Below are 55565 nucleotides of genomic sequence, written 5' to 3'. Positions count from 1 at the left end.
GCCAATGGCTTCGTCTTCGTCTCGATCGACTACCGCATGCTGCCGCAAGCCGACGTCGCCACCCAGGCCGGCGATGTCGAAAAGGCCTACGCCTATGTGCGCGCCAACATTGCCCGGCATGGCGGCGACCCGGACCGCATCGTCGGCATGGGCCATTCGGCCGGCTGCCATCTGATTGCGCTGACCGGCATGCGCGGCGGATTGCCCGGCGTCGCCGCGCTGATCCTCGACGACACCAGGGCCTATGATCTTGCCGCGCTTTCCAGGAATGGCGGCATGGTGCGCGCTTACGCCCGCGCCTTCTCCGATCCGACGCAATGGGAAGCACTTTCGCCGGCGAGCTATATCGACGGCAGGAAGCATCCGCCGACATTCATCGCCTATTCACGCGCGCCCGGGCGTGGCGAAGAGTCGAAAGCTTTCGCGGAACGCCTGCGCGCCGCCGGAGCCAAGGTCACGCTGTTCGACGGCAGCGCCTATACGCACATGTCGATCAATGGCGATTTCGGCAAGGACGGCGACGCCTTGACCGCGGCGGCAATGGCGTTTCTCAAGGCGGCCGTCGGTTGACTACCAGCGCGTCTTCTCGCCGGGCGCCGCCGGCTCGATCGCCAGCGCATGCACGCCGGCTTTCAATTCGTCGGCGAGCAGATCGTTGACGGCGCGATGGCGGTCGATGCGGCCCATGCCGGCAAAATCCGACGAGACGATGCGGACGCGAAAATGCGTTTCGCCGGTGCCGTCGAAATGGGCCTCGTGGCCGTGCTCGACGTGGTGGTGGCCCGCGTGAAGGTGGCTTTCGTTGATGACGGCGAGCCTTTCGGGCGAAAACGCCGCCTTCAGCTTGTTTTCCATCGTCGACTGTATGGACATCCGGCTTTCCCTTTCCCACTTGACGGCATAGCCGCAAAATCTACGTTTTCGACCGCTTTTAAGCCGCGATTCAGCGGTTAGGGCGATCATCGGTGAAATGTCAATTCTTGTTTCGCACGTGCGAACAGCCCATAAATGGGTGAGATGAAAGCGTATCCCAAATATTTCGAGAAAATTCGAATCCGGCCGGAGAAGGACGCGGAGCTGAAGTCGCACGCGCCGATCTGCCAGTGGGACGGCTGTAACGAGGCCGGCACGCATCGCGCCCCGGTCGGACGCTTGAAAGAGGGCGAGTACTTCCGCTTCTGCTTCGACCACGTGCGCGAATACAACAAGGGCTTCAACTACTTCTCCGGCGTGTCGGACAACGAGATTGCGCGCTTCCAGAAAGAGGCGTTGACCGGCCACAGACCGACATGGCGCATGGGCGCCACTAGCGGCGGGACGCGCTCGGCGCCGGATTTCGCGCAGCAGCGCTCGGGGCGCGCCGGCTACCACAACCGCATGCGCGATCCCTTCAACCTGTTCGGCTCAGGGGCGCGCGAACCGCGCGAGCGCAAGGCAAAGCCGCTTGAGGCCAAGGCGCTGGAAACGCTTGGCCTTGATACAAAGGCGACTGGTCAGGACATCAAGGCGCGTTATAAGGAACTCGTTAAACGCCACCATCCGGATGCGAATGGCGGCGACAGAGGTTCGGAAGACCGGTTCCGCGATGTGCTGCAGGCCTATCGCGTGCTCAAGCAGGCAGGATTGTGCTGAGCGGCCCTACGGTCCATGTCGTTTTCCAACTTTCATAAGGTTGGAAAAGGCTCTAAGACCGCCCCCGGACAAAATCGATTGCCGGCGAAACGCGGCGTTTCGCACGTGGAGACGTTGATAGAGATGAACAAGGTCGATCGCGACATCGCCAACCTGCCCGACACGACGGTGTCGGTGAAGGAGAAATTCGGTTTCGACTCCAAGATGGTCGTTCCCGCCTATTCGGCGGCGACCGAGCATGTGCCGGACATCGACCCGGATTATCTGTTCGACAAGGCGACGACATTGGCGATCCTCGCCGGCTTCGCCTACAACCGCCGCGTCATGGTGTCGGGCTATCACGGCACCGGCAAGTCGACGCATATCGAGCAGGTGGCGGCGCGGCTCAACTGGCCCTGCGTGCGCGTCAATCTCGACAGCCATGTCAGCCGTATCGATCTCGTCGGCAAGGACGCCATCGTCGTCAAGGAAGGCCTGCAGGTCACCGAATTCCGCGACGGCATCCTGCCCTGGGCCTATCAGCACAATGTCGCGCTCTGCTTCGACGAGTATGACGCCGGCCGTCCGGACGTGATGTTCGTCATCCAGCGCGTGCTGGAATCGTCCGGACGTCTGACGCTGCTCGACCAGAGCCGGGTCATCCGCCCGCATCCGGCGTTCCGGCTGTTCGCCACCGCCAACACGGTTGGTCTCGGCGACACCACCGGCCTCTATCACGGCACGCAGCAGATCAACCAGGCGCAGATGGACCGCTGGTCGATCGTCACCACGCTGAACTACCTGCCGCACGACAATGAAGTGAACATCGTGCTGGCCAAGGCCAAGCACTATCGCGACAGCAAGGGCAAGGACATCGTCAACAAGATGGTGCGCGTCGCCGACATGACGCGCTCGGCCTTCATCAATGGCGACCTGTCGACCGTGATGAGCCCGCGCACCGTCATCACCTGGGCCGAGAACGCCGAGATCTTCGGCGATATCGGCATGGCGTTCCGGCTGACCTTCCTCAACAAGTGCGACGAGCTGGAGCGTTCGGTGGTGGCCGAATTCTACCAGCGCGCTTTCGGCGAGGATCTGCCGGAGAGCGCCGCCAACGTGGTGCTGGGCTAGGCGCGCAGCTGAAAGGCCTTGAGCCTTTCAGCATGAATCGCGCAGGGAATGATCAATGGCGGGTCCGGGCGACAACACGCGCAACAAGTCGAAGAACGGGTCTGAAGCGGACAGCTTCAAGCGCGCCGTGACCGTGTGCATGCGCGCCGTCGCCGGCGACAAGGATCTCGAGGTCGGCTTCGCCAAGGACCGGCCGGCGCTTGCCGGCAATCGCGCGCGCCTGCCGGAACTGCCGAAGAAAGCTTCCCGCAACGATATCGCGATCACCCGCGGCCTGGGCGATTCCATGGCGCTGAAACGCGCCTGCCACGATCAGCGCATCCATAACAAGCTGGCGCCGGAAGGCAAGCTGGCGCGGTCTATCTTCGATGCCGTCGAACAGGCACGCGTCGAGGCGATCGGCAGCCGCGCCATGCAGGGCGTGGCCGACAATATCGGCTCGATGCTCGAGGACAAATACGCCAAGGCGAACCTCGTCGACGTCAGGGACAAGGCCGACGCGCCGCTCGAGGAAGCGATTGCGCTGTTGGTGCGCGAAAAGCTCACCGGCCGCGCGATCCCGAAGAGCGGCGAGCGGCTGGTCGATCTGTGGCGTCCGTGGATCGAGGAGAAGGCCAGCGGCGACCTCGACGGCCTGTCGGCCAAGCTCGAGGACCAGCAGGCCTTTGCCCGCGTCGTGCGCGACATGCTGGTTTCCATGGAAATGGCCGAGGAGCTCGGCGACGACCAGGAGACCGACGACTCCGAGGAAAACGAAGAGAACGAACAGCAGGGCGAGGAACAGAGCGAGGAAGGCGGCGAGGAGGATTCAGGCTCCGAGCAGTCGCAGTCGGAAGATGCCGAAGCTTCCGCCGACGAGGAAGACTCGGCCGAGACGGAAGCGACTGACGCCACCTCCGACGATCTGTCGGATGAAGACGATTCCGACGCCGAGACGCCTGGCGAGGCCAAGCGCAACGACAATCCGTTCCTGAACCTGCCGAAAGAGATCGACTACAAGGTGTTCACCACCGCCTTCGACGAGACGGTGGGCGCCGAGGATCTTTGCGAGGAAGAGGAGCTCGACCGGCTGCGGGCCTTCCTCGACAAGCAGCTTGCCAACCTCTCCGGCGTCGTCGGGCGGCTCGCCAACCGGCTGCAGCGCCGGCTGATGGCGCAGCAGAACCGCTCCTGGGATTTCGACCTCGAGGAAGGCTATCTCGATCCGGCCCGCCTGGTGCGCGTCGTCATCGATCCGATGCAGCCGCTGTCCTTCAAGCAGGAACGCGACACCAAGTTCCGCGACACGGTGGTGTCGCTGGTGCTCGACAATTCGGGCTCGATGCGCGGCCGGCCGATCACTGTCGCCGCGACCTGCGCCGACATTCTGGCGCGCACGCTGGAGCGCTGCGGCGTTTCAGTGGAAATCCTCGGCTTCACGACCCGCGCCTGGAAGGGCGGGCAGGCGCGCGAGAAATGGCTGAAGGACGGCAAGCCGCCGAATCCCGGCCGGCTCAACGATTTGCGCCACATCATCTACAAATCCGCCGACCATCCATGGCGGCGCGCGCGGCGCAATCTCGGGCTGATGATGCGCGAGGGCCTGCTCAAGGAAAACATCGACGGCGAGGCGCTGCTTTGGGCGCATAACCGCCTCATCGGCCGGCCCGAGCAGCGCAAGATCCTGATGATGATCTCGGACGGTGCGCCGGTCGACGATTCCACGCTCTCGGTCAATCCGGGCAATTACCTGGAACGCCATCTGCGGGCGGTCATCGAATTGATCGAGACGCGCTCGCCGGTCGAGCTGCTGGCGATCGGCATCGGCCACGACGTCACGCGCTATTATCGCCGCGCCGTCACCATCGTCGATGCCGAGGAGCTGGCTGGCGCCATGACCGAGCAGCTCGCCTCGCTGTTCGGCGAGGAAAGCGCGCGCGACACGCGGCGCGGTGGATTGCGGCGCACCGGATGATCTTTTCGGGGCGGCGTGCGCGGCGGACGCTTTTCGCCTGCATGCTGGCCTGCGCCTCGCCGGGCGTTGCCGCTCCGGGAGCCCCCGTCGAGATGGTTGAGGTTTCGGCGCGGCCGATCAGCCAGTTCCGTGTCGGCCGTGACGAGACGCGGTTCGGGCCGCTCGAATTCGTCGGCGGACTGGAGCTGACTTCGCCGGCGCGCGATTTCGGCGCGCTCTCGGCGCTTCGCTTCCTGAGGCCGGGCAGCGATTTCGTCGGTGTCGCCGACACCGGCTTCTGGTTCTTCGGCACGATCACCCACGGCGCCGACAAGCGCCCGTCCGGCGTTTCGAACTTTCGCATGCAGCAGATGGTCGACGCGTCGGGCCGGCCGATCGACCGGAAATGGGAGGTCGACGCGGAAGGGCTCGCGGTCAAGGACGGTATCGCCACCGTCGGTTTCGAGCGCGACCAGCGCGTCGCGCAATTCAAGATCGATCCCGACAATATGAAAGCGCCGGTCAGGCTGCTCGATTACCTGGTCCCCGCGCAAGAGCTGCGTCAGAACCGCGGCTTCGAGACCGTCACCCACGCCAATCCTTACGGACAGCACGCTGGCAGCCTGGTCGTGGTCTCGGAGAGGAGCCTCGACAAAGCCGGCAACGTCTACGCCGCCGTCATCGAGGGGCCGCACAAGGGGGTCTTCACAGTCAAGCGCGACGGCGATTTCGACATAACCGACGGCGCCTTCCTGCCGGACGGCGACCTGCTGCTCCTGGAGCGCAGTTTTTCGATCGCGCGCGGGGTGAAGATGCGGCTGCGGCGCATCTACGGCGAAAGCGTCGAAAAAGGCGCGGTTGCCGACGGGCCGGTGCTGATGGAGGCCGACATGGGCTACCAGATCGACAATATGGAAGGGCTCGACGTCTGGACCCGCTACGACGGCGCGCTGATGCTGTCGCTGATCTCCGACGACAACCATTCGATTCTGCAGCGCAACCTCTATCTGGAATTCATCCTGCACCAGGACTGAGGTCGGCACGGATTCAGCCGTGCCGGCGGGCGCCGCCGGCCGAGACTACCGGCCGACGTGACGGACCTCGTTCATCACGAAATTGGCCGCGCGCTTGCTGCGGTTGCGAATCTTGAGCGTCGCGGTGTTGTCGACGAAATAGGTGTGGAGGATGCTGTCGCGGGTGCGGACCTCCGGCCCGACGGTATCGACCGCGTGCCAGGTGTCGGTGCCGACCGCAAAGGCGTAGCCGGTGTTCGGGGAAAACGACATCCGGTGCGAATTCTCGAAACGCCCGTCCGCCTTGCGCTCGGCGAAGCGGGTGCCGATGTGGTTGATCGAGTCGTCCTCCGGCAGATAGAACTGGACCGTGATGCCCTTCCATTTCGTGTCGGTGTGGAAGCCGATCTTGTAGCCCGCCACGTCGCGCGTCAGCATCGGCACCGGATACATGCCGACCTTCATGAAGTCCGACCCGAACCGGCGCTCCAGGCCCGGAGCAAGGCGGCGCATGAACGCATCCTTCAGTTCCGGCGCGTGCAGCGCCTTGCCGACCAGAGACCAGACCGCCCGTTTTTCGCCAGGTAGATGGCGGATATATTCGGGGTAGAGGTCGATCTTGATCCGCGTCGCGGTGCCGTCGGCCTGAATGTTGACGTTGTTGCGCCCTTTGAGCGCGCGATATTCGCGCGCCTCGGGCATGGCGGTGCGCATGCGCAGATAGAGGTCCGCCGGAAAGACATCCGTCATTTCAAGATGCCAGAAAGGCTTTTCCACGAACGTGGCGCGGTCCACCGCTTCCACCATGTGGGAGACAACATGCTGCAGCGTCTGTTTGGCTGATGCTGGCGCCAACGCGCCGTCTATGGCCGACATGGATACCCTTTCCCCAATCCAAAGAACCCCGAATCCAAATTCCGTGAATACATATATCGCCGCCGGGGCGAAATGCTAACCAAAGCACAGGCTGGATTGCAATGATCCACCCGGCTGATGTCGATCGCGGTTCTCTAAATCAAGGGGTTACGCCGCATCAGCGCAAAGCAGGCGCGTTGCGGGGGGGCGCGATCGACGATGCTGGTATGGCCGCAGGCCGATATTCAACGAACCTTATAAATCTCGATCGGCTTTCCCGCCGTAGACTGGTCCAGTTCGAGCCATGCCGGCAGGTCGCCTCGCAGCAACGCCGCGGCAAGGCCCTTTGGCGCATCCTGCGCCAGCGATATCTCTTCGGTGTTGCCGCGGCAGATAGCGATCAGTCCGACATGCTCGCGCTCGATGACGGCGCGGGCGGCATCCGGCGTTCCCATGAACGCGTCGAGCATGGCCAAATTGCCGCCGATATTGCGGTGGTAAGGGCCGGCCAGCGCCCGGTGCCCGGTGAACATCAATATTCCCGAGCCGAGATTGGACGAAGCGAGCACCGTCGTCGCCGGCATGGCGGCAAGATCGTGGAAGTCGCCCGGGTTGCCGCAGGTCACGGCATGGTCGGGATCGGAATTGATCCGCTGCGGCGCCTTCTGGACCACGGACTGCGCCGCCACCGCGACCCCGGCCCAGGTCGCGTTGAGCGAGACCAGCCACGCTATGACGATGCCGGCGGAAAGGCGCCATGACGGCGCGGCGTCCGCCCGCAGGCGGATTTTCGCGATCCAGGCCGAGAGCGGCAATACGGCGAAGGCGACGGAGAAGGTCGAGCCGCGCACCTGCCAGAGGCTGACGCCGAAGGCGACGACGAGCAGGATGGCGGCGAGTGTCTCCTCGCGGCGCAGGCGGCGGGTTCGCAGTTGAAAGCCGATCAGCAGGATCGCGATGAAGGGCGTCACATAGCGCGCCGCCATCAGCTTCGGCTGGTGGATGGCGACGCTCCAGAAAGGCTGCGCTTCGACCACGTCGGCCAGCCAATAGGTGCGGATACGCTCGTCCATGCCCGCATAGGGCGATGCCAGGCATTGCGGGAAGAACACGACCGTGGCGACCGCGACCACCGCCGCCAGCACCAGCATTGAAAAGAGCCGCGCCCGTGCCGTCGATGCGGTCAAGGTAGCGGCAATCGCGAGGTCGAAGCCGGAAAGTGCTGCGACAGCAAACTGGAAGGACGAGAAGGCGTCGCATTGGGCCACGCCCCAGTCGGCCGGCCGGATGGTCGTCACGAAGACCAGCGAGGCGATGCCGGCAAATCCGAGGCCGAAGCCTCGTGCCGTGGCGCGCTCCTTGTCGTGGAGGATGAACAGGACGGCGGCGCAAATGCCGAGCACTGCGATATAGGGAGCGGTCTCCATGCCGACAGCCAGCGTCAGGCCGGCGCAAATGCCCGACAGAAGGGCAGCCGGCCGCCAGGAGGGCGCTTCCATCAGCAGCCAGAGGCCGGCCGCCGTCAGCAGCAGCTGGACATTGTGGTGATCGATCACGCCCGGGCTGTAGATCACCAGGAAGAAAAGGCCCGCTGTCGACAGGATGACCGCCGGCATCGCGACATTCGTGCCGGCGAAGCGCTGCGAGGCGCGCATCAGCACGAATATGGTCAGCCCGTAAAGCAAGGTCGGCCAGATGATCTGCGCGGCGCGTTCGGCGGTCGCGCGACTGGCGCCCAGCGCATCGAAGGCCATGATGATCAGCGCGAGCGGCGTGTCGACCAGCCGCGACCAGTGCATGACGAAGCCGCCCGAGGTGCCCATCCTGTATTGATGGAGGTCGAACCAGCTTTGGCCGCCGAGCAGGTCGCGGACCTCGACCAGCCGCAGCATGCTGTCATTGTCGGCGCCGTAGTTCGTCAGGGTGGGGAAGCCGGAAACCGCGTTGATCGTCAGCACCACCAGCGTGGCGCATAACGCAAGCAGGAGATCGTTTTTCCAACCAGTGCCTGGCACGGTCATGCTGGTTCGCAATGCCCTTGAGAGTTTTCGCGATCCTGCACCATCGGCCGTAACAAAGCGTAAAGCGGCGGCAGCAATCCGGATTACGGCGTTCTGGCTGCGATCCAGATCACATGGCGGGCGCCGCGCTTGCCGTTGGCCCGCGTGTTGATCTCCTCGACCGCGAAGCCGGCCTGTTTCAACCGCCGGGTGAAACGGCTGTCGGGCCCCTGCGACCAGATCGCCAGAACGCCACCCGGCTTCAATGCGGCGCGTGCGGCGGCCAGCCCGGCCGCGTCATAGAGCGTATCATTGCCCTTGTAGACGATGCCTTCAGGACCATTGTCGACGTTGAGCAGGATGGCGTCCCAGGCGGCATTCTCCGGCCTTATCAGTTGGCCGACATCGGCCTCGAGAATGGTGACGCGAGGATCGTCGAGGCAGCCGTCGAAGATCCCCGACATCGGTCCACGCGCCCAGGCGACGACCGCGGGAACCAGTTCGGCAACGGTGACGGCAGCATCGCCATCGAGCGCGGCGAGGGCGGCGCGCAAGGTGAAGCCCATGCCGAGCCCGCCGATGAGCAGCCTCGGCCGCTTGCGGCCAGCGATCCGCTCGCAGGAAAGCCTGGCGAGCGCTTCCTCGGAGCCGCTGAGGCGGCTGTTCATCAGCTCGTTGGTGCCGAGCATGATCGAGAACTCGGTGCCGCGCTGCTTCAGGCGAAGTTCCTGGCCGCCATGGGGCGTGCGAGCTGAATCAAGCTGAATCCAGGGAATCACGGTCTGGCCTACACCGCGACCGCCGGCTGGCTCCAGCGGGCGGCGAGCAGCCGGTAGGGGATCAGCGCCACGACGGCGATGATCAGCTTGACCGAAAGGTCGCCGAGCGCCCAGGACACCCAACGCATCGTCTCGACCGGCAGCACGCCCATCAGCGGCGCTGTCTCCAGCGCGAAGCTGTCATTGGGGCCAGCAAAGGCGAAGGCGGCGGAAAAGGCGACGCCGAAGAAGACGACGGTGTCGAATACCGAGCCGACCAGCGTGCCGACGATCGGCGCGCGCCACCAACTCTGCCGGCGCAGCCGGTTGAAGACGGTGACGTCGAGCAATTGCGCGGTGAGGAAGGCGGCGCCTGAAGCGGCCGCGATGCGCACCAGCCGGTCGGCGGCGGTCTCGAATTCGATCAATCCGTGACGGAACAGGAAGGGCGGGACCAGGATCGAGCAGATCACCGCCGTCATGAAGCCGACGAACACCACCTTGCGCGCCACGGCGGGGCCGTAGCGGCGGTTGGCGAGGTCGGTGACCAGGAAGGAGAAAGGATAGGTGAAGGCGCCCCAGGTCAGCACGTCGGCGAGCGCCAGGCCGCCGACCTGGCCTTGCATCGGGAACTGGACAAGGATGTTTGAGGCCACGACGACGAGCGCCATGGCGGCCACGAAGGGCAGATATCGCATCAGGAAGTTCATTTTTTTATCCTGGGTAATGGAACCAGCCGAGCGTCTTGCCGACGCTCGCTCTTATTCCGAGCGCCGGCAAGGCCGGTGCCCGAGGCGGTCGTCCCCCGCCTGAAAGCTGCTTTAAGCGGCCGGCTGCTCGGCAAGCTTCTTGGCGATCTGCTTCTTGAGCAGGCGCGCGCGCTGCGACAGTTCCTTGACGTCGGCCTTGGCCAGGAAGGCGTCGAGGCCACCGCGGTGCTCGACCGAACGCAGCGCGTTGGCCGAAATGCGCAGGCGAACGTTCTGGTTCAGCGCTTCGGAAATCAGCGTCACATTGACCAGGTTCGGCAGGAAGCGACGCTTGGTCTTGTTGTTGGCGTGGCTCACATTGTTGCCAGTCTGGACTGCCTTGGCAGTGAGTTCGCAGGTGCGGGACATTTGTCTAACCTTCAGTTTCTAAACCTGCCAAACCATACTGCCCGCGCCGGGCGGCGCGCGGTCTCGGTCAGGCGGCCTTTGGAAAAGTTGGCGTTCCATAGTGGCATTTCACCACTGCGTCAAGCTCCGGCACGTCGCCAGCCGTCAGCCACGTTCCATATAAAGGCCGGATTTCACACTATAAGCCCTTCGCGAAGGGATATGCCAGGCTGGAGCCCCTGCGTTCCGGCCGAACCGTCAGGGATTCTCCAGCCGCCATGCTCCGTCCATCTCATCATGCACTCGCCAGCCTGCTTGCCCTTGCCGTGCCGGCAACAAGCTTCGCCGCCACTGCACCGCAGTCCTTCAAGGGCGAATATACGGTGTCCTATCTCGGCCTTTCGATCGCCAGGGCGACCTTTTCCAGCCGCTACGAAGGCGACAACTATGCCATCGACGGCACCGTCTCGGCCGCCGGCCTCGGCAAGCTCTTCGACGACACGAAAGGCACGATTTCGTCGAAGGGCACCATTTCCGACAAGCGGATGACGCCGCGGGTGTTCAGGGCAGATTATACGTCCGGCAAGAAGGCCTCGATGGTCGACATCCGCTTCAACAACGGCGCGGTCACCTCCACGCAGGTCGTTCCCGCGCCGAAGAAGCGCGATCCCAAGAGCTGGGTGCCGCTCGGCGACAGCGACCTGAAATCGGTGCTCGATCCGATGGCGGCGACCGTCATCCATGCCGACAGCCTGGACAAGGTCTGCGGACGCACGGTCAAATTCTATGACGGCGAGATGCGCGCCGACCTGACCTTGACCTATGCGTCCAAGGGCTCGATCTCCGTGCCCGGCTACAAGGGCGACACGGTGACCTGCAAGATGGGCTTCGAACCGGTCGCGGGCTATCGCAAGGGCCGCAAAGCGCTGAATTTCCTCAAGAACAAGAGCCGCATGCTGGTGACGTTTGCACCGGTCGGCCAATCCGGCGTATATGCGCCGATCCGCGCCACGGTCGGGACCCAGATCGGTCCGCTGACCATCAGCGCGGGACGGTTCGAAGCGGTAAATTAGGTCAGGCGCCGCCGCGCGCCGTCGGGGGGCAGGCATGGCGCGCGCAACACTGATCGGGTTCTCGGCGGTCGCCATGTGGGCGCTGCTGGCGCTGCTAACCGATGCCTCGGGCCAGGTGCCGCCGTTCCTGCTGTCGGCCATCACCTTCGCCATCGGCACCTGCGTTGGTCTCGCGGCGCGATTGGTGATGCCGGCTCCCGACAGGAGCCAGAAAATCCCTCGCCAAGTCTGGGTGATCGGCATTGCCGGCCTGTTCGGCTACCACTTCTTCTACTTCACGGCGCTGCGCAACGCGCCGGCGGTCGAGGCGAGCCTGATCGCCTATCTGTGGCCGCTGCTGATCGTGCTCGGCTCGGCGCTGATGCCGGGCGAGCGGCTTGCCTGGAACCATGTCGTCGGCGCGCTGCTCGGCCTTGCCGGTACGTTCCTGATCGTCACTAAGGGCGGCGCACTCGCCTTCGACGCGCGTTACGCCTTCGGCTACGCCATGGCCGCCGTCTGCGCGCTTCTGTGGTCGTCCTACTCGCTCCTGTCGCGGCGCTTCCCGTCGGTGCCGACCTCGATCGTCACCTGGTTCTGCGCGGCGACGTCGGTGCTTTCGCTGGCCTGCCATCTTCTGCTTGAGAAGACGGTGCTGCCGAACGGCCCTGGCCAGTGGCTGGCCGTCGTCGGGCTCGGCCTGATGCCGGTGGGCGCGGCCTTCTATGCCTGGGACATCGGCGTCAAGCGCGGCAACATCCAGGTGCTGGGCGCCGCGAGCTATGCCGCGCCGCTGTTGTCGACGCTGGTGCTGATCGCCGCCGGCGTCGCCGAGCCGTCGCTGCGCATCCTCGCCGCCTGCGTGCTCATCACCGGCGGCGCCGCTCTGGCGGCGAAGTCGCTGCTGATGCGCAAGCCGGCGGCAAAAGAGGCCAACGCATGATGCCTTTCCCCGGCGGCGTCGAGGCCAACGCCAACGCAACGCTTTTGTTCTCGTTCGTCGCGGCCGTGATCTACGCCTTTGCGCTGGACATGCCGCCGAAATGGACGCGCACGGCGGCAAAGACGCTTGCGGTCGCCCTGCTGGCCGTGCTCGCCGCCATGCAAGGCGGTCCGCTGCTGCTCGTGGCGGCGCTGGGCTTGAGCGCCGTCGGCGACGCCTTCCTGTCGCGCGACGGCGAAAAGGCCTTTCTCGGCGGACTGGCGAGCTTTTTCGCCGGCCACATCGCCTATGTCGCGCTGTTTTTACAGGCGGGCGGCGGGCTCGGCCTGTTGAGCGCCGAATCCTGGCGGGGCGCGCTCGCGCTCGCCATGGCCGCGTTCAGCATCGTCATGCTTGCCGCGCTCTGGCGCCGCGTCGGCCCGCAACTGCGCGCTCCGGTCGCCGTCTATGTCGCGGCGATCCTCGCAATGGGCATTTCGGCGCTCACGACGAACTATCCCTGGGTGATCGCCGGCGCGGTGCTGTTCATCGCCTCGGACGGGCTGCTGGCGACCGAGCGCTTCCTGCTCGCGGCGATCTCGCCGCATCGCCTGTGGATGCGCTACACGGTCTGGGTGCTTTACTACGCCGCCCAACTGGCGATCACGCTCGGATTTTTGTTGGGCATAGCCGGTTAGGACGGCTGCCAGCCCGGCTCGGCCAACTCGAAGGCGGCGAAATCGAAGCCCGGCGCCACGGTGCAGCCGACCAGCGTCCATTCGCCGAGGCTGCGCGCCGACTGCCACCAGCCGGGGGGCACCACGATCTGCGGCCGTTCGCCCGCGGCAAGCGTGGCGCCCAGCACCTGCTCGATGACCGCGCCTGCGCCTTCCCCATGCATCGACAGCGCCAGCGGCGCGCCGGCATAAAAGTGCCAGACCTCGGCCGCGTCTTTCACCCGATGCCAGGCTGACAGTTGGCCCTGCTCGAGCAGGAAGTAGATCGCGGTCGAATGACCGCGCGGGCCGCCCGCGGCGTCGCGAAAGGTCTCGGCGTACCAGCCACCTTCGGGATGCGGGCGAAGGCCTAGCGTTGCGATAATCTCGGCGGCGCTGGTGGTCATTCGCATCCTTTATCTTGATGCTATCAGAAATTGTCCTTGCGCTTGCGGATCTCGGCGAACACCTCGGCGTCCGAGGCTTTCTCCATGCCAAGATGCTTGCGGATCGCCGGGTCGTGCCAGCGCAGGAACGGGTTGGTCGACAATTCCTCGCCGATGGTGGTCGGCAGCGTCGGCTTGTTGTCGGCGCGCAGCGCCTCGATCCTTGCCGCGCGCTGCTTCAGAACCGGGTTGGCCGGATCGACCGTCACCGCGAAGCGGGCATTGGCCAAAGTGTATTCGTGGCCGCAATAGATGGCGGTTTCCGCCGGCAGCGCCGCCAGCTTCTTCAGCGATTCATACATGACCGGCGGCTTGCATTCGAACAGGCGGCCGCAACCCAGCGCAAACAGCGTGTCGGCGGTGAAAGCCACCTTCGAGGCCGGCAAGTGGTAGGAGATGTGGCCGGCGGTGTGGCCGGGCGTCTCGATGACCTCGATCCTTTCCTCGCCAAGGCGCACGACCGAGCCCTGTTTCACCGTCTCATCGATGCCGGGGATCTTCGCCTTCTCGGCTTCCGGGCCGAGGATGCGCAACTTGAAGCGTTCCTTCAGCGCCAGATTGGCTTCGACATGGTCGGCATGGTGGTGCGTGGTGAGGATCAATGTCGGCGTCCAGCCGGTGCGCTTGACCGCCGCCAGGATCGGCGCCTCTTCCGGCGCGTCGATGATCGCCGTCTGCCCGCTTTTGGGATCATGGACCAGCACGCCGAAATTGTCGGTGCGGCACATGAACTGCTCGATTTCGACCGGCATCGCATGTCTCCATTCGTCGTCGCAGACATAGGGCGGCCGACCGCCGATGTCATCCTGGTTTGTCGGACCTGGCGCCTTTGTCGAACTTTCCGCCTTTGTTGAACTTGGGCCCCGTCGCGGCTACCGTCCCGCGCATGCATTCGGATATCGTCGACCTGCGTTCCTTCTACTCGACCACGCTCGGGCGCCTTGCCGAGCGTTCGATCACCATGGCGCTGTCGTCCATATGGGCAACCGTTCCCAACGAACGGCTGGTCGGCCTCGGCTACACGCTGCCATGGCTGGAACGCTTCGGCACCGATGCCGAGCGGGTCTTTGCCTTCATGCCGGCGACGCAGGGCGCGGTGGTGTGGCCGGCGGCCGGGCCGACCGCGACGGCGCTGGTGTTCGACGAGGAGCTGCCGCTGGTCGATTCCTGCATCGACCGCGTGCTTTTGGTGCACTCGCTCGAACATGCCGAAAACCCGCGCGAGACGCTGAACGAGATCTGGCGCGTGCTGTCGCCGGCGGGCAGGGTCGTCATCGTCGTGCCCAACCGGCGCGGCGTCTGGGCGCGGTTCGAGCACACGCCCTTCGGCAATGGCCGGCCGTTCTCGCGCGGCCAGCTGACCGAGTTGCTGCGCGAGGCGAATTTCACCCCGGCGACGTGGAGCGACGCGCTGTTCTTCCCGCCATCGCCACGGCGTTTCATGATGCGCTTCCACAACGTGCTGGAGAAGGCCGGCCGGCGGTTCTGGCCGATCTTTTCCGGCGTCATCGTCGTCGAGGCGCAGAAGCGGCTCTATCAGGGCGTGCCGGTCGCGCAGCGCGCCTCGCGCCGTGTCTTCGTGCCGGTCTTCTCGCCACAGGGCGCGACGCGGCTTGGCCGGCATGCGCGCCCTGCCAAGTGACGCGTTCGTGATCGCTACCGCGCCTTGCATCGCTCGGCGATCGTCACCCTATCTGAGGCAAGCGTGATCTAAGGCAAGCGCGACCAGCGCGGCGTTCGTGACCGCTGCGGAAACCAGGAATATCCTTCATGGACAACCAGACCGATAAAAAGCCTGGCCCAAAAAAGGCCGCCGTCTCGGTCGAGGCGAGCAGCCTCGCCGACCAGGTGGCGACGATCAAGCAGGGGCTGAAATCCTCGCCGGTGCGCAGGCAGCTTGCCTGGGTCTCTATCGGCATCGTCGCGGTCATCATCGCAACCTCGATCGGACAGGTCCTGCTCAACCGCTGGAACCAGCCTTTCTACGATGCGCTGGCGCGGCGCGACATGGCTGATTTCCTGCACCAGCTTGTGGTCTTCGCGATGATCGCCGGCGGGCTTCTGGTGCTCAATATCGGCCAGACCTGGCTCAATCAGATGATCCGCTTGCGGCTGCGCGAGGCGTTGACGCTTGACCTGATCGATCAATGGATGCGCCCGGCGCGTGCCTTCCGGCTGGCCAATGCGGGCGCCATCGGCGTCAATCCCGACCAGCGCATGCAGCAGGATGCGGCTCACCTGTCGGACCTGTCGACGGATCTCGGAGTCGGCCTGCTGCAGTCCTTCATCCTGCTTGTCTCCTTCATCGGCGTGCTGTGGGAGCTGTCTTCCGGCTTCGTGTTCCACGTCGGCGGCTATTCGCTGGCGATACCGGGCTACATGGTCTGGGCCGCGTTCATCTATGCCGGCATCGCCTCCTGGCTGAGCTGGCTGGTCGGACGTCCGCTGATCAGCCTCAACAGCGAGCGCTACACCCGCGAAGCCGAGCTGCGCTCCTCCATGGTGCGGATCAACGAGAATGTCGACGCGATCGCGCTCTATCACGGCGAGCCCGATGCCAAGCGGCGGCTCGAAATCGATCTTGGCACGGTGCTGGGCGCCATGCGGCGCATCTTCACCGCGCAGATCAACCTGTCCTGGGTGACCGACACCTATGGCTGGATAACGGTGGTAGCGCCCATCCTGGTGGCTTCGCCGGTCTATTTCTCGGGCGACATCTCGTTCGGCGGGCTGATGATGGCGGTCGGCGCCTTCAACCAGGTCCATTCGTCGCTGCGCTGGTTCATCAACAACATCGGCAGCATCGCCGACTGGCGCGCGACCCTGATGCGCGTGGCGGACTTCCGCATAGCGCTCACCGAGACCGATGCGCTGCACGACACGGAAAAACGCATCCAATTCGGAGAGAACGCCAATGGCAGCCTGACCTTCGACAAACTTCAGGTGTCTTCGCCGGAAGGCTGCACCAAGCTTGCCCAGACCGATGTCGAAATCCACTCCGGCGAGCGCGTCATGATCACCGGCGAGCCGGGCGCGGGCAAGACATTGTTCTTCCGCGCCATTGCCGGCCTGTGGCCATGGGGGAGCGGCCGGATCGGCCTGCCGGCCGGCGAGACCCCCATCTTCGTGCCGCGCGTGCCCTATTTCCCGGCCGGCACGTTGCGCGAGGTTCTCGACCATCCGAATGGCGAGGCTCCGGCCAGCGATGCCGAGATCGAGGCGGTGCTCGCCGAGGTCGGCCTCGACCGGCTGGCAGCCGCCCTCGACCATCCCGGGCGCTGGGAACGCGAGCTCGGCGATGACGAACAACGGGCGCTGGCTTTCGCCAGGCTCGCCCTGCGCAAGCCGAAATGGGTGATCATCGACGAAGCGCTCGACGCGTTCGACGGGCCGTCCCTAAGGCGCGTGCTGGCCATGCTGCAGAAACGCCTGCCCGAAACCGCGATCATCAATATCGGGCGCGGTCAGCACAACAACCAGTTCTTCCCGCGCTCGCTGAACATCGTGAAGGATTCCGGGGCCCAGGCACTGAAACCCGCGCGCGTTCGGGCAGGGGCGATCGAGCCGCCGCCTCCGGCGGCGCGCCGCAAGAAGGAATCAACGGAAGCCTAAAGCGCGTCGCGCTGAAACGGATTCAGGCGACGCGCTTTAAGCCTTTGTTTTGATGCATGTCGTTGTCCCAGAACCGCTGCGCACTTCTGGGCGACATGCATTAAGATAATTTCAGGAAAAGCGCGGGCGGCCTTCTGTCCACGATCGCCTCACGAAACGATCAGACCGCCCGGGCGCCGTATTTGGCGCGGAACTCGTCGTAGCAGTCGCGGCGCCAGCGGCGGCCGACGACATAGCCGCGCAAGAGTTCGGCCGGCGAGTAGCCGAGCGACTTGGACGACCGGTTGGCGTGGTAGCCCGAAAATGCCTGCGGCAACCTGCCCTTGAGGATATCGGCGATGATCTGCCGCGCGATCATGTAAGGCGGAACGTCGGGATAGCGGTCGGCGATATAAGGATGCTTGTCGATCAGATTGGCGTAGGCCTCGACATAGCCGTCGCGGCGGCCGGAGATCGAATTCTCCGAATTGTATTTCTTCCAGTCGATGTCCTCGGACAGCAAGGCGCCGCTGCGTTGGGCAAAGCGCAGCAGCAGTTCGCGGTCCTGCATGCGCGTCACGTCGCTGTCGTAGCCGCCGATCGCGAGCAACGACTCGAGCCTCGCCGTGATTGCCGAGCCGGCAATGAAGATGGTCTGCGAGACCAGGGCGCGCTGCAGTGTGCCCTTGTCGAGGAAGGCTTCGCGATTGATGCATTTGGTGCTGCGGCCGCCCTTCAGCGACAGGAAGGAACTGATCAGCACTTCGAGCGAAGGCTTCTCGTCGAAGCGCGCCAGCGTCCGCTCCAGCCGGTCCGGCAGATAGACATCGTCCGAATCAAGAAACGTCACGACCGGCGCCCGCGCGCGCTCGATGCCCGCATTGCGCGCAGCATTGGCGCCGCGCCATTTGGCGCCGACGTAAATCAGCCTCGGGTCGCGAATTTCGGCCAGCGCGGCAGCCGTGCCGTCGGTCGAACCGTCGTCGACCACGATATGCTCGAAGTGGGTAAGTGTCTGCGCCAGAACGCTTTCCACCGCGCGCACGACCTGGCTACGCCGGTTGTGGGTCGGCGTGATCACTGAGATCAGCGGAACGTCCTGGTTCGACATCGGGCTGCCACCGCCGGTCGGATCTGGTGTTTGTCGGATGGGTCCGATGGCGATCTTCGTTCCCACCTCTGATTTGCGGCAAACGCTACAAAAAAGCCCCGCTTGTGTCACGCCATGCCGGCCCAGAAATGCCGAAATTGGTGGCTTTTCTGCAACATTGCGGTTTGATGGCAACACATCGGCGTTCCGGCCGGCGTGACGGGCCGCCGGCCAGAGGACAGCGGCAAGAACCATACGCTTGTGGAACTCGGCCTCCGCGGCATCAGCGCCTCAGCAAAAACACCGCCTGCTGGCCGAAGAAGTTCCAGAACCACCAGGGCATAGACAGGCCGATCTTCTGGCCGTTGGCGTCGAGCGCGGTCGCTTTCTCGACGGTCGCGCCGAGCTCCTCGCACAGGTTGACGAAGTCGCGGATGGTGCAGAAGTGGATGTTGGGCGTGTCGTACCAGGAATAAGGCAGGTCCTTGGTGACCGGCATCCTGCCCTTGACCAGCAGTGAAAAGCGCACGCGCCAATGGCCGAAATTGGGGAAGGAGACGATGGCGCGGTTGCCGATCCTGAGCAGCTCGTCGAGCACGATCTTCGGGTTGCGGGTCGCCTGCAGCGTCTGCGACAGCACGACGAAGTCGAAGCCCTTGTCGGCGTAGAATTTCAGATCCGTGTCGGCGTCGCCCTGGATAACCGATAGCCCGCGCGCCACGCATTCGTTGACGCCGCGCTGCGACAGTTCCAGACCGCGGCCGTCGACCTGCTTGGTCTCCTGCAGGAGTTCCAGAAGCACGCCGTCGCCCGAGCCGACGTCGAGGACGCGCGAATTGGCCGGGATCAGGTCGGTGACGACGTCGAGGTCGACACGCTGGGCGCGATTGACGGTCATGGCTTCGCCTCCTGCGTGGCGCATGATCCCCGTCCGAAAGGCCCGCTGCGTTTCGGGGTCATGCGCTGAGCCCCCTGGCGCGGGCGGCCGACGCGATGAAGCCGTTGATGGCCGCGAACAGCTCCGGCTCGTCGAGCAGGAAGGCGTCGTGGCCGCGGTCGGTCTCGATCTCGACGAAGGAGACGGAAGCGCCCGCGGCGTTCAGGGCATGCACGATCGAACGGCTCTCCTCCGTCGGGAACAGCCAGTCGCTGGTGAAGGAGACCAGGCAAAAGCGCGTCTTGGTGCCGGCGAAAGCGTCGGCCAGGCGTCCGCCGTGATCGGCCGCAAGGTCGAAATAGTCCATGGCGCGGGTCAGATAAAGGTAGGAGTTGGCGTCGAAGCGGTCGACGAAGGTCATGCCCTGGTGGCGCAGATAGCTCTCGATCTGGAAATCGGCGTCGAAGCCGAAGGTCAGCGCCTCGCGGTCCTGCAGGTTGCGGCCGAACTTGCGGTGGAGCGCTGCTTCCGAAAGGTAGGTGATGTGGGCGGCCATGCGCGCGACGGCGAGCCCCTTTTCCGGGCGCTTGCCGAAATCGAGATATTTGCCGCCATGCCAGTCCGGATCGGCCATGACGGCCTGTCGGCCGACTTCGTGGAAGGCGATGTTCTGCGAGGAATGGCGGGCGCCGGTGGCGATCGGCAGGGCGCAGAACACGCGCCCCGGGTAGCTTGCGGCCCATTCCAGCACCTGCATGCCGCCCATCGAGCCGCCAAGCACGCAAAACAGCTTTTCGATGCCGAAATGATCGATGAGCATCGCCTGCGCGCGCACCATGTCGCGGATGGTGATGATCGGCAGGTCGAGGCCGTATGGCTTGCCGGTCGCCGGATTGGTCGAGGCCGGGCCGGTCGAGCCGAGGCAGCCGCCGACGACGTTGGAGCAGATGACGAAGAATCGGTTGGTGTCGATGATCTTGCCGGGGCCGATCAGCACCTCCCACCAGCCCGGCTTGCCGGTCACCGGGTTGGTGTTGGCGACGTGCTGGTCGCCAGTCAGCGCGTGACAGACGAGGATGGCGTTGGAGCGCGCGTCGTTGAGCGTGCCGTAGGTCTGGTAGGCGATCTGGAAAGGCGAAAGGATAGTGCCGGCATCGAGCTTCAGCGGCTTGTCCGGGCCGAACTGCAGCACCGGGCTCGACGGATGGTCGACCTCGTCCTTGGTTCTTGCAGCGCGCTGAGCGGCCATGTCCGTCCTCATCCTGTGCCGCATCGGTCTCGTCCGATGCGGTGTCCGGCCGGCAGCGGACAACAAAAAACCGGCATTGCCGTCGCAAAGCCGGTTACAGGTTGCAAACGGCCCTTTAGCGAGTTGTTTAACGTGGCTGCAAGCCGACCGGCCAAATCACCACGGGAGTCTGCAGACCTTCTAGGACCAGCGCCGCGCTTCGTCAACGGGTAGCCTCCTTGCCTGCTTCAACCGGTTCCCCGCACCGAGGTAGATTCTTGCTGGAAAGCCTTGCGGCAGCTTCGCGGAATCTGCTCAGCGCTTCGACGCAACGCCCAGTTCGCTGCGCCGCCAGGCCGAAGGCGAAATGCCGATGGATCGCTTGAATTCGCGGCCGAAATGATAGACGTCGCAAAAGCCGCATGTCTCGGCAATCTCGGCGATCGGCTGGTCGTCCTGCACCAGCAGCGACTGCGCGTGCATCAACCGCTCGCGCATCAGCCACTGATGCGGGCTAGTGCGAAGATAGCGCTGAAACATCCGCCGGGTCTGCGACGGCCCGAGCCCGGTGGCGGCTGACAGGGCCGACGCGTTCCATGCAAAACCGAGCGCCCCGCGCATCGCTTCGATCCCGGAAGCGAGCGGTTTCGGCAGGTCGTCGCTGTCGGGCCCCGCCAATGCGCGATCGATCAGGAGCAGGAATTCGGCAACCAGATGCGAAAGGCGCAGATCGAGGCTGGCGTCGCGGCGGCGCAACGCGGCAAACAGGCGCTCGAACCACGGGACTGGAGCCGTTCCCTCGGCGAAGGTGGCGCGCGGCGCGTCCTCTCCGAACAGCTTGCGCCGCAGGATGGCGGGCTCAGGCCCGTCCAGCCTGAACCAAAGCACTGTCCACGGATCCCGGGGATCGGCGGAATGGACATGAGGCGCCTCGTTCGCCATCCAGACCAGTTGACCAGGGCCGACGTCGATCCTTTGCCCAAGCGTTTCGACATAGCCGGCACCGGCAAGGCAATAGAGGATGTCCTGTCCGGGATAGATGGCGCGTTCTATCCGGTAATCCGACCCGGCGGCGACTTTTCCGGCGCGCAGCACGCTGAACGCGGCGCGGGTCCAGGCCGGGGCTGGCACATAGTGGAAACTCTCAATTACGGACGTCCTTTTTTGCATGCGCGTTTTATACAAAAAATGCGTTCCCTTTGTCCATTTTGTTCCCCGGTGGAGGGGCTAAATTTCTCTTCATGAGCCTGGCAATTCCGGCCGGAAACGAATCGGGACCGGGCCTTCAAAAAGGTTCAGGGGCGCCCGCGCGGCATCGCGGGACGCTCGGGGTTCCAGGGAGAATACCGATGCTCGCGATGACCAGACACGAGGCCGAACTCTACGCACGCGATGGCTACATCATTCGCCGTGGCCTGCTGGGCGCCGGCGAAGTCGCCAACTTTCGCGACCACGCCCGCAAGCAACTCGAAAAGGAGCAGAGCAATGGCGGCGTGATGTCCAAGGGCGACAAGGAGGGCAAGACCACGCTTTTGAAGATGTGGACCAAGGCCGAGGACGACAAATACGGCCTGCTGGCCCGCGACGAGCGCATGGTCGACCTGGCCGAGGACGCCGTCGGCAAGCCGATCTACCTCTACAGCCACAAGATGACGATGAAGCAGCCTAACGAAGGCGGCGCGTGGGAATGGCACCAGGACTTCGGCTACTGGTACAATTACGGCTGCCTGGCGCCGGAAATGATGAGCATCTACGTCGCGCTCGACAAGGCCACGCGCGAAAACGGCTGCCTTCAGGTGCTCAAGGGCACGCACAAGCTCGGCCGCCTCAACCATATCCGCGAGAATGACCAGACCAATGTCGAGCAGGAGCATCTCGAAGCGGCCCTCAAGCGCTTCGAGCACATCTATGTCGAGATGGAGGCGGGCGACGGCCTGATCTTCGACGGCAACCTGCTGCACCGCTCGGACGCGAACCGCTCCGACACATATCGCTGGGGCTACATCTGCTCCTACAACGCCGTGGAGAACGCGCCTTTCAAGAAGGTGCGCGAATACGGCAACTATGAACAATTGCGCAAGGTGCCTGCGGGCTCTTTCCAGCAGGCTTCGTAAGCAGGCCCGGCCGGGCGCAGGCCCGGCCTTGAGGACATCGATCCGGGCCTGGGCCCAGGCCACGGATCGATGGGAAGATGAAGAACAGCGACGGACGGCTGCAGCCGTCACGCCGCCGTCGAGGGAGGAATGGGATGGCCGATACGGTCAGGAGCGGCGCGCGCGCGGCAGCCGCAGGCCGGTTTGAATTGTCGCGACTCTTGCGGGTCCGTGAGGCTGGCGTGTTCATCGCGCTGGTCGTGATCTGCCTGTTCCTGACCTTCGCGACCGACGCCTTCCTCACCTCGCTGAACCTCTTGAACATAGGCCGTCAGGTTTCGCTGCTCGGGATCATGGCGGTCGGCATGACGTTCGTGCTGATCTCCGGCGAGGTGGATCTGTCCGTCGGATCGACCTACGCCTTCTCCGGGCTTGTCACCGGCATGCTGATCATCGCCGGCTGCGGGTTGCTGCCGGCGCTCGCGGTCGGCCTCTTCGCCGGCGCCGTCATCGGCGTCATCAACGGTATCCTGTCCACCTACGGCCGCCTGCCTTCGCTCATCGCCACGCTTGGCATGCTCAGCATCGTGCGCGGCGCCGCGCTCATCCTGACCAACGGCCAGCCCGTCACCGTCAACGCGCGCAACGGCGCGCTTCCCGACGTTCTCGAGACCTTCAGCTTCATGGGGCAGGGCTATCTGTTCAGCGTCATTCCGATGCAGCTCGTGTTCTTCGCCATCATCGCCGTGCTGGCATGGCTGGTGCTTTCCTATTCGAACTTCGGTTTCCGGGTGTATGCCGTGGGCGGCAGCGCCAAGGCGGCGCGCGTGTCGGGCATTTCCGTCAACACCGTGAAGATCTGGGCCTTCGTGCTGATGGGGCTGCTCGCCGCCTTCGCCGGCATCCTCAGCCTCGCCTTCCTGCCCAGCGGGCAGGCTGGCCGCACCGGCCTCGGGCTGGAGCTCGACGTCATTGCCGCGACCATCGTCGGCGGCGCCTCGCTGTCGGGCGGCGAGGGCACCATCCTTGGAACCATACTCGGCGTGCTGATCATCGGCGTGATGCGCAACGGCCTTGTGCTGATGGGTGTGTCGCCCTTCGTGCAGGAGCTGATGATCGGCCTCGTCATCATCATCGCCGTCGGCATCGATAAATGGACCACGCGCCGCGCGACCTAGAACCGGATCCAGGTTTCAGGCCGCAACTTGAAATCTGAATCCGGTTCTAAATCAAAGAGATAGAACATGATGTCGTCCGGAAACCGCTGCGCACTTTTCGGCATCATGCTCTGAGGGCAATCAAGCCAAACAAAAAAGGGAGGACTATCCATGAAAATCAGACACATCATTCTCGCGGCGGCGCTCAGCCTCTTGCCCGCGCTCGCGCATGCCGAGGCCAAGCTCGCCGATTTCTCGCTCGCCGACCGCATCAAGGCCAAGATCGCCGCCGGCCAACCGCTCGACATCTATGTTTCCTACCATGACGTCTCGAACGAGTTCGCGCCGTTCATGAAGGCCGGCGTCCAGCGCGCGGCGACCTCCGACAAGGTCAACGCGCAGTTCATCGGCCCGGTCGGCGCCGACGCCGACGGCCAGATCAGCGAGATCGAGACGCTGATGAGCAAGATGGACGGCCTGGCGATTTCGTCGGTGTCGACCGACGCGCTGGCGCCGCTGATCGACAAGGTGATCGCCGCCGGTATCCCGGTCGTCACCTTCAACACCGACAATCCCGAAAGCAAGCGCCTGGCTTTCGCCGGCCAGGACCTCGTGCAGTCGGGCCGCGAGGCCGGCAAGCTGATGGCCAAGGTCCTCGGCGGCAAGGGCAAGGTGATGATCACCACCATCGACGCCGCCGCCCAGTGGTCGCTCGATCGCGAAAAAGGCGCGCGCGAGGCGCTGAAGGCCGAGCCCGGCATCGAGGTGGTCAGCACGCTGAACACCGGCACCGATCCGCAGAAGATCTATTCGGCGATCGAGAACGCCATGCTGGCGAACCCCTCGATCTCCGGCGTCCTGTCGCTGGAATGCTGCTCCACTCCCGCAGCCGGCACCTGGGTCGAGCGCAACAAGGCCGCCGACAAGGTGAAGGTGGTCGGCTTCGACCTGCTCGACCAGACCGTGCAGCTCGTGCAGAGCGGCGACGTGCAGGCCACGATCGACCAGGCTCCGGAAAAGCAGGGCTTCGCCGCGGTCGACCTCATCGTCCAGTTCCTCAAGGGCCAGACGATCGAGAACCTCGACACCGGCGTCGGCGTCTACACCAAGGAGAACATCGCCGAGGTGGCCAAGAAGTAACAAGGCCAGCGTGACGGCCGGCGGGCCACAGGTCCCGCCGGCCGTCGAGCCAGCTCGATGACGGCCGCCCCCTCGCTCGCAAACATCGTCGAGATCGCCGGACTGACCAAGCGGTTCCCCGGCATGCTCGCGCTTGATCGTATTTCCGTCGGCTTCCGAGCCGGCGAGGTTCACGCCGTGATCGGCGAGAACGGCGCCGGCAAGTCGACCCTGATGAACATCCTGGCCGGCGACCTGCGCCCCGATGGCGGCAAGCTTCTGGTCGACGGCAGGGAGGTGAAACTGGCCTCCCCGCTCGACAGCCGCGCCCATGGCATCACCGTCGTCTACCAGGAGCTGGCGCTCTGCCCGACGATGAGCGTGGCCGAAAACATCATGATGTCGGACATGGCGGCGCGCTCGGCCGTTTCGCTGCTGCCACGCGACATGATGCGGCGGGAGGCGCGGGACGCGCTCACCCGGCTCGGCATGGGCGGCCTCGACCCCGACACCAAGGTCGGTCGTCTCTCGGTCGCCGAGATGCAGCTGGTCGAAATCGCCGGCGCCATCCGCCAGAAGGCCCGCGTGCTGGTGCTGGACGAGCCGAATTCGGCGCTTTCCAAACGCGAAAGCGAAAGGCTTTTCGAGGTCGTCAGGCAGCTTCGCGCCGAGGGCGTGACCATCATCTACGTATCGCACCATCTGCGCGAGGTGCTGGATATAGCCGACCGCGTCACGGTGATGCGCGATGGCCGTACGATCGTCACGTTGGACAATGAGGGCCTGTCGGAGGACCAACTCATCCGGGCCATGGTCGGCCGCGACCTCGATGCCGCCCTGCAATGGTCGCTTCAGGTCGAGCCCAGGCCTGAGGACGAGGACGCCGTGCTGAAGGTCGAGAACCTCGAGGCGGAGGGGCTGGAGGACGTCAGCTTCAGCGTGCGCGCCGGCGAGATCCTCGGCATCGGCGGACTTCCCGATTCCGGCAAGGACGCACTTGGCGACGCGCTTTTCGGGCTCTGCGCCCGGCGTGGCAAGGTCACCATAGACGGCAAGGAACTGCGCGGCGCCGATCCGCTCGCCGCGATCCGCCTCGGCATGTCCTTCGTTCCGGCCGACCGGCGCGGTTCCGGCGGCCTGCTGCAGATGAGCGTGGCCGACAATGTCGTCTCCGCCTCGCTGGCGCGCTTTTCGCTGGCCGGCTTCGTGCGGCGCGGCGCGGTGAAACGCGAGGCGCGCGCCCAGGTCGCGCGGCTCGATGCGCGGATTTCACATCTTGGCCAGAAACTGGGAACGCTTTCGGGCGGCAACCAGCAGAAGATCATCCTCGGCCGCAGCCTCGTCACCAATCCGCGCGTGCTGGTGCTTCACGAGCCGACGCGCGGCATCGACGTCGGCGCCAAGGCGGAAATCTACTCGATCCTGCGCGGCATCGCCGGCGAAGGCATGGCGATCGTCATGATCTCGTCGGAGATACCGGAGTTGATCATGAATGCCGAACGAGTGCTTGTGCTGCGCGACGGCCGCCTGTCTGGTGAACTCACTGGCCAGGCTATCAACGAGACGGCGATCCTCGCGCGCGCCATGACATCCTGAGACGGGAATGCGGATGACCAAGCCAAAGATAACCATCGTCGGCAGCTTCGCGGTCGGGCTGACCATGCGGGCACCCAAGCTGCCCATTTTCGGCGAAACCATGCTCGGCACCGATTTCGACATGGGTCCGGGCGGCAAGGGCTCCAACCAGGCCGTTGCAACGGCGCGTCTGGGCGCGTCGTCGTCGCTGCTCGCCATCCTCGGTACCGACAAGCTCGCCAGCATCGCCACCGATCTCTATGCGGCCGAAGGCGTCGACACCAGCCTCGTGACCACGCGGACGGAGCGGGCGACCGGCGTCGGCTTCATCATCCTCAACAACAAGGGCGAGAACTTCATCATCCTCGACATGGGCGCCAACGAGCTGATGGACGCGGCCACGGTCGACACGGCCGAGGCGCGCATCGCCGAGAGCGATGTCGTGATGACCGTTCTGGAGGTGCCGACGGCCGCCGCCACGCGGGCGATGGAGCTTGGCCGCAAGCATGGCGCAAGGACGATCCTCAACCCGGCGCCGGCGCGCCAGCTGCCGGACACGATCTTCGCCTGGGTCGATTACCTCACTCCGAATGAAAGCGAACTGCGCATCTTGCTCGGCCTGCCCGCCGACGATCCGCGGTCCTCGCGCGAGCTCGCCCGGGAATTGCGGCGGCGCGGCGTGCGCAACGTCGTCGTCACACTCGGCCGCAGCGGCGCGCTCATCCTGACCGACGAGATCGACGTCATGGTGCCGGCGGTGCCGGTGGAGGTCACCGACACGACCGGTGCGGGCGATGCCTTCAATTCGGGCTTCGCCATGGCGCTTGCCGAAGGCCGCGACATCGTCGACGCCGTGCGTTTCGGCGTCGTCTGCGGCGCGATCGCCTGCACCAGGCTCGGCGTCATTCCCGGCCTGCCCCAGCGCGCCCAGGCCGACGCGCTTTATGCCGAAGCCATGAAAACCGTGTGGAAGGAGCAACCGTGAACCGCAACCGACTGCTTAACGCCGAACTCGCTCACGCCATCGCCTCCATGGGGCATGGCGACCTGATGATCGTCTGCGACGCGGGTTTTCCCATTCCGTCGAGCGCATGGCGCATCGACCTCGCGATCGCGCCCGACATTCCCGATCTCGAGACCGTGCTGACGCCGATCGCGGCCAACCTGATCGCCGAACGCATCGCCTATGCCGACACGCTGCCGGTGCACAACGCGCCGCTGCTCGCGAAGGTGAAGCGGCTGTTCCCGGACGCCGACCATGAAACCGTCAAGCACGAGGCCATTCTCGGCGAGATGGCCGCCAAGGCCAAGGTGATCGTGCGCACCGGCGCCTTCGACCCCTGGGGCAACATCCTGCTCTATTCCGGTGTCGATGTCCCGGCCTGGTTCTCCAAGCCCGGCGTTGTCGCCCCCGACTACTACGCCAAGAAACTCAAGGGCTGAGCGTGCCGAAGATCTTCGATTTCGGCGGGCGCGAGGTCGAGCGGAGCATCACCGTCGCCGGCCTGCGCGCATTGCGGCAGGCCGGCCGGCGCGTCGCCCAGGTGACCGCCGAGACGGCGGCCGAGGCGGCCGCGGCCGAGGCGGCCGGCATCGAGATGGTCGTCTGCCGGGCGGCCAATGTTGCCCGCGTCCGCGAAGGATCGCGCCGCGTCTTCGTGACGGCCGCGCTCGGCTTCGCCGACGCGGTGACCGGCGACGAAATCCTGCGCACCGCTTTTTCGGCGATCACTTCCGGCGCGGACGCCGTCATCACCGGACGCGGCTTCGACACGGTGCGCATGCTGGCCAATGAGCGGATACCGGTCATGGGCCATCTCGGTTTCGTGCCGCGCAAATCGACCTGGGTCGGCGGCATCCGGGCGGTCGGCAAGACCGCGGCCGAGGCGGTCGAGCTCTGGGGTCAGTTCCGGCGACTGGAGGATGCCGGCGCCTTCGCGGTCGAGTGCGAGATCATTCCGGCGGCGCTGATGGCGGAAATCCACCGCCGCACCGCGCTGGTGACCGTGTCGCTCGGCTCAGGCGCCGAGCCGGACGTAATCTTCCTGTTCACGTCGGACATCTGCGGCGAGTCGACCCGGCTCCCCCGCCATGCGCGGGCCTGGGGCAATCTGGCCGCGTTGCATCGGCAGATACGCGATGCCCGGATCGACGCGCTCACCGCCTTCCGCAAGGAGGTCGACGGCGGCAGCTACCCCGGCAAGGCCGAGATCGCGGCCATTGCCGAAGAGGAGTTGGAGGGGTTCCGCGCCGTCGTCGATTCGACGAAGCCATGACTGGTCTTTGAGACCCGGCGCGATTTCAAGGCCCCGATCCTCGCGGGCGGTCCGCATAGGCCAGGCGCCGGCACTCGACATTCCAGCCCGTGGCCTGTATTTCCGCTGCGGCCTTGAAGGCCTTCTCGACGGATTTGTGACATGAAGCAGGATCAGCCCCGTCCGACGCCCCGCGCGGGCATCATGGACATCGAGGCCTATGTGCCGGGAAAAAGCACCGCGCCGGCCGGCGTGACGAAAGTCTACAAGCTGTCGTCGAACGAAAACCCGCTCGGGCCTTCGCCGAAGGCGATCGAGGCCGCGCGCGAAGTGGCGGCGAAGCTCGACGTCTATCCAGACGGCACGGCGCGGCGGCTGCGCGAGGCGATCGCCGAGGTGCATGGGCTGAACCCGGCCAACATCATCTGCTCCAACGGCTCCGACGAGATCCTGGGGCTGCTGGCGCAGACCTATCTCGCGCCGGGCGACGAGGCCGTGTTCACCGAGCACGCCTTTATGGTCTACAAGATCTACATCCAGGCGGCGGGCGCCAAGCCGGTGGCGGTCAAGGAAACCGACGAGCGCGCCGACATCGACGCGATCTTGGCCGCGGTGACGCCGGCGACGCGGATCGTGTTCCTCGCCAATCCCAACAATCCGACCGGCACCTATGTGCCGTTCCAGGAAGTGCGCCGGCTGCACGCGGCATTGCCGAAGGATGTGCTCCTGGTGCTCGACGCGGCCTATGCCGAATATGTGCGGCGCAACGACTACGAAGCCGGCATCGAGCTGGCGGGCAGCTCCGAGAACGTGGTTATGACCCGCACCTTCTCCAAGCTCGGCCTTGGCGGCGCGCGCATCGGCTGGATGTACGGGCCGGCGCATATCGTCGATGCGATCAACCGCATCCGCGGTCCGTTCAACGTCAATGCCACCGCGATCGAAGCTGGCATCGCCGCGATCCGCGACCGCGCCCATATCGAGCGCAGCGTGACGCATAACGAGAAATGGCTGACCTGGCTGAGCGCGGAGCTGACCGAGCTCGGCCTGCGCGTCACGCCCAGCGTCGGCAATTTCGTGCTGATCCATTTTCCCGACGGCAAGAAGCATTCGGCGGCGGCAGCGGACGATTATCTCAGCGCGCGCGGTTACATCCTGCGCCGCGTCACCGGCTACGGTTTCCCCAATGCGCTGCGCATGAGCATCGGCACCGAAGAGGCCAATCGCGGCGTCATCGACGCGCTCAAGACCTTCTTGAAAAGCTAGAACGCCATGACATCACCGATGTTCGAGAAAATAGCGCTGGTCGGCATCGGCCTGATCGGCTCGTCGCTCGCCCGCGTCATCCGCCGCGAGGGCCTTGCCAGGCACATCGCCATCGCGACGCGCAGCGCTTCGACGCTGAAGCGCGCCGAGGAGCTGGGCCTTGGCGGTTCCTACACCACGGATGCAAAAGAAGCGGTGCGCGATGCCGGCCTCGTCATCGTCTCGGTGCCGGTCGGCTCGTCCGGCGAGGTCGCGGCCGAGATCGCACCGGCGCTGAAGAAAGGCGCCATCCTGACCGATGTCGGCTCGACCAAGGCCTCGGTGATCGCGCAAATGCAGCCGCATGTGCCGGAAGGGGTGCACTTCATCCCCGGTCACCCGCTGGCCGGCACGGAAAAGTCCGGACCCGATGCCGGCTTCGCCGACCTCTTCGAGAACCGCTGGTGTATCTTCACGCCGCTGCCGGGCACCGATCCCGCGGCGCTCGAGACGCTTTCGGAATTCTGGCGGCGCTGCGGCTCCAACATCGACACGATGGACCCGCAGCATCACGACATGACGCTCGCGATCGTGTCGCATCTGCCGCATATCATCGCCTACAACATCGTCGGCACGGCGGACGACCTGGAGGCGGTGACCAAGAGCGAAGTCATCAAGTATTCCGCCTCCGGTTTCCGCGATTTCACCCGTCTTGCCGCCTCCGATCCGACCATGTGGCGGGACGTGTGCCTGCACAACAAGGACGCGATCCTGGAGATGCTGGCGCGTTTCTCGGAGGATCTCGCGTCGCTGCAGCGGGCGATCCGCTGGGGCGACGGCGAGAAGCTGTTCGACCTCTTCACCCGCACCCGCGCCATCCGCCGCTCGATCATCGAGGCCGGCCAGGACATCGATGTGCCGGACTTTGGCCGCCAGGCGGTCGAGCACCCGAAAGGGAGCTGATATTCAGGTGAGGCCGGCCTGCAAATGACGGCTTTCTGCACTTCCGGTGCTCACGTACGAAAAGTACGCTCCGCTCCGGTTCTCGAAATCCGCCCAGTTTGGTCGCTTCGCGCCCGTCTTCGACTCCGACTCGGCCTGACCTGAATCTCAACACCCTTTGCGTTATTGCGATGCCGGCCAGTGCGCCGCCATCATGGCCAGCGTTTCGGCGCGATCCGGCGCGCCGAGGCGGCCGCCGAAGCGCAGGCATTTGAGCGCGGCGGCGGCGCTGGCGAAGCGCAGGGCTTCCTCCATCGGCATGGCCTCGGCGAGGCCGACGGCGAAGGCGCCGTGGAAGACGTCGCCAGCGGCAAGCGTGTCAATCGCCTTGACCTTCGGCGCCTGGACATGGCGCACGCGCGCGGTCGCCCGGTCGTGCCACCAGGTGCCGGCCGCGCCGCCGGTCACCGCGACGAAGGCATCGGTGCGCGAGGCGAGGTCGGCGCAGGCGCTTTCGGGGTCGAGCGCGTGGCCGCAGACGATGCGCGCCGCAGGCTCGGAGGCGACGATGTGCGAAGCCAGGGGCAGCAGGCGCTCCAGCACCTCGACGGGTGCTGTGTCGGCATCCAGGATCGCCGGGCGGCCGATCGACCTCGCCGCGCTCAGAGCAAGTGCTGCGGCCCCCGGCCAGCGGACATCCACCAGCACGGCGTCGAAAGCGGAGAAGTCGGCGAGCGGCAGAGCCTCGGGATCGGCTTGCGCCTTTTTGTCGTAGAAGGGGACGATGATGCGCTCGCCATGCGCATCGACCAGGATGGCGGCCAGCGCCGAACGCGCGCCGGCGACGCGGCGGATGAGGCTGCAGTCGATGCCTTCGGCCTCGATGTCGGCAATCAGCTGGTCGCCGACCGGATCGTCGCCCGCGCTCGCCCATAGCGAGACGTCGGCGCCGAGGCGCCGCGCGGCGCAGGCGGCGCTCGTCGCCATGCCGGAGGCGATCTGGACGCCGTCGCTGGCGATGAACTTGCCTTGATGCGCAGGCAGCGTCTCGACGCGAAGGATCGTGTCGAGGGTGAAGGCGCCGACGCTGAGCAGTCTTACAGGGCCCGTCATCGCCAAGTTACTCGAGCGGCTTGATCTTGCCGAGCGGGATGAAGCCCAGCGAGGCCTTGCCCTTGACGATCTTGAGCGGCAAGGACGGCTCCTTGCCAAGCATGGCAATGGCGGCAAAGCCCTGCTCGATTTCGCTTTTGTGCTCCGGCATGGCGCCGCCAAGGATGGTCGCCACCGCCTTGGGGTCCTTGAGCTTGATCGTCAGGCTTGCGTCGATCAGGCCTTCCGTGTCGACGGAGACCGGTCCGGACACGGTGATCCGCGCCGTGCCGGATGACAGGTCGAGCCTGGCGATGTCGATCGACTGGCCGCGCAGGCTTTTCGGCGGCGCGGCGATCAGCGCCACCCCGTCCTTCAGCGTGACGTCGCCACTGCCGTCCAGCGCCGGCAGCACGCGTCCGTCGATAGCATCCGCATTGATCTCCAGATCGCCGAAGCTGCCGACATAGTTGATGTCCTGTCCGATTGGCTGCAATTGGCCGGCGGCCTTGCCGGCGCTGAACAATTGCATCGGGTCCGTGTCGTCCTGCGGATCGGTCTGACCGTTCAGGCCTTCAGCCCGCAGCGAGACACTGCGCGGCAGCGGCCACCACACTTTGACATTGGCCTGCAGCTGGTCCCAGTCGATCCAGAGCGGCGGCATGCCGGGCGCCATCGTCCGCAGCGGCCCGCGCAGATCGGCGACCGGCGACAAGGGCCCGGTGATCCCGGCGACGGCGTTGAAGCTTCCGGTGGAGGCGGCGACCTTGCGGGCGTCGTCCTCATAGGCGATGTTGTCGCAGGAGACCGTGAAGCTCATCGGGTAGCCGCTGACGGCGAGGTTGGCGCAGCCGGCGGCGATGCCCTTGCCGCCCAGTCTTGCGACCGCCTGGTCGGCCTCGGTCTTCAGCCTGTCGGCGAGATAGAACCAGCCGCCGCTGTAAATGGCGAACAGCACGATGAGGAATGCGGCAAGCCAGAACAGCCGGCGGCGAAGTTTGGGCGATCGCTCGTCACTTGACGTCATACTGCGGCTCTCGTTAACCCCTCATCTTGGCGAGCGGGCATTCACTCTCACGCAAACAAGCGGGCGACAGAAGAAGCACCTCGGCGGTGCGGTGTCGTTCACTCGAATGCGATCAGGCTTGGCGATATGGGCGATTTTTGGGTTTTTGGCTATGGGTCGCTGATCTGGCGGCCTGGATTTGCCCATGTCGAGACATGTCGGGCCCGGCTTTACGGCTATCGCCGCTCGCTTTGCGTCTATTCCTTCGTGCATCGCGGCACGCGCGCGCGGCCGGGCCTGGTGCTCGGCCTCGACCGGGGCGGTTCCTGCATCGGCCTCGCCTACCGCGTTCCGGGCAATTTGCGCGACGAGGTGCTTTCCTACCTGCGCGAACGCGAGCTGGTGACCAGCGTCTATCTCGAACGCATGCTCGATGTCCGGCTGGATGGCGGCGGTTCGGTCGAGGCGGTCGCCTACACCGTCGACCGGCAGCATGAGCAGTATGCCGGCGGGCTCGATGCCGATCACGCCGCAGAGGTCGTTCGCGGCGCCGTCGGCCAGTCAGGCCGGAACGAGGACTATGTCTTGAGCACGCTCGATCACCTCGAGGCGCTCGGCATCCGCGATCACTGGCTGGAGGAGGTGGGCCGTCGGGTAGCGCCTTCGTGAAGTGCATTTCCGGCGAAAAAGATCGCCTGCAATGCTCCTTGTCCTAGCGCAATTCCGGACGCAAAACCGCTACGGACTTTTGCTGGAATTGCTCTGGTCCGATCAAAAAGCAAAACCATGCCTTTGACCTCGGCCGGGCACGACCTAGCTTAGCGGCAACTCCCATCCCTGGGCATCAGGCCCGTTCCAGCACCACGGAGATCAGTCTTGCAGAAACGCCGTCTCGGTCGCACCGACCTTTCCATCGCGCCGCTGGTCCTGGGCGGAAACGTCTTCGGCTGGACCGCCGACGAGAAGACCTCCTTCGACCTGCTCGACCGGTTCGTCGGGGCAGGCCTGAACGCCATCGATACGGCCGACGCCTATTCGCGCTGGGTTCCCGGCAACAAGGGCGGCGAATCGGAAACCATCATCGGCAATTGGATGAAAAGCCGCGGCAACCGCGACAAGGTGGTCGTCATCACCAAGGTCGGCTCCGACATGGGCCAAGGCAAGAAGGACCTCTCCGCCGCCTATATCGAAAAGGCGGTCGACGCGTCGCTGAAGCGGCTGCAGGTCGATGTCATCGACCTCTATCTGTCGCACTGGCCGGATCCGGCCACGCCTTACGAGGAGACGCTCGGCGCCTATCAGCGGCTGCTTGAAAAGGGCAAGATCCGCTATGCCGGCTGCTCCAATCTCGATGCCGGGCAGTTGCGCGCGGCACTCGACGTCGCCAGCCTGCGCAGCCTGCCGCGTTACGAGGTGCTGCAACCCGAATACAATCTGTACGACCGCTCGTCGCTCGACGGACCGCTGCTCGACCTCTGCAAGGCCGAGGATATCGGCGTCATCACCTATTTCAGCCTGGCCAAGGGATTTTTGAGCGGCAAATACCGCGGCAAAGGCGATCTCGGGCAAAGCGCGCGCGGCGAGGACGTGGCCGAGTATCTCAACGAGCGCGGCATGCGCATCCTCTCCGCGCTCGATGGGCTCGCCGAGCGCCATTCGGCCAAGCAGGCGGAAGTGGCGCTGGCCTGGATCATCGCGCGGCCGGGCGTCACGGCGCCGATCGCCAGCGCCACGACGCCAGCCCAGATGGACAGCCTGATCCGCGCCGCGTCGCTCAAGCTTTCGGCGGATGACATCGGGGCGCTCGACCGCGCCAGTTCCTAAGGCGTGTTGATCTTCGGTTGAGGCCGGTCTGCAAATGCCGGCTTCCTGCGCTTCCGGTGCTCACGTACTTAAGTACGCTCCGCTCGGGTTCTCGGAAGCCACCCAGTTTGGTCGCTTCGCGCCCGTCTTCGACTCCGACTCGGCCTGCCCCGAATCTCAACGCGCCTTAACGCCGTGGGCGTTGTGCACGATCGTCCAAGACGGCCATGACCGATCTTTCGTAAATCCTGTCGCATCGCGTCAGGAGAGTTCGGCATGGCCGGTGGCGTTCTGGCTGAGACGCAGCCCTGGCAGCAATTGCTGGCGCTGATCGTGGCAGCAACTGTCGTCATGGGCAGCCCAGGGCCATCGACCATCAGTGTCACAGCCGTCGGAGCGGCGTTCGGCCTGCGTTCCTCGCTGGGCTACGCGTCAGGGCTCGTGCTTGGAACGATCGCCGTGCTGTTGGTCGTGGCGGCCGGCATCGTCGGCATGCTTGCTTCGATGCCTGGGCTGGCCAAGGTTCTGACCATCCTCTCGGCCGTCTACATCCTTTATCTCGCTTTCAAGATTGCGACGGCGCCGCCGCTGGTCGAAAGCAGAAGGCAAGCGGCACGTCCGACCTTTGCCGGTGGCTTCGCGCTCGCCGTCGCCAATCCGAAGGCTTATGTGGCGATCGCCGCCGTCTTTGCCGGCGCTTCGTCGCAAGCCGATGCGTTGGGTGGTTCCGCCAAACTGCTGGTGCTTACAGGGATGATTGTTGTCATCCATGCGGCGTGGCTGCTCGCTGGAACCGCCTTTGCGCGCTTCCTGCGTCATCCGCTGGCGTCGCGGGTCATCAACCTGGTGTTTGCCGCGACGCTGGTGCTGACGACCCTGCTGGCAGCGCTGCGTTAGTCAGGCCTTCGCGGTTACGCCAAGTTCCGCAAGCCGCTTCAGCGCCGTCGGCGGCATGGGCGGCGGGTTCGGCGTCTGCGCCGCCTCGACGAGCATCTGGTCGCAGGCGGCCTCGGTCTCGCCGATCAGCCGCTGCATGAATTCGTCCTTGCCGAGACCGGGCGGGATCGCGGGCAGGAAGCGGGCCTTGATGGTGCCGGGATAGCGCAGGAACTTGCGGCGCGGCCAGTAGAGGCCGGCGACATGGGCGACCGGCACCACTGGCACGCCCAGTTGCGAATAGATCTCGACGATGCCGTATTTGTAGGACGGCTCGGCGCCCGGCGGGCGGCGCGTGCCTTCGGGATAGATGATGAGCTGGCGCGGGTTGCGGTCCATCTCCTGCCTGGTCGCGGTGACGACTGCCTTCAGCGCCTTCGAGCGGCTGCCGCGGTCGACCGGGATCATGCGCATCTTCATGATGTACCAGCCGAAGAAGGGGATCCAGGTCAGCTCGCGCTTCAGGATATAGAGCGCGTCGTCGAGATAGGGGAAGAAGGCGATCGCGTCCCAGAAGGACTGGTGCTTCGGCGCCAGGATGAAGGACCCCTCGGGCAGGTTCTCGACGCCGGTGATCTCGCTCTTGGTCGCGGCGATCTTGTCATAGAGCCACATCGAGGTGCGCGACCAGAATTTTGGCACGAACCAGGCGCGGTGGCGCGGCGCGAGGAAGTAGAAAGGCGTCCAGAAGATCATCTGGACGATCAGGCTGAGATAGAAGACGATGTTGAACGCCAGCGAGCGGATGATGAGCATGCAAGGGGCCCGTGAGGAAGTGTGCGTTGGTTACACCAAGCGGCGGCAAAAAGGAAACGGCACGGTGGTCGAATGCCGGCCACTCTTGTTTGGCGGAATTCCGGACGGAGGGTTACGGCGAAGTCGCCGAACCTGACCGCGATGCACTTTTCCTGGAATTGCTTACAATGACCGCGCCAGCCGCTCCTTAAGGCGCGGCGCGGCGAAATCGAGGAAGGCGCGCAGCTTCACCGGCAGCCTACCTTGGCCGGCATGGACGAGGCTCACCGGCCAGGGTGGCGGCTCGAACGGCTCCAGCACCACCCGCAGCGCGCCGGAGCGCACCGCGGCATCCGCCTGGTAGGAGAGCACTTTCGTCAGGCCAAGCCCGGCAATCGCTGCATCGATCGCCGCCTCGGCGGTATTGACCTGCAGGCGCGAGCGGACCGGGACCGTGGTTTCTGTCTTGCCCGTTCCGAAACTCCATGTCGCCGGAGCGGCAAGGCCTTCGAAGGTGACGCAGTTGTGGCCCGCGAGCTCCGGCGGTTTCTCCGGCGTGCCATGCAAGGCGAGGTAGGCGGGGCTTGCGCAGACGATGCGGCGGATCGAGCTGACGCGGATCGCGACCATGGCCGAATCCGGCAGTTCGCTGATGCGCACCGCCAGATCGATATGCTCCTCGACCAGTTGGGTGATCCGGTCCGACAGGGTCAGGCGGACATCCACTTGCGGATAGACGGCGAGGAACCCGGTGATCACCGGCAGCACATGCAGGCGGCCGAAGACGACCGGCGCAGCGATGACCAGCTCGCCGGTCGGGCTCGAATATTCACCGGCCGCGGTGCGCTCGGCCTCGCTCACCTCGTCGAGGATACGGCGACAGGCGGCGAAGTAGGACTGGCCTGCATCGGTCAGCGTCAGCCGCCGCGTCGAGCGGTTGAGCAGACGCGTCGTCAAGTGCTTCTCCAGTTCGGAAAGCTTTCTGCTGACGGTCGCCAGCGGCACGCCGGCGCGGCGCGCCGCGGCGGATAGGCTGCCGGCCTCCACCGTGGCGACGAACAGGGACATGGCGTCGAGGCGGTCCATTATTCTTCCGAAATCTGGAAAGATAGGTTGCGAATATGCTCTCTACATCCGATTTTCGGAAGAGGCTAAAGGACGTGCCATCCTGTCTAGAGCCGGATGATTTCAGGTCGAATCGACCTGAAATCTGAATCCGTCTCCAAATCAAAGAGATAGAGCATGGTGTCGTCCGAAAACCGCTTCACGCTTTTCGGCATCATGCTCTAGGAGCGCCGGCATGAACGAATTCACCAGCGACGTCGCCTTCACGCCGACCGTCAAGGCCATCCAGTCCCGCAAGGGATCGCGCGAGTCCTATGCGCGCGTCGAGCAGCGCGGCGGCTGGCGGGCAACGATCACGCCGGACCTTTCGGCCTTCATCGAAGTGCAGACCAGCGTGTTCCTGGCGACGGCGAACGCTGAAGGCCAGCCTTACATCCAGCATCGCGGTGGGCCGGCAGGCTTTCTCAAGGTGCTGGACGAGCACGTGATCGGCTTCGCGGATTTTTCCGGGAACCGGCAGTTCATCACCCAGGGCAATCTCGAGGACAACGACCAGGCCTTCCTGTTCCTGATCGACTACATGCTCAGGCAGCGCATCAAGGTCTGGGGCAGGGCGCGTGTCGTCGAGGGTGGTGCGGAGCTGATGGCGCGGCTGATGCCGGCGGACTACAAAGCGCGGCCGGAGCAGGCGATCCTGTTCACGGTCACGGCCTGGGATGCCAATTGTCCGCAGCACATTCCGCAGCGTTTCGAGGCGGCGGATGTCGCCGCGGCGCTCGCCGAGCGCGACCGGCGCATCGCCGGCCTGGAGCAGGAGATTGCCCATTTGCGCGATAGTACGGCGGCTGGAGCAATTCCAGGAAAAGTGTGAGCGGTTTTCCGTCCGGAATTGCGTAAAAACAAAGAGATAGAGCGTTACGCCGTTTCCGTGAAACGGCGTAACGCTCTGGGCTTCAGTTCTTCACCACGGTCGAGGCTTCCGCCAGCGTGACGCCCTCGGGCGTCGCGCGGACCGGCAGGAAGCCGCGCGCCAGCGACAGCACGTATTTGCTGTATTCGGTGAGCAACACGCGCAGGGCCTCCGGCTTCGTCAGCCAGCCGCCATTGCCGAGATTGGTGTTGACCACCGGATAGGGCTCGAGGCGCGCGCCATGCAGCAGCCGGCCCATCTCGAGCAGGCTGCGCGGCATGTGATAGTTGTTGGTGACGATGATGATGCTGCCATAGGCGTGGTTTTCCACCCATTTGGCGCTTTCCTCGGCATTGCCGATGGTGTCGAGCGCGGCGCGGTCGATATCGACGCAGCAGGAGAAGAGCTGCTTGTCGCCGCCCATCGCCGCCTGCAACTGGCGCCTTGTGGCCGACGGATGCACGCCACTGATCAGCAGCCGATCGCCCTTGCCGGAGGCCAGCAGGTCCATCGCCGCGTCGAGCCGCGACTGCCCGCCGGTGAGCACGATGATGGCGTCGGCCCTGGCCGGATTGAGCGGGGTGGTCATGTGGCTGACCTTGTCGGCGAACCAGCCGAAGCCGCCGGCAAAAAGCACCAGCGCGGCGAGAACGATGAAACCGCAGACGCGCATGGCAAGCCGCAAACGGCCGGGCGTGGCGGCAGCAGCGTGCGCACGCACCGCCAGCATCCGTCCAGTCGTCCCGATCGAATCCTGCGCTTCCATCATCCCCAGGTTAATCCTGAAAACATCCCATGGTTAACTCCGAAATGCGGCCTTTGATAGGTAAGGCGCGCACATTGCGTTACGGCAAGTGTCCCATGTGTGATCGTTGTCTTGTTTGTATATAACGCTTGCGCCGGACCTTCGGTTTGAGCTCATGGGTCAGCCCGCGTCCGGTTGGCGAACGTCGATGTCGCTGAGATAGGCGACGACGGTCGCGTGCGAGGTCGCCGCGGTCAGCGCACCGATGACCAGCACCATCAGGCCGACGCCGAGATAGCCCGCGGAACCGATGGCGAAATTGCCGAACAAAGCGGTCGCCTGGTCGGCCTGGGGCGTGGCCATGTTGCGCGACGACCACCAGGAAAAGACGATGAAGACGGCGATCGCGAGCGCACCGCCGGCGACCGCGCCCTTCATGCCGGTGACCAGGAAATGCCAGCGGAATTCGCGCGCAATGAAGCGCGCCTCGGCGCCGACGAAATGCAGGACCTCGATGATGTGGCCGTTGCCGGCCATGGCGCCTCGCGTGGCGAACACCACCGTCAGCACGGTTGCCGACAGCATCAGCACCAGCACGGCGATGCCGATCGTCACCGTCGTGTGCGCCATGGCGACCAGACGGTCGACCCAGGTGCGATGATCATCGAGCGAAGCGGTCGGGATCTTCGGGGTGATGGCGGCGCGCATGGCGGCAAAGTCCGGCGGGCTGGCCTCGTCGATGGTGACGATGATGAGGCGCGGCACCGGCAACTCGTCGATGTTGAGGCCGCTGCCCAGCCATGGCTCCAGAAGGCGCGCGGTCGCGTCGCGGTCGATGATCTTGGTGCCCTTCACGCCGGGGAACTCGCTGGCGATTTGCGAGGCCTGCGCAAGCGCCGACTCCATGTCGAGGCCGTCGGCCGGCTTGATCTGGATCGTCGCCTCACGCGAGATCTGGTTCTCCCAGACGGATGCGGTATCGCGCACCAGCGTTACCGCGCCGAAGGTGAGGCAGGACAGGAAGGTCATGATTGCGATGACCAGCACCAGCGCCCGTCCGGCGATGTTCTGCGCCGGCACGATCGGCGCTGTCTTGCGCTGGACACGCCGGACCGTCACCGGCGCCTCGGCGTCGGTTTCATCGTGCAGGTGGTCGGCGGGAAAGTCAGTCATAGACGTCCAGCCTCCCGCCGGCCAGAATCATGCGGCGTGCATCGACCTGTTCCATGAGGCCAAGGTCGTGGGTGGCGATCACCACGGCTGTGCCCAGCCGGTTGAGCTCGATGAACAACCTGAGCAGCCGGCGCGCCAGCGGCGGGTCGACATTGCCGGTGGGCTCGTCGGCCAAAAGGATTTCCGGCTGTTCGATCAGCGCGCGGGCGATCGCGGCGCGCTGCTTTTCGCCGCCCGAAAGCACCGGCGGCAGCACATGCATGCGGTCGCCAAGGCCAACCCATTTCAGAAGCTCGGTGACGTCGGTGCGGTAGCTCGCTTCCTCGCGCCCGCGCACGCGCAACGGGAGCGCGACATTCTCATAGGTGGTCATGTGGTCGAGCAGGCGGAAATCCTGGAACACCACGCCGATGCGGCGGCGCATAAGCGGCAATTCGCTGCGCGAGATGCGCGAGCGGTCCTTGCCGAAAATGGTGATCAGGCCGCGCGTCGGCTTCAGCGACATGAACAACAGGCGTAGCAAGGTCGTCTTGCCGGCGCCCGAGGGGCCGCTCAGGAACTGAAAGGAGCGCTCCGGAATGTGCAGGGAGATGTCGCGGAGGATTTCCGGACCCATGCCATAGCGAAGGCCGACATTTTCGAAGCGGATCACGTTCGGCGACCTGAAACTTTCGGCGGCGACGCGCCACAATCTAACTCTAGAGCGTTCCACCGTTTCACGGAAACGGCGAACCGCTCTATCTCTGCGCTTTCACGCAATTCCGGACGGAAAACCGTTTCACACTTTTCCAGGAATTGCTCTAACAGACCATCGGCCGGCATGGTTAACCGGCGGTTAATTTTGCAACGTTCAGCGTGCATCAGAGCCATTCCGGTGGGGAAGCGTTAACCAATTCCGTTTACGCAAAAGAAACGAAGACTGCATTGGTGCCGTAATGGCTGACGAGAGAACCGCGCGCCCTGTTTCCGGTGAAATCATGACCGGTCCGGCAACAAATGCCGCGCCGGAGCGCGGCATTTTCGATGCGGTCGACATCGTCGATGCCGAATATGTGGTGCTGCCGCGTTTTGCCGCTGCGCCGGCGGCGCCACCGCCGCAGATTCCTCCGACGCCATCGATCGAAGGCATGGGCATGCTGCGCAAACCCGAGGCCGCGCCGTCGCGGTCCTCGCGCGGCGGCCCGATGTTCTGGATCGCCGGCGTCGGCATAGCGCTGGTCTCCTTCTGGGTGTCGGGCGGTCACGCGCTGGTCCGGCAGAGCCCTTTCTGGGCGACCGCCGCGCCGGCAAGCGCGCTCACCATTTCCGGCGTGACGTCGCGCATCGATGTGTCGGGCTTGAAGCCGGTGCTGTTCGTCGATGGCGAGGCCGCCAATGACGGGTTGAGGTCGGAGGCGCTGCCGCCGTTGGAAATCCGCGTCACCGACAACAACGCCAACATTATCCGCTACAGGCTGGGGACATCGAGCCGTTCCCTGGGACCCGGCGAAAGATTCGGCTTTTCGAGCCGCCTCGATGTGCCTAAAGACGGCGTAAGGACCGTCGCAGTCATCTTCGCCGGCTAGACGGGTCGATATTCAGGTGAGGCCGGCCTGCAAATAGCGGCTTCCTGCGCTTCCGGTGCTCACGTGCTGAAACGTACGCTCCGCTCCGGTTCTCGGCAGCCACTATTTTCGGCTCGGCCTGACCTGAACCTCAACCCGTCTATCAACACCACTGTCGTTTTTTTGAAGGAAAAATTATGCCAGTTGTACGCGGCAAGGACATCGAGGTCTTGTTTTCGGCGTCGGCGATCGCGCGCCGCAATCTCGAGCTGGCCAAGGAAATCGCCGGGCGCGACTATCACGACCTGCTGGTGATCTCGATCCTGAAGGGCTCTTTCGTCTTCGCCGCCGACCTCATCCGCGCCATGCATGATGTCGGCCTGTCGCCGGAAGTCGAGTTCATCTTCATCTCCAGCTACGGCGCCGGCACCACGAGCGGCGAGGTCAGGGTGCTGCGCGACATCGACAACGAGGTCGCCGGCCGCGACGTGCTGTTGATCGACGACATACTGGAATCCGGCAAGACGCTTTCCTACACCCGGGACCTGATGCTTTCGCGCGGCGCGAAGAGCTGCGCCATCGCGGTGCTGCTCGACAAGCGGATGCGCCGCCAGACCTCGCTCAACGCCGATTATGTCGGCTTCGACTGCCCGGACTATTTCGTCGTCGGCTATGGCATGGATGTCGCCCATGCGTTCCGCGAGCTGCCGTTCGTCGGAGTGGTGAAGGGCGACGCCTGAGAAGGCGTCGAAGTCATCCCGAAAAGCTGCCGATCGTTAGAATTTTCAGAAAACATCAATGTTTCGGCGGCATCTATCTCGGCATGGCAAAGCTTCTGATCGTCGAGGACGATGAGTCCGTCCGCACCCTCGCCGCTCGCGCGCTGGAGCGCGACGGCCATACTGTCACCATCGCTACCGACGGCGCGCAGGGGCTGGACCTGATCCGGCAGGCCGGTGGCGGCTACGACCTGGTGGTGTCCGACATCCGCATGCCGGAAATGGACGGCATCCAGATGGCGACGGCCGCCGCGGGACAGTTTCCGACGATGAGAATCATGCTGATGACCGGCTATGCCGACCAGCGCGAGCGTGCCGAGGGGCTAAACGGCATCATCCTCGACGTCGTGCAGAAGCCATTCACGCTCGCCGAGATCCGCGCCCGCGTCGGCAAGGCATTAAGCTGCTTCGCTTGAGACCGCGCCGGCCGCCGGCGCGGCACGTCGCCGACGCCCGCCGCTGAGCGCAAGCAGGCCGGCGCCGATGATCAGCGCCGCGCCCAGCACGGTCGTTTCACGCGGCACTTCGGCGAAGAACAGGAATCCCCACAGCGGCGACCACAGGATGCCGGTGTATTCGAACGTGGCGACGCGGTTGGCCGGCGCCATGCGATAGGCCTGCGACAGCAGGATCATGCCGGCGGACGCGACGAGGCCGCAGGCGGCCATTTTCAGGAAATCCGGCATCGTCGGCCATACCCATGGCCGCACCAGGAATTCGACGCTCGGATGCGCCGCATGGGTGATGCCGGCAAGATGGAAGACGGTCGCGACGGCAATTGCGCCGCTGAGATAGGCGCCGTTCTGGTAGAAGGCCATCACCGTCGATGATTCGGTGTCGCCGATGCGGCGCGCCATCAACTGCGAAAAGCCGTAGAGGAAGGCCGAGCCCAGCGACAGCAGCGCCGCCCAGTCGAACACGCCGGCGCCGGGACGCACCATCACCAGGACGCCGACCAGACCGATCAACACCGTCGCCAGCGTCTTCCACGAGACGCGCTCGCCGAGATAGGGGCCGGCCATCGCCATGATGAACAGCGGTGCCATGAAATAGAGCGCCACCGCGTCGGCCAGCGGCAGGGCGGCGATCGCCAGATAATAGACCGTGTAGGACGAGAACTGGATGAAGGCGCGCAGCGTCAGCATGCCTGCCCGCTTCGACAGCACCGCCTTCAGGCCGACATCGGCCTGGACCAGCACGATCAGGATCGGCAGCGCGACGATGGCGCGGATCGCCATCACCTCGGTCACCGGATAGCCGCCGGATACCGCCTTCACCAGCGGATCCTGCAGCGAAAAGACCAGCACGCCGAGGCAGAGGCTCAGAATGCCTAGCACCATCCGGTTCTGCATCAGTATCGGCCCCCCGCGAGCCGCAATGATATTTCATTTCACGCAATTCCGGACGGAAAACCGCAAGCACTTTTCCTGGAATTGCTCATCAAAAAGAACCCGCTACCGTTTTTCCGGCAGCGGGCACGAGTGAGGACTCTACGATTGGTCCGCGGCCGATTTCGCGGCCGCATATCCAATGGGTATGGCAACTATCCTGCTCCGTTTGACATCTTGCAAACGAATTGGAATGATGCCAGCAATCAAATTTTCTTATGGCGACCTCCGATGCGATCAGTCCTCGACAGCGACCTCCTGCGCACCTTCGTGGCGGTGGCCGAGACCGGCAATTTCACCCGCGCGGCGGAGAAAGCCGGGCGTACGCAGTCGGCAGTGTCGATGCAGATGAAGAAGCTGGAGGACATGGTCGGCGACGATCTGTTCGAGCGTGGCTCGCGCGGCGTGGCGCTGACCCGTCGCGGCAGCGAATTGATCTCGAACGCGCGGCGGATCGTCTCGCTGCTCGACGAGACGGCGGCCTCGCTGGTGGCGCCGCCGCTCGGCGGGCTGGTGCGCATCGGCATCCCGGCCGAATATGGCCGTTCGATCCTGTCGCGGGCGCTGGGCGAATTCGCCAAGCGGCATCCGCGCGTCGAGGTCACCGTGCGTTACGCGCATTCGGATTCGCAGGTGAGGGCGCTCGCGGCCGGCGAGCTCGATCTCGCGGTGGTGTTCGAATGGGAGGGCTCTTCCGGCGGCGAGGTGCTGATGCACGACCCGACCGTGTGGGTGACCTCGACGCTGCAATATATGCATGAGGAGCGGCCGATACCGATCGCGCTTTACAGCCGCAACGGCTGGTGCCGCGACTTCGCCATCAAATCGCTGCAGCAGCGCGGCCTCGACTACCGCGTCGCCTATACCAGCGACACCAATGGCGGCCTGACGCTCGCGGTCACTTCCGGCCTGGCGATCGCGCCGATCTCGCGCAGCAACATCCCGGAAGATTGCCGCGAACTGACGGTCGCCGACGGTTTCGGCGACATCGATTCCTCCAACGTCGTCCTGCATCGCAATCCGCTGGCGACCGGCGAAGCGATCGACGGCATGGAAAACGCGATCCGCGAGGCCTTCATGCTGACCCGGCAGGCACCGGTCGCCGCCGGTCTTTGAATTCTGGAACTGCGTCTGGTTTGGAGCGCCGTTTCGCGAAAACTCAGAGCCGCTTCGCCTCGGCCCGGTCTATCGCTCTGGCATGTCCTCGTGGAAAGTGAGCCGATTGCCGAACGGGTCGCCGACTGTGACTTCCCATGTCCGCCAGGGCGTCTCTTCCAATCCCGGCCCGGCATAGCGGTATTTCTTCGCCGTCAACTCGCGATGAAGCGCCGCGATATCGGCGGCCTCGACGCGAATATGGGCACCCGGCGAGCCGTCGCCGTGATGCTCGCTCAAATGCAGTTCGCAGCCGTCGCGGGCGATGCCCATGTAGAGCGGCGCATTGTCGTCGAAGCGATGTTCGAACCGCACCTCGAAGCCAAGGAAATCAAGGTAGAATTCGCGCGCCTTGGCGATGTCGAACATGCGCAGGATCGGGGTGACGATTCCAAGCTTGGGCATGGGCGGCGGCAATCCGGGATGGTGTAGGCGAGCTTACTTCAGTTCCAGCAGCCGTTCGAGGTAGCTGCGCTCGATGTCGGGGCTGAGCGCGTTGCCGAGCCGCTTGCGGATCGCGTCGAGGATCTGGCGCGCGCGCTGAACGTCGATCTCGTCGGGAACCTTGACCGAGGTGCCGTCATCGGGGCCGTTGGTGGCGCGCGGCCGCCCCAGCGGATCCCGGTCGGCGTCCTGCTGGCGGCCGCCCTGCTCGCTGCCGCCCTGATCGCCCTGCATGGCCTGCATCTGCTTCATCATGTCCTTGGCGCCGCGGCGCAGCGCTTCCAGCGCGCGGCCCTGGTGACCGACGGCCTGGTCGCCATCACCCTGGCCAAGCGATTTTTCGGCATTGCCCATCGACTTGCCGGCCTCGCCGAAGCCCTCATTGGGCTCCATGCCCATGCCCTCGAGCCCCTTCTTCAGCTGGTCGAGCTCGCTCTGCAACTGGCCCTGGCCTTCCTGCAGCTGCTTCAGCGCATCGGCCAGGTCCTTCGGCGACATTTTCGGCCGTCCGAGCGGATCGCGATCCTGGCCGGGGCCTGGCCGCTGCTCGTCCTGACCCTGCTGCTGCTCGCCGTCCTCGCCGAACTGTTGTTCGCCATTGTCGCGTGAGCCACGCTGCATCTGGTCCAGCCGGAAGGTGTCGTTCATCATTTCCTGCTGGCGGCGCATGATATCACCGAGCTTGTCCATCTGCTGGCGCAGCTCGCTGTCCTGCTCGCCGCCCTGCTGCTGACGGCCTGCCTGCAGGTTGTTCATCATGTCCTGCAGCTCGGAGAGAAGCTGCTGGGCCTTGTCGCGATCGCCCGATTTGGCCAGATTCTCGATCTGATCCATCATGCGGTCGATATCGCTCTGGCGCAGCTCGCGGCCGTTCTGCTGCATCTGCGGCGCGTTCGGGTTCTGCTGCGCGCGCTGGGCAAATTCCTGCAGGAACTGGTTCATCGCCTCGCGCAGTTCCTTCATCGCCTTTTCGATCTCCTGATCGCTGGCGCCGTTCTTGATGGCGTCCTGCAACGCCTGCTGCGCCTGGCGCAGCCGCCGCTCGGCGGCCGACAGATTGCCTTCCTCGATGCCGAGCGCGATTTCCCAGAGATAGGCGACGACGTTGCGCAGCTGGTCGTCGCTCTCGGAGAGCTTCAGCCTGCTTTCCGCGCTCATGATGGCGAGATAGTTCGACATGTTGTCGAACGTGTCCTCGGGGCGCAGCGTGATCGCGTCCACCAGGTCGAGAACGCGAGGCTTGGCATTGGTGTCGAGCGCCAGCAGCCGGCGCTGTTCGATCACCGCGCGCGCCAGCGGATTGGCGAAGGGCCGCTCGGGCATGACAAGCGTCTTGGTTTCGCTGATCGCTGTGTGGCCGGCATCGTCGGTGACGCTCAACGTCAGCTTGACGTTGGTGCCGGCCCAGACATGCTCGGTCAGGTCCTTGGTCGTCTTGGCAGCGTTCGCCTTGCCGCCACGGCGCGGCAGCGCCAGCGGCATGTCGGGCGGGCCGTAGAGCGGATGCGCGTTGGCCGCCGGCGGATCCGACGGCTCGAAGACGGCCTTGGCGGAGGCCGCGCCGTAGTCGTCGGCGATCTCGTAGTTCAGCTCGATGGCGCCGTTGACCGCGCGCTTCGGCTCGCCGACGAAGCGGATCGTCGGCGGCTTGTCGGGAATAACGGCGAAGGCCCAGTGGCCGAGATCGCTGTCACCGGATTTCAGCGTCAGCGTGCCATTGGTGTTCAGCTTGCCGGAGAACTGGCGCACCTTTGGCGCCGTCTGGCTGGCGGCGGCTGGCGCGGTCCCCTTGGCCACGGGGGGCGCCGCTGGCTCGATGGCGCGGTCATTGCCGCCTTGATCGGCATAGTTCAGTGTTTCCTCGCCCGAGCCGCCGGTAACGCGCAGCGAAACGTCGCTGCCTTGCGGAACGGAGAAGGTCTGGACGGCCTGGTTGGCATCGGCGGTCAGGAACAGCGGCGCCTTGCCGGTATAGGCGGGCGGCGTCACCCAGGCGTCGATGCGAGGCGGCACGGCGTCATGCGCGGCGCGGGCGACAAAAGCGTCGCTGAGCCTGCCGCCAAAGGGTCCGAAGGAGAAGGCAAGAGCGGTGACGAGCAGCAGCCCGGCCACGGCGCGCAGGCCCCAGCGGTCATAATCCGGCACGCCGGTGCGCGGGCGGTCGGCGCCGAGGCTCGAAAGCCGCTCGGCCATGCGCTTCTGGTGCTCGCGCCACAGCGCCTGCGAGAAGATGCTGTCGGCGCCGCTCGGCCGATCGGTCTGCACTTGCACCGGGCTGTGCAGCAATTGGTTCGCCGCCTCGATGCGCCGGTCGATCTCGGCGGCTGACGGCATGCGGAAGAAGCGCAGCGGATAGAGCGCCGCGACCGCCGCCAGCGCGAACAGGACGAGAAGGCCGATGCGCACCGCGTCCGGCAGACGCGGGAAGAGGCCGAACCACGAAAAGCTGAGGAACAGGCTGGCGACGACCAGCAGCGGCAGCACGAGCGGCCAGGCGCGCTCGAAGATTATCGAGGCCCGCGTCGCCAACCGGCTGAGCGCCAGGCGCCCCGCCAGGCCGCGTTCGCCGCTGGAAATGGGTCGTTCGGTCATCGGCCCTTCCTGCCCGGGCACAATAGCCCGGACGTCATCACCAGAAGGATACCAGCAAACACGGCAAAGGCGAGGCGGGTTCCAAAAACGTGAAGCGGTTTGGCCGGGTTATGATCAGAAATTGGCCGGATTCGTGTTGGAACCGCAGACCAGGACTGCCACGCGCTCGCCTTCCGCGGGCACATAGCGTCCGGAAAGCATGGCGGCGAAGGCCGCGGCGCCACCCGGCTCGGCGATGATTCGCACGCGATCCCACAGCGCCTTCTGCGCCGCGACGATGTCGTCGTCGCTGACCAGGATCGAGCGCTCCACGAAGGCCTCGGCGATCGGGAACATCATTTCGCCGACACGCTTCGGCGCCAGCGAATCGGCGGCAATGCCCTCGGCGGGCGCATCGACCGGCTCTCCGGCCTCCAGAGCGCGGTAAAGCGTCGGCGCTCCCTCGGGCTCGATGGCAATGATTCGGATACATCCCGAGAACCAGGCGGCGATGCCGCCGATCAGGCCGCCGCCGCCGACGGCGACCAGCAGCGTGTCGATTTCGGGCAGGTCAGCCTCGATCTCCAGGCCGAGCGTGCCCTGGCCGAGCAGCGTTTCCTCCTGGTTGAAGGCGTGGACCTGCAGGGCGCCGGTCTTTTCGGCAAAGTCCTCGCTGGCGGCCAGCGCCTCGGCGTAGCGCGCGCCGCCGACCACCAGCTCGGCGCCGTAGCCGCGAATGCGCGCGAGTTTTGCCGGCGGGCTGACCTCGGGCACGAAGATGTTCGCCTTGTGGCCGAGCTTCATGGCGGCGTAGGCAACGGCGGCACCATGATTGCCGCCGGACGCGGCGACCACGCCGGCTTCGGGCACCTGGCGCTCGAGCAGATTGGTGAAGGCGCCGCGCGCCTTGAACGAGCCCGAGTGCTGAAGGCATTCGAGCTTGAGATCGACCGGGAAGGCGGGGCGGCCGAAATCCGCCATGTCGACGCCCATCACCGGCGTGTGGCGGACATAGGGGCGGATGCGCGGTTCGACGGCGGCGATGCGCTCGCGCGTGATCGTTCTGGTGTTCAGCATGACCTGCTCCTCGGGATTGACTTCAATTAGTAACTTAGCAAAATGGCTAAATGCAAGAGGTCGACATCTTCAAGGCGATCGCCAATGAGCGCAGGCTGCGGATCCTGGATTGGCTCAAGGATCCACGCGCGCATTTTCCAAGCCAGGCCGATGGCGATCTGGTCGAGGACGGCGTCTGCGCGCTGTCGATCGCCGAAAAGCTCGGCATTACCCAGGCGACGCTCAGTGAGCATATGCGCGTGCTGACCCAGGCCGGCCTGCTCTCGACCAAGCGCACCAAGCAATGGATATTCTATCGCCGCGACGAGAGCCGGATCGCCGAGGCCAAGGCGCTGATCCAGGAGAAGATCTAAATGCATGTCGCCCAGAAGTGCGCAGCGGTTCTGGGACAACGACATGCATCAAAACAAAGACTTAAAGCGCGTCGCCTGAATCCGGTTCAGCGCGACGCGCTTTAGCGTCAGGCGGGAGCCGGCTATTTCAGCCAGTCGGGAACCGAATCCAGCCCGATCAGATCCTCATGGGTATGGCGCGGACGCACGACATGGAAGCGGTCGCCGTCGACCAGCACCTCGGGCACCAGAAGCCTGGTGTTGTAGGTGCCGGCCTGCACCGCGCCATAGGCGCCGGCGGTGGAAACGGCGATCAGGTCGCCCGCTTTCAGCCTCGGCAGGTCGCGGTCGAGGCCGATGAAATCGCCCGTCTCGCAGACCGGGCCGACGATGTCGACCTTCATGCGCGGCGTGGAAGCGGGCGGCTGCACCACCGGCCTGATGTCGTGGAAGGCGTCATAGAGCGTCGGCCGGATCAGGTCGTTCATGGCGGCGTCGACGACGAGGAAGTTCTTGGCGTCGCCTTCCTTCACATAGATGACCTCAGAAACCAGGATGCCGGCATTGCCGACGATCAGCCGGCCGGGCTCGAACATCACCTTGAGGCCAAGCCTTGTGACGTGCTTCCTGACGATCTCGGCATAGGCGTCGGGCAGGGGCGGCGGGCTGTTGTCGACGCGGTAGGGAATGCCGAGACCGCCGCCGAGGTCGACATGCTCGATCGCATGTCCGTCGGCGCGCAAAGCCCCGACCAGTTCGACCAGCAATGCGAAGGCATCGTCGAAAGGCTGCAATTCGGTGATCTGGCTGCCGATATGGGTGTCGATGCCGGTCACCTTGATGCCCGGCAGTTGCGCGGCACGGGCATAGACCTGCCGCGCGCGCTGCCATGGAATGCCGAACTTGTTCTCGGCCTTGCCGGTCGAGATCTTCTTGTGCGTCTTGGCGTCGACGTCCGGATTGATGCGCAGCGAGACGGGCGCCACCTTGCCGAGCGCCACGGCGCGCGCCGACAAAAGCTCGAGTTCAGGCTCGGATTCGACGTTGAAGCAAAGAATGCCGGCCGAAAGCGCGAAGTCCATCTCGCGCGCGGTCTTGCCGACGCCGGAAAACAGGATCTTGCTGGCCGGGATGCCGGCGGCCAAAGCGCGGCGCAATTCGCCTTCGGAGACGACGTCGGCGCCTGCCCCCTGCCGGGCCAGCGTTCTCAGCACGGCCTGGTTGGAGTTCGCCTTCATGGCGTAGCAGACCAGCGCGTCGAGGCCGGCGAAAGCCTCTCTGAAGACGCGGAAATGCCTGGTCAGCGTCGCCGTCGAATAGCAATAGAAGGGCGTGCCGACCTCGGCTGCGATGTCGGGGATGGCGACGTCCTCGGCATGGAGAACGCCGTCGCGGTAATCGAAATGGTTCACGAGGTTCGGTTCCGGAAAGTTGAAGCTAATGAGATCGGGTCGATCTCACCGGCTCTAGAGCAGGGGATCGAGGATGAATTTCCTGTCCTTGACCGGTTTTTCCGGCTCGGGCGGCACCGGCTGCTTGGCTTTTTCCGCATCCTTGCGCGCCTGCTCCGCCGCCTCGTAGGGCGTGTCGAGGCCGGTCTTCCTGCCGCAGGCCGTGACGGTGACAACCGCCGCCAGCAGCGCGAGCGTCACCAAAATCCTGCTACGGGTCATCGATCCATCCGTTCGAAACTGATTGCGTGCTGCGCTTTTAGCCGAGTTTTCAGCGCTTTGCATCCCGGCAATTGTTTTGATTCATGTCGTTGTCCCAGAACCGCTGCACACTTCTGGGCGACATGCATCAAGCCTTGGCGAGCCGCTTTTTCCAGTAGCGGATCTGCTTTCGCACTTCCGACGGCGCGGTGCCGCCGAAGCTGGTGCGGCTCTTCACCGAATTCTGCACGGCAAGCACCGAGAAGATGCCGTCGGTGATGCCCGGATGGATCGAGCGCAGCTCGTCCAGCGAGAGCTTTTCCAGCCCGACCTTCTTCTCCTCGGCGAGCGCCACGGCACGGCCGGTGACGTGGTGCGCCTCGCGGAAGGGCAGGCCCAGATTGCGCACCAGCCAGTCGGCAAGGTCGGTCGCGGTGGCGTGCCCGGCGCCGGCGGCCTTCTTCATGGCGGCGGCGTTGACGGTCATGTCGCGCACCATGCCGGCGGTCGCCGCCAGCATCAGGTCGAGCGTCTCGGCGGCGTCGAAGACCGCTTCCTTGTCTTCCTGCATGTCCTTGCCATAGGTCAGCGGCATGCCTTTCATCACGGTCAGCAGGCCGACGAGATGGCCGTTGACGCGACCGGTCTTGCCGCGCACCAGCTCGGCGGCGTCCGGGTTCTTTTTCTGCGGCATGATCGAGGAGCCGGTGGAGAAGGAATCCGACAGGTGGATGAAGCCGAATTGCGGCGTCGACCAGATGATGATCTCCTCGGCGAGCCTGGACAGATGCGTCGCGCAGATCGCGGCGAGGCTGAGGAATTCGAGGGCGAAATCGCGATCCGAGACGCTGTCCAGCGAATTGCGCGTCGGTTCGCGGAAACCCAGCGCTTTCGCGGTCATATGGCGGTCGATGGAAAAGCTGGTGCCGGCAAGGGCCGCCGCGCCCAACGGGCTTTCATCCATGCGCTCGATGGCGTCGTGGACACGCGAGAGGTCGCGGCCGAACATTTCCACATAGGCCATGCAATGGTGGCCGAAGGTCACCGGCTGCGCCGCCTGCATATGGGTGAAGCCGGGCATGACGGTCGCCGCATGCTCCTCGGCGCGTTCGAGGAAGGCGGCGATCAGGTCCTTCAGCGCCAGGGCTGCGCGCTGGCATTCCTGCTTGACCCAGAGTCTCAGGTCGACCGCCACCTGGTCGTTGCGCGAGCGGGCGGTGTGCAGGCGCCCCGCGGCCTGGCCGATCAGGTCGGCAAGGCGGGCCTCGACATTCATGTGGATGTCTTCGAGCTTGGTCGAGAATTCGAATTTGCCGGCCTCGATCTCTTTCAAGATCGTGTTCAGCCCGTGAGCGATTTTTTCTTGATCGGCCGCCGAAATAATGCCCGTTTCAGCCAACATCTGGCTATGGGCGATCGATCCGCCTATGTCCTGCGCATAGAGCTTGCGGTCGAAGCCGATCGACGCGTTGATCGCTTCCATGATCGCGGCCGGACCCGAGGCAAAACGTCCGCCCCACATCTGGTTGCTGGCCTTCTTGTCGCTCATCGCTATAACCCGTGCTCCGGAGCAGTTTTGAAAATGGCAGACGGCAAGAGATTCTTTTTTCCGGCTACGCGCCTCATCCTCGCCGCTTTGCTGGCGGGCGTGCTGGCCGGCGCGGTCGCGGTATATGTCAGCGAGAGCGGTTCTGGCAACAACGCTCCCGAGAAGGTCGCCGCAACCACCGGCAAGGACGATGCCGCCTGCGTGGCCAAGGCCGCACGCGCCAAGACTATCGCGGCGAAAGCGGTCGGCCAGGTCGCGGCCCTGCAGCCGGCCGATCCGCCGCAATCGCTGAAGAGCCTGGCCTTCAACGGCCCCGACGGGAAGCCGATGACGCTGGCCGACCATGCCGGCAAGACGGTGCTGCTCAATTTGTGGGCGACATGGTGCGCGCCGTGCCGCGCCGAGATGCCGGCGCTCGATACGCTGCAGAAGGAAAAGGGCAGCAATGCCTTCGAGGTGGTCGCGGTCAATGTCGACACCGGCGACGATACGAAGCCGAAGAAATTCCTCAAGGAGATCGGTGTCGAGACGCTCGGCTTCTACCGGGACCCGACGATCGCGCTGTTCAACGAGGTGAAGACGCGGGGCCTGGCGCTCGGGCTTCCGGTCACCATGCTGATCGACGCGGATGGCTGCCTGATCGCGCATATGAACGGCCCGGCCGAGTGGTCGAGCCCCGACGCCAAGCGGCTGGTGGAAGCGGCGCTGACGCCGTGACGATGTCAGCCTGAGCGCGCGGCGGCGGCCGGCTGCAGCATCAGGATGCTGCCGCCGCGGACATTGTCGACCTTGGCGGTTGCCCCGATGGCGTCGTCTTCCGTGACGCCGTCGGGCGACGGAGCCCCCGTCAGCTCGCCGAACGCCTCGATGGGGCCAGGCCTGCCCAGAAAATATCCCTGGCCGATGTCGCAATCCTCGGCGTCGAGAAAGCGCAGCTCGTCAAGCGTCTCGACGCCTTCGGCCAGGACCGGCAGGCCGAGGCCACGCCCCAGCCCAAGCACGGCGCGCACGATGGTCGCGACCTGGTCGTTGCGGTCGACCGATTTGATGAAGGAGCCGTCGATCTTGATCTTGTCGAACGGGAAGGCGCGCAGGTTGGACAGCGACGAATAGCCGGTGCCGAAATCGTCCATCGCCACGCGCACGCCGAGTGCCTTGATCTGGCGCAAGGTGGCCAGCGCCCGGGGCATGTCCTTCACCAGCGCCGTCTCGGTGATCTCGAGCTCGAGCCTGCCCGGGGCGAGGCCCGAGCGCAGCAGCACCTCATGCACCTTGCGGCTGAAATCGGGATTGTGGAGCTGCACGGCCGAGACGTTGACGGCGATCGTCAGCGGGTTCTTCCAGGTCGCTGCTTCCTTGCAGGCCGTCGCCAGCACCCACTCGCCGATCTGGGCGATCGAACCGCTGTCCTCGGCCACCGGGATGAACACAGAAGGCGGAACCTCGCCGCGTTCGGGATGCTGCCAGCGCAGCAAGGCTTCGAAGCCGATCATCCTGCCGCTGCTGATTTCCTTCTGCGGCTGATAGACGAGCCGGAACTCGCCGCGCGCCACGGCCTGGCGCAGGTCCTGCTCCATGATGCGCCGGTCGCGCGCCTCGGCGCCCATCGAGGCCTCGAAGTAGCGGAAAGTGTCCTTGCCTTCGGCCTTGGCGCGATAGAGCGCGGTGTCGGCATGGCTGACCAGCGCCGCCTGTTCGTCGGCGTCGAGCGGGTAGAGCGCGATGCCGATGCTTGCCGACACCATGCCGCCGGGCGATAGCCGGTTTTCCTGGCGCAGCGCCGAAAGCACCGCTTCGGCAATGCGGCCGGCCGCCTGCGGGTCGGGAAGGTTGGGGGCGATGATGGCGAATTCGTCGCCGCCGAGCCGGGCCAGCATCTGGCCGTGGCGCAGCACGCTGGAGGCGCAGTGGGCCACCTTCTGCAGCACGGCGTCGCCGGCGGCGTGGCCGAAGAGGTCGTTCACTTCCTTGAACCGGTCGAGGTCGAGCAGCATGAGCGCCAGCTGGCCACCCTTGCCGGCGCCGGCTTCCGCGGACGCGGCGATCTCGGCTTCCAGGTGGCCGGTGAAGCTGCGGCGATTGGCAAGCCCGGTGAGCGGGTCGTAATGTGCGAGGCGCATGATCTCCTGCTCGGCCTTCCTGCGCTCGCGAATGTCGCGCACGGCAACGACCAGATGCGGCTTGCCGCAATAGTCGATGCTCCTGGCGATCAGTTCCACCGGAATCCGGCTGTCGTCCTGGCTGCGCAGATCGGCTTCCTGCGCCTGTCCGTTGCCGGCGGCGACTCCGGAGCCAATCCGCTCGCCGAACAGGTTGCCCAGCGTCATCGTGTTCAGCGTGCCGGCGGCGATGCCGCTGAGCGCGGCAATGCTGTCATTGGCGCTGACGATGCGGTTGCCGTCGCAGACGATGAGGCCTTCGACGGCGGCGTTGGCGAGGCCGTGCATACGCTCCGCCTCGATCCTGTGACGGCGGAAGCGCAGGTCGATCCAGAGCGCCGTGGCCGAAAGCACCAGGATGACCAGGCTTGCCGCGGCGGCGGCAAAGGCCTGCGACATCGGCGCGATGGTGAATTTCGAGACCTCGATCGAGGAATCCGGATAGATCGAGACGGCGGCCATGGCGATGAAATGCAGCGTGCAGATCGCCAGCGTCAGAAGCACGGCCCCGGCGGCCGTCGCCAGGGTCGACGGCCGGCGAAGCACGACAAGCAGGGAGAGCGCGGCAAGAATTATGCCCGAGGCCAACGAGGCGGCGACCAGCAGCTGGTTCCAGACGATCCGGCCTTCGACCTCGAAAGCCGCCATGCCGGTATAGTGCATCGCCGCAATGCCGATGCCGAGCACGGCGCCGCCGACGAGGTAGTGGTCGATGCCGCCGCGTATGGTCGCGATCCACATACC

At 65.0% G+C, this 55565-nt stretch carries 56 protein-coding genes and 1 riboswitch (1 of these 57 running past the window's edge); of the genes, 29 read left to right on the top strand and 27 right to left on the bottom strand.

The window, feature by feature from the left end:
- Positions 1-570: the 3' portion of an alpha/beta hydrolase gene (locus FJ471_RS12600; RefSeq protein WP_140803480.1), read on the top strand. It extends 237 nt beyond the left edge of the window; the window shows 570 of its 807 coding nt (coding positions 238-807); its start codon lies beyond the left edge, outside the window; its stop codon occupies positions 568-570.
- Here the strand turns inward: FJ471_RS12600 and FJ471_RS12595 are convergent, their stop codons facing one another.
- On the bottom strand, positions 571-873 hold the full coding sequence (locus FJ471_RS12595; RefSeq protein ID WP_140803479.1) for a BolA family transcriptional regulator: 303 nt from the start codon (positions 871-873) through the stop codon (positions 571-573).
- A 135-nt stretch (positions 874-1008) separates the two neighbouring features.
- Between FJ471_RS12595 and FJ471_RS12590 the strand changes: the two genes are divergently transcribed.
- The 4 genes from FJ471_RS12590 to FJ471_RS12575 all read left to right on the top strand — a co-directional run bounded on the left by FJ471_RS12590 (position 1009) and on the right by FJ471_RS12575 (position 5709).
- Positions 1009-1632, top strand: coding sequence for a J domain-containing protein (locus FJ471_RS12590; RefSeq protein ID WP_140803478.1), 624 nt, complete (start codon positions 1009-1011; stop codon positions 1630-1632).
- Positions 1633-1755: 123 nt separating this feature from the next.
- Positions 1756-2742 (top strand): cobaltochelatase subunit CobS, encoded by a 987-nt coding sequence (gene cobS, locus FJ471_RS12585; protein WP_140633012.1) that lies wholly within the window; start codon positions 1756-1758, stop codon positions 2740-2742.
- Between the two features lie 55 nt (positions 2743-2797).
- Entirely contained in the window at positions 2798-4696 is a 1899-nt protein-coding gene (gene cobT, locus FJ471_RS12580) for a cobaltochelatase subunit CobT (protein WP_140803477.1), read from the top strand.
- Positions 4693-5709 carry an esterase-like activity of phytase family protein gene (locus FJ471_RS12575; RefSeq protein ID WP_140803476.1) on the top strand — a complete coding sequence of 339 codons (1017 nt, stop codon included), beginning with the start codon at positions 4693-4695 and terminating at the stop codon, positions 5707-5709. Before cobT ends, FJ471_RS12575 begins: the two co-directional genes overlap by 4 nt.
- A 45-nt stretch (positions 5710-5754) precedes the next feature.
- On the opposite strand, the gene FJ471_RS12570 is transcribed toward FJ471_RS12575, so the two are convergent.
- From FJ471_RS12570 to rpmB, 5 genes are all read right to left on the bottom strand, one after another.
- The gene (locus FJ471_RS12570) at positions 5755-6564 is read right to left on the bottom strand and encodes a hypothetical protein (protein WP_140803475.1); all 810 of its coding nucleotides are present in this window, start codon (positions 6562-6564) and stop codon (positions 5755-5757) included.
- Between the two features lie 224 nt (positions 6565-6788).
- Positions 6789-8564, bottom strand: a complete 1776-nt coding sequence (locus tag FJ471_RS12565; protein WP_140803474.1) for a GtrA family protein — start codon at positions 8562-8564, stop codon at positions 6789-6791.
- Between the two features lie 83 nt (positions 8565-8647).
- On the bottom strand, positions 8648-9322 hold the full coding sequence (locus tag FJ471_RS12560; protein ID WP_140803473.1) for a hypothetical protein: 675 nt from the start codon (positions 9320-9322) through the stop codon (positions 8648-8650).
- An 8-nt stretch (positions 9323-9330) separates the two neighbouring features.
- The gene (locus tag FJ471_RS12555) at positions 9331-10011 is read right to left on the bottom strand and encodes a queuosine precursor transporter (protein ID WP_140803472.1); all 681 of its coding nucleotides are present in this window, start codon (positions 10009-10011) and stop codon (positions 9331-9333) included.
- 111 nt (positions 10012-10122) lie between these two features.
- Positions 10123-10419 (bottom strand): 50S ribosomal protein L28, encoded by a 297-nt coding sequence (gene rpmB, locus FJ471_RS12550; protein WP_027167505.1) that lies wholly within the window; start codon positions 10417-10419, stop codon positions 10123-10125.
- A 257-nt stretch (positions 10420-10676) separates the two neighbouring features.
- Between rpmB and FJ471_RS12545 the strand changes: the two genes are divergently transcribed.
- From FJ471_RS12545 to FJ471_RS12535, 3 genes are read left to right on the top strand one after another with little or no spacing between them, the layout of a single operon-like run.
- Entirely contained in the window at positions 10677-11471 is a 795-nt protein-coding gene (locus tag FJ471_RS12545) for a DUF3108 domain-containing protein (protein ID WP_140803471.1), read from the top strand.
- Positions 11472-11505: 34 nt separating this feature from the next.
- Positions 11506-12393: a DMT family transporter gene (locus FJ471_RS12540; RefSeq protein WP_140803470.1), complete on the top strand. Its 888-nt coding sequence runs from the start codon at positions 11506-11508 to the stop codon at positions 12391-12393.
- Positions 12390-13070 carry a lysoplasmalogenase family protein gene (locus FJ471_RS12535; protein WP_140803469.1) on the top strand — a complete coding sequence of 227 codons (681 nt, stop codon included), beginning with the start codon at positions 12390-12392 and terminating at the stop codon, positions 13068-13070. Before FJ471_RS12540 ends, FJ471_RS12535 begins: the two co-directional genes overlap by 4 nt.
- Here the strand turns inward: FJ471_RS12535 and FJ471_RS12530 are convergent.
- Together FJ471_RS12530 and gloB are read right to left on the bottom strand one after the other, a co-directional pair.
- Positions 13067-13495 (bottom strand): cupin domain-containing protein, encoded by a 429-nt coding sequence (locus FJ471_RS12530; protein WP_140803468.1) that lies wholly within the window; start codon positions 13493-13495, stop codon positions 13067-13069. The two genes, FJ471_RS12535 and FJ471_RS12530, sit on opposite strands and share 4 nt — an antisense overlap.
- 23 nt (positions 13496-13518) lie before the next feature.
- Complete coding sequence (gloB, locus tag FJ471_RS12525; RefSeq protein ID WP_140803467.1) at positions 13519-14286, bottom strand: hydroxyacylglutathione hydrolase; 768 nt, start codon at positions 14284-14286, stop codon at positions 13519-13521.
- A 134-nt stretch (positions 14287-14420) separates the two neighbouring features.
- On the opposite strand from gloB, the gene FJ471_RS12520 reads away from it, so the two are divergent.
- Both FJ471_RS12520 and FJ471_RS12515 read left to right on the top strand, forming a co-directional pair.
- The gene (locus tag FJ471_RS12520; RefSeq protein WP_140803466.1) at positions 14421-15176 is read left to right on the top strand and encodes a methyltransferase domain-containing protein; all 756 of its coding nucleotides are present in this window, start codon (positions 14421-14423) and stop codon (positions 15174-15176) included.
- Between the two features lie 128 nt (positions 15177-15304).
- Positions 15305-17146, top strand: a complete 1842-nt coding sequence (locus tag FJ471_RS12515; protein WP_140803465.1) for an ABC transporter ATP-binding protein/permease — start codon at positions 15305-15307, stop codon at positions 17144-17146.
- A 160-nt stretch (positions 17147-17306) separates the two neighbouring features.
- On the opposite strand, the gene FJ471_RS12510 is transcribed toward FJ471_RS12515, so the two are convergent.
- The 4 genes from FJ471_RS12510 to FJ471_RS12495 form a co-directional block, all read right to left on the bottom strand.
- Positions 17307-18236 carry a glycosyltransferase family A protein gene (locus FJ471_RS12510; protein ID WP_140803464.1) on the bottom strand — a complete coding sequence of 310 codons (930 nt, stop codon included), beginning with the start codon at positions 18234-18236 and terminating at the stop codon, positions 17307-17309.
- Between the two features lie 262 nt (positions 18237-18498).
- Positions 18499-19113 (bottom strand): methionine biosynthesis protein MetW, encoded by a 615-nt coding sequence (gene metW, locus FJ471_RS12505; RefSeq protein ID WP_140803463.1) that lies wholly within the window; start codon positions 19111-19113, stop codon positions 18499-18501.
- Between the two features lie 58 nt (positions 19114-19171).
- On the bottom strand, positions 19172-20341 hold the full coding sequence (locus FJ471_RS12500) for a homoserine O-acetyltransferase (RefSeq protein ID WP_140803462.1): 1170 nt from the start codon (positions 20339-20341) through the stop codon (positions 19172-19174).
- Between the two features lie 95 nt (positions 20342-20436).
- Positions 20437-20514, bottom strand: a riboswitch (SAM riboswitch).
- A gap of 121 nt (positions 20515-20635) precedes the next feature.
- Positions 20636-21490, bottom strand: a complete 855-nt coding sequence (locus tag FJ471_RS12495; protein WP_140803461.1) for a helix-turn-helix domain-containing protein — start codon at positions 21488-21490, stop codon at positions 20636-20638.
- Positions 21491-21669: 179 nt separating this feature from the next.
- On the opposite strand from FJ471_RS12495, the gene FJ471_RS12490 reads away from it, so the two are divergent.
- The 9 genes from FJ471_RS12490 (at position 21670) to FJ471_RS12450 (ending at position 30727) form a co-directional block, all read left to right on the top strand.
- A complete protein-coding gene (locus tag FJ471_RS12490) occupies positions 21670-22434 on the top strand; it encodes a phytanoyl-CoA dioxygenase family protein (protein ID WP_140803460.1) in 765 nt (254 codons plus the stop codon).
- A gap of 134 nt (positions 22435-22568) precedes the next feature.
- The gene (locus tag FJ471_RS12485; protein ID WP_140803459.1) at positions 22569-23591 is read left to right on the top strand and encodes an ABC transporter permease; all 1023 of its coding nucleotides are present in this window, start codon (positions 22569-22571) and stop codon (positions 23589-23591) included.
- Positions 23592-23741: 150 nt separating this feature from the next.
- Complete coding sequence (locus FJ471_RS12480; protein ID WP_140803458.1) at positions 23742-24710, top strand: sugar ABC transporter substrate-binding protein; 969 nt, start codon at positions 23742-23744, stop codon at positions 24708-24710.
- A gap of 57 nt (positions 24711-24767) precedes the next feature.
- A complete protein-coding gene (locus tag FJ471_RS12475) occupies positions 24768-26285 on the top strand; it encodes a sugar ABC transporter ATP-binding protein (protein ID WP_140803457.1) in 1518 nt (505 codons plus the stop codon).
- Positions 26286-26298: 13 nt separating this feature from the next.
- Complete coding sequence (rbsK, locus tag FJ471_RS12470) at positions 26299-27249, top strand: ribokinase (RefSeq protein WP_224668967.1); 951 nt, start codon at positions 26299-26301, stop codon at positions 27247-27249.
- Positions 27246-27707 (top strand): D-ribose pyranase, encoded by a 462-nt coding sequence (gene rbsD / locus FJ471_RS12465; protein ID WP_140803455.1) that lies wholly within the window; start codon positions 27246-27248, stop codon positions 27705-27707. Before rbsK ends, rbsD begins: the two co-directional genes overlap by 4 nt.
- 2 nt (positions 27708-27709) lie before the next feature.
- Positions 27710-28540 (top strand): 3-methyl-2-oxobutanoate hydroxymethyltransferase, encoded by an 831-nt coding sequence (locus tag FJ471_RS12460; RefSeq protein WP_140803454.1) that lies wholly within the window; start codon positions 27710-27712, stop codon positions 28538-28540.
- A gap of 141 nt (positions 28541-28681) precedes the next feature.
- Positions 28682-29785 carry a histidinol-phosphate transaminase gene (hisC, locus tag FJ471_RS12455; RefSeq protein ID WP_140803453.1) on the top strand — a complete coding sequence of 368 codons (1104 nt, stop codon included), beginning with the start codon at positions 28682-28684 and terminating at the stop codon, positions 29783-29785.
- Between the two features lie 6 nt (positions 29786-29791).
- Positions 29792-30727 carry a prephenate/arogenate dehydrogenase family protein gene (locus FJ471_RS12450; RefSeq protein ID WP_181179351.1) on the top strand — a complete coding sequence of 312 codons (936 nt, stop codon included), beginning with the start codon at positions 29792-29794 and terminating at the stop codon, positions 30725-30727.
- 162 nt (positions 30728-30889) lie between these two features.
- Here the strand turns inward: FJ471_RS12450 and FJ471_RS12445 are convergent, their stop codons facing one another.
- Together FJ471_RS12445 and FJ471_RS12440 are read right to left on the bottom strand one after the other, a co-directional pair.
- Entirely contained in the window at positions 30890-31819 is a 930-nt protein-coding gene (locus FJ471_RS12445) for a sugar kinase (protein WP_140803451.1), read from the bottom strand.
- A 7-nt stretch (positions 31820-31826) separates the two neighbouring features.
- Positions 31827-32825 carry a DUF2125 domain-containing protein gene (locus FJ471_RS12440; protein WP_140803450.1) on the bottom strand — a complete coding sequence of 333 codons (999 nt, stop codon included), beginning with the start codon at positions 32823-32825 and terminating at the stop codon, positions 31827-31829.
- A gap of 126 nt (positions 32826-32951) precedes the next feature.
- Between FJ471_RS12440 and FJ471_RS12435 the strand changes: the two genes are divergently transcribed.
- The 3 genes from FJ471_RS12435 (at position 32952) to FJ471_RS12425 (ending at position 35504) form a co-directional block, all read left to right on the top strand.
- Positions 32952-33473 carry a gamma-glutamylcyclotransferase gene (locus FJ471_RS12435; protein ID WP_140803449.1) on the top strand — a complete coding sequence of 174 codons (522 nt, stop codon included), beginning with the start codon at positions 32952-32954 and terminating at the stop codon, positions 33471-33473.
- Positions 33474-33680: 207 nt separating this feature from the next.
- Positions 33681-34628, top strand: coding sequence for an aldo/keto reductase (locus FJ471_RS12430; RefSeq protein WP_140803448.1), 948 nt, complete (start codon positions 33681-33683; stop codon positions 34626-34628).
- Between the two features lie 255 nt (positions 34629-34883).
- On the top strand, positions 34884-35504 hold the full coding sequence (locus FJ471_RS12425) for a LysE family translocator (RefSeq protein ID WP_140803447.1): 621 nt from the start codon (positions 34884-34886) through the stop codon (positions 35502-35504).
- Here FJ471_RS12425 and FJ471_RS12420 read toward each other — a convergent pair whose 3' ends face one another.
- Together FJ471_RS12420 and FJ471_RS12415 are read right to left on the bottom strand one after the other, a co-directional pair.
- Positions 35505-36299 (bottom strand): 1-acyl-sn-glycerol-3-phosphate acyltransferase, encoded by a 795-nt coding sequence (locus FJ471_RS12420; RefSeq protein WP_140803446.1) that lies wholly within the window; start codon positions 36297-36299, stop codon positions 35505-35507.
- Between the two features lie 162 nt (positions 36300-36461).
- A complete protein-coding gene (locus FJ471_RS12415; protein ID WP_140803445.1) occupies positions 36462-37364 on the bottom strand; it encodes a LysR family transcriptional regulator in 903 nt (300 codons plus the stop codon).
- Positions 37365-37578: 214 nt separating this feature from the next.
- Here FJ471_RS12415 and FJ471_RS12410 point away from each other — a divergent pair, with 214 nt between their 5' ends.
- Positions 37579-38214 (top strand): pyridoxamine 5'-phosphate oxidase family protein, encoded by a 636-nt coding sequence (locus FJ471_RS12410; RefSeq protein ID WP_140803444.1) that lies wholly within the window; start codon positions 37579-37581, stop codon positions 38212-38214.
- An 82-nt stretch (positions 38215-38296) separates the two neighbouring features.
- Here the strand turns inward: FJ471_RS12410 and FJ471_RS12405 are convergent, their stop codons facing one another.
- From FJ471_RS12405 to ftsE, 3 genes are all read right to left on the bottom strand, one after another.
- A complete protein-coding gene (locus FJ471_RS12405; RefSeq protein WP_140803443.1) occupies positions 38297-39022 on the bottom strand; it encodes a YdcF family protein in 726 nt (241 codons plus the stop codon).
- Positions 39023-39178: 156 nt separating this feature from the next.
- Positions 39179-40171: an ABC transporter permease gene (locus tag FJ471_RS12400; protein ID WP_140803442.1), complete on the bottom strand. Its 993-nt coding sequence runs from the start codon at positions 40169-40171 to the stop codon at positions 39179-39181.
- Positions 40164-40823 (bottom strand): cell division ATP-binding protein FtsE, encoded by a 660-nt coding sequence (ftsE, locus tag FJ471_RS12395; RefSeq protein WP_140803441.1) that lies wholly within the window; start codon positions 40821-40823, stop codon positions 40164-40166. Before ftsE ends, FJ471_RS12400 begins: the two co-directional genes overlap by 8 nt.
- A 283-nt stretch (positions 40824-41106) precedes the next feature.
- Between ftsE and FJ471_RS12390 the strand changes: the two genes are divergently transcribed.
- From FJ471_RS12390 to FJ471_RS12380, 3 genes are all read left to right on the top strand, one after another.
- The gene (locus FJ471_RS12390; protein WP_140803440.1) at positions 41107-41736 is read left to right on the top strand and encodes a hypothetical protein; all 630 of its coding nucleotides are present in this window, start codon (positions 41107-41109) and stop codon (positions 41734-41736) included.
- Positions 41737-41912: 176 nt separating this feature from the next.
- Positions 41913-42455 carry a hypoxanthine phosphoribosyltransferase gene (gene hpt, locus FJ471_RS12385; protein WP_095767471.1) on the top strand — a complete coding sequence of 181 codons (543 nt, stop codon included), beginning with the start codon at positions 41913-41915 and terminating at the stop codon, positions 42453-42455.
- A gap of 83 nt (positions 42456-42538) precedes the next feature.
- Entirely contained in the window at positions 42539-42910 is a 372-nt protein-coding gene (locus FJ471_RS12380; RefSeq protein ID WP_140803439.1) for a response regulator, read from the top strand.
- Here the strand turns inward: FJ471_RS12380 and FJ471_RS12375 are convergent.
- The gene (locus FJ471_RS12375) at positions 42893-43846 is read right to left on the bottom strand and encodes a DMT family transporter (RefSeq protein ID WP_181179348.1); all 954 of its coding nucleotides are present in this window, start codon (positions 43844-43846) and stop codon (positions 42893-42895) included. The genes FJ471_RS12380 and FJ471_RS12375 overlap by 18 nt on opposite strands.
- 267 nt (positions 43847-44113) lie before the next feature.
- On the opposite strand from FJ471_RS12375, the gene FJ471_RS12370 reads away from it, so the two are divergent.
- Positions 44114-44998 (top strand): LysR family transcriptional regulator, encoded by an 885-nt coding sequence (locus FJ471_RS12370; protein ID WP_140803437.1) that lies wholly within the window; start codon positions 44114-44116, stop codon positions 44996-44998.
- Between the two features lie 69 nt (positions 44999-45067).
- Here the strand turns inward: FJ471_RS12370 and FJ471_RS12365 are convergent, their stop codons facing one another.
- The 3 genes from FJ471_RS12365 to FJ471_RS12355 all read right to left on the bottom strand — a co-directional run bounded on the left by FJ471_RS12365 (position 45068) and on the right by FJ471_RS12355 (position 49129).
- Entirely contained in the window at positions 45068-45442 is a 375-nt protein-coding gene (locus FJ471_RS12365; RefSeq protein WP_140803436.1) for a glyoxalase superfamily protein, read from the bottom strand.
- A 33-nt stretch (positions 45443-45475) separates the two neighbouring features.
- On the bottom strand, positions 45476-48073 hold the full coding sequence (locus FJ471_RS12360) for a TIGR02302 family protein (protein WP_140803435.1): 2598 nt from the start codon (positions 48071-48073) through the stop codon (positions 45476-45478).
- A 114-nt stretch (positions 48074-48187) separates the two neighbouring features.
- Positions 48188-49129: a threonine/serine dehydratase gene (locus FJ471_RS12355; RefSeq protein WP_140803434.1), complete on the bottom strand. Its 942-nt coding sequence runs from the start codon at positions 49127-49129 to the stop codon at positions 48188-48190.
- A gap of 50 nt (positions 49130-49179) precedes the next feature.
- Here FJ471_RS12355 and FJ471_RS12350 point away from each other — a divergent pair, with 50 nt between their 5' ends.
- Positions 49180-49482, top strand: coding sequence for a metalloregulator ArsR/SmtB family transcription factor (locus tag FJ471_RS12350; protein ID WP_140803433.1), 303 nt, complete (start codon positions 49180-49182; stop codon positions 49480-49482).
- A gap of 122 nt (positions 49483-49604) precedes the next feature.
- Here the strand turns inward: FJ471_RS12350 and lysA are convergent, their stop codons facing one another.
- From lysA to argH, 3 genes are all read right to left on the bottom strand, one after another.
- Positions 49605-50873 carry a diaminopimelate decarboxylase gene (lysA, locus tag FJ471_RS12345; RefSeq protein ID WP_140803432.1) on the bottom strand — a complete coding sequence of 423 codons (1269 nt, stop codon included), beginning with the start codon at positions 50871-50873 and terminating at the stop codon, positions 49605-49607.
- Positions 50874-50927: 54 nt separating this feature from the next.
- Entirely contained in the window at positions 50928-51134 is a 207-nt protein-coding gene (locus FJ471_RS12340; protein WP_127253283.1) for a lipoprotein, read from the bottom strand.
- Positions 51135-51261: 127 nt separating this feature from the next.
- On the bottom strand, positions 51262-52662 hold the full coding sequence (argH, locus tag FJ471_RS12335; protein WP_140803431.1) for an argininosuccinate lyase: 1401 nt from the start codon (positions 52660-52662) through the stop codon (positions 51262-51264).
- 33 nt (positions 52663-52695) lie between these two features.
- On the opposite strand from argH, the gene FJ471_RS12330 reads away from it, so the two are divergent.
- Entirely contained in the window at positions 52696-53379 is a 684-nt protein-coding gene (locus FJ471_RS12330) for a TlpA disulfide reductase family protein (protein ID WP_140803430.1), read from the top strand.
- Between the two features lie 5 nt (positions 53380-53384).
- On the opposite strand, the gene FJ471_RS12325 is transcribed toward FJ471_RS12330, so the two are convergent.
- A partial coding sequence (locus tag FJ471_RS12325) for an EAL domain-containing protein (protein ID WP_140803429.1) occupies positions 53385-55565 on the bottom strand: 2181 nt, incomplete at its 5' end.

Source organism: Mesorhizobium sp. B2-7-1 (assembly GCF_006440735.1).
Lineage (GTDB): Bacteria > Pseudomonadota > Alphaproteobacteria > Rhizobiales > Rhizobiaceae > Mesorhizobium.
Note: the sequence above shows the minus strand (reverse complement) of the source record. Positions and strands in the feature narration are given on the sequence as shown.

What these genes read in the sequence shown, in the direction of transcription:
- hisC (WP_140803453.1), top strand. Translation starts at nt 28,682, where the DNA reads ATGAAGCAGGATCAGCCCCGTCCGACGCCCCGCGCGGGCATCATGGAC.
- FJ471_RS12390 (WP_140803440.1), top strand. Translation starts at nt 41,107, where the DNA reads ATGGCTGACGAGAGAACCGCGCGCCCTGTTTCCGGTGAAATCATGACC.
- FJ471_RS12530 (WP_140803468.1), bottom strand. Translation starts at nt 13,495, where the DNA reads ATGACCACCAGCGCCGCCGAGATTATCGCAACGCTAGGCCTTCGCCCG.
- metW (WP_140803463.1), bottom strand. Translation starts at nt 19,113, where the DNA reads ATGACCGTCAATCGCGCCCAGCGTGTCGACCTCGACGTCGTCACCGAC.
- FJ471_RS12355 (WP_140803434.1), bottom strand. Translation starts at nt 49,129, where the DNA reads ATGCTGAACACCAGAACGATCACGCGCGAGCGCATCGCCGCCGTCGAA.
- FJ471_RS12450 (WP_181179351.1), top strand. Translation starts at nt 29,792, where the DNA reads ATGACATCACCGATGTTCGAGAAAATAGCGCTGGTCGGCATCGGCCTG.
- hpt (WP_095767471.1), top strand. Translation starts at nt 41,913, where the DNA reads ATGCCAGTTGTACGCGGCAAGGACATCGAGGTCTTGTTTTCGGCGTCG.
- FJ471_RS12330 (WP_140803430.1), top strand. Translation starts at nt 52,696, where the DNA reads ATGGCAGACGGCAAGAGATTCTTTTTTCCGGCTACGCGCCTCATCCTC.
- FJ471_RS12440 (WP_140803450.1), bottom strand. Translation starts at nt 32,825, where the DNA reads ATGACGTCAAGTGACGAGCGATCGCCCAAACTTCGCCGCCGGCTGTTC.
- FJ471_RS12340 (WP_127253283.1), bottom strand. Translation starts at nt 51,134, where the DNA reads ATGACCCGTAGCAGGATTTTGGTGACGCTCGCGCTGCTGGCGGCGGTT.
- FJ471_RS12370 (WP_140803437.1), top strand. Translation starts at nt 44,114, where the DNA reads ATGCGATCAGTCCTCGACAGCGACCTCCTGCGCACCTTCGTGGCGGTG.
- gloB (WP_140803467.1), bottom strand. Translation starts at nt 14,286, where the DNA reads ATGCCGGTCGAAATCGAGCAGTTCATGTGCCGCACCGACAATTTCGGC.
- FJ471_RS12360 (WP_140803435.1), bottom strand. Translation starts at nt 48,073, where the DNA reads ATGACCGAACGACCCATTTCCAGCGGCGAACGCGGCCTGGCGGGGCGC.
- cobS (WP_140633012.1), top strand. Translation starts at nt 1,756, where the DNA reads ATGAACAAGGTCGATCGCGACATCGCCAACCTGCCCGACACGACGGTG.
- FJ471_RS12480 (WP_140803458.1), top strand. Translation starts at nt 23,742, where the DNA reads ATGAAAATCAGACACATCATTCTCGCGGCGGCGCTCAGCCTCTTGCCC.
- cobT (WP_140803477.1), top strand. Translation starts at nt 2,798, where the DNA reads ATGGCGGGTCCGGGCGACAACACGCGCAACAAGTCGAAGAACGGGTCT.
- FJ471_RS12410 (WP_140803444.1), top strand. Translation starts at nt 37,579, where the DNA reads ATGAACGAATTCACCAGCGACGTCGCCTTCACGCCGACCGTCAAGGCC.
- FJ471_RS12535 (WP_140803469.1), top strand. Translation starts at nt 12,390, where the DNA reads ATGATGCCTTTCCCCGGCGGCGTCGAGGCCAACGCCAACGCAACGCTT.
- FJ471_RS12520 (WP_140803466.1), top strand. Translation starts at nt 14,421, where the DNA reads ATGCATTCGGATATCGTCGACCTGCGTTCCTTCTACTCGACCACGCTC.
- FJ471_RS12495 (WP_140803461.1), bottom strand. Translation starts at nt 21,490, where the DNA reads ATGCAAAAAAGGACGTCCGTAATTGAGAGTTTCCACTATGTGCCAGCC.
- FJ471_RS12380 (WP_140803439.1), top strand. Translation starts at nt 42,539, where the DNA reads ATGGCAAAGCTTCTGATCGTCGAGGACGATGAGTCCGTCCGCACCCTC.
- FJ471_RS12565 (WP_140803474.1), bottom strand. Translation starts at nt 8,564, where the DNA reads ATGACCGTGCCAGGCACTGGTTGGAAAAACGATCTCCTGCTTGCGTTA.
- FJ471_RS12515 (WP_140803465.1), top strand. Translation starts at nt 15,305, where the DNA reads ATGGACAACCAGACCGATAAAAAGCCTGGCCCAAAAAAGGCCGCCGTC.
- FJ471_RS12425 (WP_140803447.1), top strand. Translation starts at nt 34,884, where the DNA reads ATGGCCGGTGGCGTTCTGGCTGAGACGCAGCCCTGGCAGCAATTGCTG.
- FJ471_RS12400 (WP_140803442.1), bottom strand. Translation starts at nt 40,171, where the DNA reads ATGACTGACTTTCCCGCCGACCACCTGCACGATGAAACCGACGCCGAG.
- FJ471_RS12540 (WP_140803470.1), top strand. Translation starts at nt 11,506, where the DNA reads ATGGCGCGCGCAACACTGATCGGGTTCTCGGCGGTCGCCATGTGGGCG.
- FJ471_RS12365 (WP_140803436.1), bottom strand. Translation starts at nt 45,442, where the DNA reads ATGCCCAAGCTTGGAATCGTCACCCCGATCCTGCGCATGTTCGACATC.
- FJ471_RS12420 (WP_140803446.1), bottom strand. Translation starts at nt 36,299, where the DNA reads ATGCTCATCATCCGCTCGCTGGCGTTCAACATCGTCTTCTATCTCAGC.
- FJ471_RS12485 (WP_140803459.1), top strand. Translation starts at nt 22,569, where the DNA reads ATGGCCGATACGGTCAGGAGCGGCGCGCGCGCGGCAGCCGCAGGCCGG.
- FJ471_RS12435 (WP_140803449.1), top strand. Translation starts at nt 32,952, where the DNA reads ATGGGCGATTTTTGGGTTTTTGGCTATGGGTCGCTGATCTGGCGGCCT.
- FJ471_RS12475 (WP_140803457.1), top strand. Translation starts at nt 24,768, where the DNA reads ATGACGGCCGCCCCCTCGCTCGCAAACATCGTCGAGATCGCCGGACTG.
- FJ471_RS12590 (WP_140803478.1), top strand. Translation starts at nt 1,009, where the DNA reads ATGGGTGAGATGAAAGCGTATCCCAAATATTTCGAGAAAATTCGAATC.
- rbsK (WP_224668967.1), top strand. Translation starts at nt 26,299, where the DNA reads ATGACCAAGCCAAAGATAACCATCGTCGGCAGCTTCGCGGTCGGGCTG.
- argH (WP_140803431.1), bottom strand. Translation starts at nt 52,662, where the DNA reads ATGAGCGACAAGAAGGCCAGCAACCAGATGTGGGGCGGACGTTTTGCC.
- rpmB (WP_027167505.1), bottom strand. Translation starts at nt 10,419, where the DNA reads ATGTCCCGCACCTGCGAACTCACTGCCAAGGCAGTCCAGACTGGCAAC.
- FJ471_RS12555 (WP_140803472.1), bottom strand. Translation starts at nt 10,011, where the DNA reads ATGAACTTCCTGATGCGATATCTGCCCTTCGTGGCCGCCATGGCGCTC.
- FJ471_RS12350 (WP_140803433.1), top strand. Translation starts at nt 49,180, where the DNA reads ATGCAAGAGGTCGACATCTTCAAGGCGATCGCCAATGAGCGCAGGCTG.
- FJ471_RS12445 (WP_140803451.1), bottom strand. Translation starts at nt 31,819, where the DNA reads ATGACGGGCCCTGTAAGACTGCTCAGCGTCGGCGCCTTCACCCTCGAC.
- FJ471_RS12575 (WP_140803476.1), top strand. Translation starts at nt 4,693, where the DNA reads ATGATCTTTTCGGGGCGGCGTGCGCGGCGGACGCTTTTCGCCTGCATG.
- FJ471_RS12500 (WP_140803462.1), bottom strand. Translation starts at nt 20,341, where the DNA reads ATGGCCGCTCAGCGCGCTGCAAGAACCAAGGACGAGGTCGACCATCCG.
- FJ471_RS12375 (WP_181179348.1), bottom strand. Translation starts at nt 43,846, where the DNA reads ATGCAGAACCGGATGGTGCTAGGCATTCTGAGCCTCTGCCTCGGCGTG.
- FJ471_RS12510 (WP_140803464.1), bottom strand. Translation starts at nt 18,236, where the DNA reads ATGTCGAACCAGGACGTTCCGCTGATCTCAGTGATCACGCCGACCCAC.
- FJ471_RS12415 (WP_140803445.1), bottom strand. Translation starts at nt 37,364, where the DNA reads ATGGACCGCCTCGACGCCATGTCCCTGTTCGTCGCCACGGTGGAGGCC.
- FJ471_RS12595 (WP_140803479.1), bottom strand. Translation starts at nt 873, where the DNA reads ATGTCCATACAGTCGACGATGGAAAACAAGCTGAAGGCGGCGTTTTCG.
- FJ471_RS12405 (WP_140803443.1), bottom strand. Translation starts at nt 39,022, where the DNA reads ATGATGGAAGCGCAGGATTCGATCGGGACGACTGGACGGATGCTGGCG.
- FJ471_RS12570 (WP_140803475.1), bottom strand. Translation starts at nt 6,564, where the DNA reads ATGTCGGCCATAGACGGCGCGTTGGCGCCAGCATCAGCCAAACAGACG.
- FJ471_RS12545 (WP_140803471.1), top strand. Translation starts at nt 10,677, where the DNA reads ATGCTCCGTCCATCTCATCATGCACTCGCCAGCCTGCTTGCCCTTGCC.
- FJ471_RS12490 (WP_140803460.1), top strand. Translation starts at nt 21,670, where the DNA reads ATGCTCGCGATGACCAGACACGAGGCCGAACTCTACGCACGCGATGGC.